We start from the raw sequence: 55,456 nt of genomic DNA on the forward strand, positions 1-55,456 counted from the left end.
GCCAAGCGCGCGTCGCACGAACCCGCTTCCGACGCGATCCCGATGCCTACCTCACCGCCCTCGAACGCCAAGCCCAACAGTTAGATTTGCCAGCCTAGTTTTTTTGCGCGTTTCGCACCGATGCGGCCGATTGCCCTCGACCCCTGAGCAAGCGACACTGATGTTGCTATCTGTGTCTCATCGCAACCGGAACCCGGCCCGGGATGCGACGTTCGTCCTCAGCCCGTCGGTCAGGAGCCCGTCATGAGACAATCGACTGTCGCCTCCATCGCGCGACGTCTGATCAAAACCGTCGCCGAGGCCAGTCGCTCGCTGATCGGTGCGATCCTCGAAGGGCCGATGCCGGCGCCTCAGCCGATCCCGGTGCGTGTCCGCGCCGACCGTCGCCGCTGAGGCCTGCCTGAAGGGCGTCGTTTCAGGCGCCCATCACGGTATCGAACAGCAGCTTGCCGTTCAGGACGACGATCAGGGCCGCGATGGCCCAGGACACGACCTTGAGCCAGGGTTTGATCGTGTGAACCCCCATCTTCCCTCTGTCGGAGACAAATCCGACCAGGGGGATGATCGCGAAGGGGAGCTGCATCGACAGCACCACCTGACTCAGCACGAGCAGCTTCGCCGTACCCTGTTCCCCATAGAGTGCCGTGACGCCGACGACCGGCACGATGGCGATCCCCCGGGTGACCAGGCGTCGGGCCCAGTCCGGGATGTGCAGGCGCAGGAATCCTTCCATCACGATTTGTCCCGCCAGCGTCGCCGTGACGGTGGAATTGAGGCCTGAGGCCAGCAACGCCACCGCGAACAGCGTCGAGGCGATGCCGGCTCCGAGGAGCGGTGAGAGCAGTTCGTAGGCCTGCTCGATCTCCTGGATGTCGGTGCGTCCCTGGGCGTGGAACACCGAGGCGGCCATGATCAGGATGGCGGCATTCACGAACAGGGCCAGCATCAACGCGATCGTCGAGTCGGCCACCGCGAAGCGGATGGCCTCACGTCGGCCGTCGTCCGTCCGAGGATAAGCCCGCGTCTGCACGATGGAGGAATGCAGGTAGAGATTGTGCGGCATCACGGTGGCGCCGATGATGCCGATGGCGATGTAGAGCGCCGCCGGATTCCGGACGATCTCGGATGTGGGCAGGAAGCCGCCGAGCACCGCTTGGAGTGGTGGTGCCGCGAGTGCGATCTGGATCCCGAAGCTCACGAAGATCACGGCCAACAGAGCGATGACGAAGGCCTCGAGCGCGCGAAAGCCCCGCCGCATCAGGAGCAGGATCAGGAAAACGTCGAGCGCCGTGAGGGTTGCGCCAACGACGAGGGGCAAGCCGAACAGGAGCTTGAGGGCGATGGCCGTCCCGATGACCTCGGCGAGGTCGCAGGCGATGATCGCCGCTTCGCAGGCGAGCCACAACATCAGGCTGATGGGGCGCGGGTAATGATCCCGGCAGGCCTGGGCGAGGTCGCGACCCGTCGCGATCCCGAGCCGAGCGGCGAGCGCCTGGAGGACGATGGCCATGAGGTTGGACAGCAGGATGACCGAGAGCAGCGTGTAGCCGAACTGGGCACCGCCGGCGATGTCCGTCGCCCAGTTGCCGGGATCCATGTAGCCGACTGAGACCATGTAGCCGGGGCCGATGAAGGCCAGCAGTCGACGCAACCAGGTGCCTGTCGCCTGAACGGGAACGCTGCCGTTCATGCGTCCGAGGCTCGGGTGGTCAAGAGTCTCCCGGCTGAAGCGCCAGGATCCTTCCGTGCGCGTTCCGTTCGCCAGGGTACCCTCCGGTGCCGAGACGGGCATCGGAGCCGTCAGAGGTTCGTGTCGAGCCATGCCCACGCGTGTTTCCGGGAAGAGGACCGCCGGGCGCCTGGAAGCAGCCCACCGCTTTATAGCAGGAGCTATAAAAAGAGCAAACGGCTAAGTCGGACCCGACGCGATGGTTGCTCCTCTCGGACCCGCAGGCCGTCAGGATGCCAGAGCTTGCAGGTTGCGATCGATATCGGCCACGCCGTGAGCCGCCGTCTGCATGCTCATCGAGATTTCCTGCGTGACGGCGCTCTGCTCCTCCACCGCAGAGGCCACGCCCGTGACGAAGCCGCGAACCACGTCGATCGCCTGTCCGATGGCCGTCAAGGAGACGACGACGTCGCCGGAGACCGTCTGCATCGTCTTGATATCCTCGGCGATCCGTGCCGTGGCGTTCGTGACCTGGTTGGAGAGGTTCTTCACCTCGCCCGCCACCACGGCAAAGCCGCGCCCCGCCTCGCCAGCGCGGGCGGCCTCGATCGTAGCGTTGAGGGCCAGCAGATTGATCTGCCCGCCGACGCCCTGGATCAACTGAACGATACCGTTCATCGACGCGGCGGCGTCAGCGAGCTGGCCGGTCGACCGGTCGGCTCTCTGCGCGCGCTCGTCCATCTCGTCCACCTCCTGGCGGGACCGGGCAAGGCTGCTGGCGATCTCGCCGATGGAGGCGTTCAATTCCTCGGCGGCCGAGGCCACCGCTTGGACATTCACGAGGGTCTGCGACGAGGCGCCGGCGGCCTCGATCTGCGAGCGCATCCGCGCCGTGATATCGGTGGCGTACTTGACCACCTTGAACGGCCGGCCGCTCATGTCGAGGATCGGGTTGTAGGAGGCCTGGATCCAGATCGTGCGGCCGCCTGCGCCGACGCGTTGGAAGATGCCGCTGCGGAACTCGCCCCGGCGCAGGGCGGCCCAGAACGCATTGTACTCGGCCGAGGCTCCATAGGTCGGGTCGACGAACATGCGGTGGTTCTGGCCCCGGATCTGAGCGAGATCGTATCCCAGAACGGCGAGGAAATTCGCATTCGCATCCAGGACGTGACCGGCGAGATCGAAATGGATCACGCCCTGCGAGCGGCCGATCGCTTCCACCTGGCCCTGCAGCTCTGCAGTCCGCAGCTTCTCGGCCGTGACGTCGGTGGCGAACTTGACCACTTTGACCGGGCGCCCGGCCAAGTCGAGGATCGGATTGTAGGTGGCTTGCAGCCAGATCGCGCGGCCATCCTTGCCGACGCGCCGAAACCCGCCGCTCTGGAAAACGCCCCTGGCCAATCCCTCCCAGAGGACACGATAGGCGGCACTGTCCCGTTCGGGGCCGTCGACGAACAGGCGGTGATGCTGGCCCCTCACCTCCTCGAGGCTGTATCCCACCACATCGAGGAAATTTCGATTGGCATTCACGATCGTGCCGTCGAGGTCGAACTCGATCACGCCCTGCGACCGGCCGATCGCTTCGATCTGGCTCCGCGTATCGGCACTCCGCTGTTTCTCCTCCGTGATGTCGGTGGCGAATTTGACCACGCTGGTCACGCGGCCGTCCCGTCCCCGGATGGGATTGTAGGTTCCCTGCAGCCAGATCTCGCGGCCACCCTTGCCGATCCGCCTGTACTCGGCACGCTGGAACTCTCCTCGGGCCAAAGCGGCCCAGAAGGCCTCGTAGGCCGGACGGTCCTGATCCGCCGCGTCGACGAACATGCGATGGTGCCGGCCTTTGATCTCCGCGAGTTCATACCCCACGGTCTTCAGGAAATTCTCGTTGGCGGCCACGATCGTGCCGTCGGGAAGGAACTCGATCACGGCTTGGGACCGGTCGAGCGCCTCGAGCTTTGCCGCGGTGCGGGTGTTGAAGAACGTCATGGGCCAATCCTCGGCTGCGATGCGTTCCACTGCCGTGCGGACACCTCTGCGCCCTCCGTGGTGCCCGTGGGACGGGCCCGACCACCGGTGAGGAAGCGCGGCGCGATTCCTCGAGGGAACTGTGCTGTCGACTCGACGATCCGGAGCGCTCGACATCCCCTGTGGGGTGTTTCGACGACAGCGTGGGAACCGCTGCCGGCACCCTCCCCGGTGCACACCGATTGAAGCCGGAAAGCCTTAAATCCGAATGAAACCGTAGATAAAATCCCCGTGATGATCCGGAGAAATCTGTAGTCCGGGTTTCCATCAAAGGTTAGCTTCGAGGGAAGAGCAGTCTTAGCTGTTTGGGCGAATTGCTCGTTCTGGTCGTCCGCGCGACCCGGATGTCGCCGGTTCCGTCCGATTGCCGTGAGCCGATGTCGAAGTTTCGATGAAAGACCGCATGGCCGTAGCCTTCCCACGACACCGGGATTGCGATCGGCGGTCGGTCCTTCACCGTGGTTTCATTGCCAACAGGGCGATCGGGCACGACGCCATCGATCACGCGACTGAGGAACATCGAGCAATATGTTTCGACGGCATGGCTGTGCGTCGTTGAAACTGCACCGCCCTGCCGGCCGTCGAAACCAGCCAGGATGCCGCCGCTCCGTCGTCACGCGCGCCCGTCTCGGTTGTTTGCCGCCGTTGCGCCGGGTCCGCGATGATGTGTACCTGAGGAAGCCGTGCCCCGTGAGAGGCGGCCAAAACGATCTCAGCGACGGAAGCGGAGCCGGCGGGTATGAAGTGGCAGCGTCTCGCACCGGCCGGTACGCGACAGCAGATGATAGGGACGGCACTGGCCGGCCTTCTTCTGGGTCTCGGTGGGGTCACGGCGGGGACGACGATGGTCAGAGCCTCGGAGCGGGGGGGCCTCTTCAATTTCCTCGAGACGCTGTTCCGTGAGCCGGCCCCTCCGCCGGCGGCATCGATTCCCGCACGCCGGCCCGGGCATTACGTCTCGCTTCCCGACGCCCGGCGGGTGAGCGCCGTGCGGCCGATGCGCCAAACGCCGCGCCCCCTTGTCGAGGCGACCGCGGCCCGACCGATCCGGATCCGGCATCCCCGTGGTCCGGCCGCGAGAAACCAGGTGCCGGCTGTGCCGGCCGCCGCGCGCACCGTATTGGGGGCCCGCACCGTCTGCGTGCGATCCTGCGACGGCTACGTCTTCCCCCTCGGACGCCTCGGGGACCGGTCCGACCTGCCGGTTCACGAGGCCGCCTGCGCGGCGGCCTGCCCGAACACGCCGACGCGTCTCTTCACCCTGGGGGCGGGGGAGACCGAATTCGACCGCGCCGTCGGTCTCGACGGACAGCCCTACCGCAGCCTCGCCGTGGCCAACCTCTATCGGACGAAACGGGTGGAGCAGTGCAGCTGTCAGCCCGAGCAGGGCGTGGCCGCGCCGCTCTCGATTCTCCAGGACATGACCGTGCGCGCCGGCGACATCGTCGCCACCGAGGCGAGCGCGGCCGTCGTCGTACCGGCCCGCGCCGGCGGTTTCACCGTCGTCGACTTCCGCGAGGCGCGCGGCCTGTCGCGCCGCGCGCGGCGCGACATCGATGCCAAGGTCGATGTGGTCCGCCGCGAGGCCGATGCCCGAGCCCTCCGCCAGGGTGTCCGCAGAGCCGATCGGGCGCTCCGCGTCCGGGTCGCCGCGTCCGACGGCTTCGAACCGGTGCCGCCGCCGATCGACATCGAGCCGCGCTTCGGTGCGGTCCGGGCGCCGACCCGGGTCGTGATGGCAGCGCCCTTCGTCTATTGAATCGGCGGCCGGTCGCGTGCCGCGCGTTGTCCCTCGACCGATGGCGGCTGAGGGGCCGGTTCGATTCCACCCGCTCAGGAGCCGCTATGAGCGAGACGCAGTCCGATCCCGACCTCGACGGCTCGCCGCCTCCCAGCGGCGAGACGGTCCGGCTCTCCGCCCTGGTCCGGCGGCGGATCGCACCGAACGGCGGACCGTTCACGGCGACCGGCACTTGCAGCTACCTCGTCGGCGACGAGGCCGTCGCGATCGTCGATCCAGGCCCGGCGGACGAGGGGCACATCGCGGCGCTCGTCGCGGCCTGCGCCGGGGCCCCCGTGACGGCCATCCTGGTCACCCATACCCACCGGGATCACTCGCCGGGAGCCCGGCTGCTCCAGGCGCATACGGGCGCGCCGATCCTCGGCTGCGGTCCGCACCGGGCGGCGCGCACGCTCGGCGCGGGCGAGATCCCCCATCTCGATGCCAGCGCCGACCGGGACCACGTCCCCGACCGGCAATTGCGGATGGGCGACACGGTCGCGGGGCCAGGCTGGACCCTCGAGGCCGTGGAGACCCCGGGCCACACCATGAACCACCTCGCCTTCGCCCTGCGGGAGGAGACGGCCCTGTTCTCGGGCGACCACGTGATGGCGTGGTCGACCACCATCGTGGCGCCCCCCGATGGCGCGATGCGCGCCTACATGGAGTCCCTCGAGGCTCTGCGGGACCGTGACGAGACGATCTACTGGCCCGGCCATGGCGGACCGGTCCGCGACCCGCGCCGCTTCGTGCGCGGTCTCGCCACCCATCGCCGTCAGCGTGAGAGCGCGATCCGCGGGCGCCTGGAGGCGGGCGACCGGGACATCCGCGCCATCGTCGCGGCGATCTACCAGGGCCTGAACCCCGCCCTGCGCGGAGCGGCCGCCCTGTCGGTCTTCGCCCACCTCGAGGATCTGGTCGAGCGCGGCGTCGTGCGGAGCGACGGCCCTGCCCGGCTCGACAGCCGCTACGCACCGGCCTGACGCCCGTTCACTTCACCGCGATGGCGAGATTGGCGACTTCGTCGAGATAGGCGCGGATGCGGTCGGCGTTGCTGCCGAAGTCCCGCGTGCCGAGGCGCGAAGCGGAGCGGACGTCGATGCGGGCCCCGTCCGCCCGCGGATGGACCCGAACGGTGACGTCATCGGCGAGGTTGAGGATGGGACCGCGCGACACCGCCTCGATGCGGCCGTTCCCGACACGTCCGCCGGGGCGGATCGCCTCGACGATCTGCCAACGGCGGTTCACGGCCGCCTTGCGTGCGAGCTCGAAGGCCTCGTCGGCATCGAGGTCGAGGGTCAGCGGCGCGATCTGCGGATAGGCCGCGCGTTGCGCGGCGCGGGCGGCGGGGCCTGGATCGGGCGGATAGCGACCCTCGCGGGCAGCGAAGGCGGTGCGGGAGCGCGAGAAGGCCGGGGGATTGTCGGTGTCGGTGGTCACGTCCGCGAGCGCCGGCAGCCTCAGGGCGCGCAGGGCCGCGTAGGCCGGATAGGCGAGGACGAGACCGGCCAGGAACAGGCCCGCCAGGGCCGCCCCGAGGCCCCGCGCGCCTTCGCGCCAGACCCGGACGAAGGCGACGAGGGCCAGGAAAACCGCGACCCCCGCCAGAACGAGACCGGCGCCGAGGGTCGCCAGGGCGGGGCCCGCCTCGGCGCGCGGATCGCGCACCAGGACGAGGGCGAAGAGGCTGACGAGGAGGGCCAGCACCGCGACGGTCCGCGAGACCGGGCCGGCGCGGGTGATGGGATCTTCGTAGGGCAGACGACGCATGCTGTGACGAGATTCGCTGTCCGGACGATCCGCGGGGCCGTATGCCTGGAGCTTTACCGGTCCGCGCTCCCCGGCGCCACCCGGGCTGTGTGTCGCGAAGCTTCCGGGAGTGGCGCCGTGTCTGCTATAGCCGCCCGACGATGCCCGTGCCTCCACCCGCTCCGACCCCCGCCGAGGCTGCCGATCCTCTGCGGGTCTGGTTTCGCTTCATCCGCCTCAACCGTCGGGTGACCGCCGCGATGGCCGGGGAATTGCGCGGATTGGGATTGTCCATCCCACAATTCGATGCCCTCTCCACCCTCACCGAGCGCGAGGGCATGACGCAGCAGGACCTCGCGGCGCGGCTCTACGTGACCAAGGGCAACGTCTCCGGGCTGATCGATCGTCTCGTCGAAGCCGGCCTCGTCGAGCGTCGTCCGATCCCGGGCGACCGGCGCTCGCACGCCCTCTATCTCACCCCCGCCGGAGCGGACCTCGCCACGCGCGGCATCGTCGCGCAGAAGGCGTACGTCGCCCGCACCCTGGGGCAGTTGCCGGCCCAGGACATCGTGGATTTCGAGCGCCTCGTGCTGAAGTGGCGCGATCTGGCCCGTGAGCAGCCGGTCACCGGCGAAGCGGGCTAGAGCCCGAGCAGCGCCGGCAAATCCGCAGCCGAGTCGAGGATGTAGTCGGCGAGGGGTTCCAGCTCGTCCCGGGCGGCGGCACCCAGCGGGCCGCTGAGCACCGCGATCGCGATCGCCCCGGCCGCGCGGGCCGCGACGAGGTCGTAGGGGGAATCCCCCACCATGGCGATCCGCTTCGCCGGCACCCCGAGATGGTCGGCGAAGGCCGTGACCATTCCGGGCTTCGGCTTGGCGCCGTGACCGGAATCATAGCCCACCACGAAGGCGCAGTGCGACGCGAGGCCGAGGGCGGCGCATTGGGCCCGCGCCGAAGCCTCGGCGTCGTTGGTGGCGATCCCGAGGGTGAAGCCGCCGGCCACGAGGCATGCGGCGAGGTCCGACGGTGCACCGATCGGCGTCAGCGCCGCGAGGCCGGCCGCGCGGAACAACGCGTCCATCTCGCCATAGAGCGCCGGGCCGGCGGGCCGGTCCAGGACCTCGGCCCAGAGGGGGCCGTAGCCGGCCGAGGAGCCGGCGATGAGCGGCGAGGTCGGCGCGAAGCGCTGGCCGACCTCGTCGTAGTGGCTCACCCGCATGAGCGCATCCAGCCGGGACCGGTCGCCGCCCGACAGGTCGGACATCACCGAATAGGCGGCCGGCCCCCAGGTCCGGTCGAAATCGACGAGGGTCCCGTCCTTGTCGAACAGGATCCCGCGGATCGTGGTCCCGAGAATCTCAGGCCGCATCGCGGACCTTCTCGACCTCGATCACGACCCCCTGCGGAGTCATACGCTCGCGCGCCACCATGCGGTCGCCGGGCTCGAAGACGCCGAGGGCCACGTCGCGGTCGGGCAGCACCACGGTGGTGGTCCGGTTGAGATGGACGAGGACGTGGCGCTTCTGGGCCAGGGACGACACCGCCCAGCGTTTGAGCTGGCCGTAATAGGGCTCGCGCCGCCAGGCATTCGGCTGGCCCGGATCGACCTGCACGTTCATGTGGCGCGAGATCGGATCGAGGCTCAGCACCATCTTGGCGCGCTCGGGCTTCCATTCCGGGCCCATCCAGCCTTCGGTCATCCAGAGGCAGTGAAAGGCGCGGCAATGATCGGGCCGGGTCGCATGAATGGCGCAGCCCCGCCCCTGCCGGGTGTGCCGGCACCATTGCCCGGCAACGGACTCCACCGCCGGGACGTCGTAGACCTTGCAGCAGAGGGTGCAGGTTCCGCAGGCGCGGCCGGGGGCGGGTTGAGCCACGATGGTGGCGGGGTCGAGCATGGGTTCGGGTCCGGTTGCGACGTCGCGCGGGTTTCTACGGCGGGCGCCCCTCGTTACAGTCTCGCACCCATGTCGGCCATCGGCCAACCGTCAGGCAAAACTATGCTCTCGAACCTCGCGACCCGCGACGTCGAAACCCTGATCCATCCCTACACCAACCTGGAGACCTTTCGCGAGACGGGGCCGCTCGTCATCGAGCGCGGCCACGGCGTGTGGGTCTACGACAGCGACGGCCGACCCTATCTCGAGGGCATGGCCGGCCTGTGGTGCACGGCGCTGGGCTATTCCAACGAGGAATTGGTGGAGGCGGCCAGCGAGCAGATGGCGCGCTTGCCCTTCACGCACCTCTTTTCGGGGCGGAGCCACGACCCGGCGATCGAATTGGCCGAGACCTTGAAGGAGCTCATGCCGGTTCCGACCTCGAAGATCTTCTTCACCTCGTCGGGTTCGGAAGCCAACGACACGCAGGTCAAGCTGACCTGGTACATGAACAATGCGCTGGGCCGACCCCGCAAGAAGAAGATCCTCTCGCACATCAAGGGCTACCACGGGGTCACGGTGGCCACGGCCTCGATGACGGGCCTGCCCGCCAACCACGCCGACTGGGACCTGCCGCTGCCGGGTTTCCTGCATGTGGGCTGCCCGCACCATTATCGCTTCGGGCAGGAGGGGGAGAGCGAAGAGGCCTTCACCACCCGCCTCGCCGCCGAGCTGGAGGCGGTGATCCTCCGTGAGGGCCCCGAGACCGTCGCGGCCTTCGTGGCCGAGCCGGTGCTCGGCGCCGGCGGGGCCATTCTCCCGCCCGCGGGCTATTACGCCAAGATCCAGGCCGTGCTCGACCGGCACGACGTGCGCTTCATCGCCGACGAGGTGATCTGCGGTTTCGGGCGGCTCGGGACCTGGTTCGGATCCGAGGCGATGGGGATGCGGCCCGACAGCCTGTCCTTCGCCAAGGCGCTCACCTCCGGCTACCTGCCGCTCGGCGGCATCTCCGTCGATGAGCCGCTCTACCGTCTGATGGTGCAGCAGAGCGCCAAGCTCGGGACCTTCGGACACGGCACCACCTATTCGGGGCACCCCGTCGCCTGCGCCGTCGCCCTCAAGACCATCGCGATCTACAAGCGCGACCGCATCGTCGAGGGGGGCGCCGAGAAGGCGCCGCAGTTCCAGGCGCGCCTGGCGGCGCTGGGCGATCACCCCCTCGTCGGGGAGGCACGCGGCATCGGGCTCATCGGCGGCATCGAGCTCGTGGCGGACAAGGCGTCCCGCCGGCAATACGAGCCTAAGGCCGGCGTGGCGGCGCGGGTGGTCGCCTTCGCCCAGGCCGAAGGGCTGATCGTACGGTTCCTCGCCGGGGACCGCGTCGCGGTTTGCCCGCCCCTGGTGATCGCGCCCTCCGAGATCGACACCCTGTTCGACCGCCTGACGCGAGCCCTCGACCGGACTTCGGCCTGGATCGCGGAGCAGAAGCTCGAAGCCGCTCCGCGTCCCGTGGCTTGACCATCAAGATTGCACCGCGAAGGTATTCTTCGCAGTGCATGATGTCTTTTGCGCTGCAAGCGCGGCCCTGCTTAAGTGTTCTCGAGATGGGACGCGCGGTCGATTTGGGCTTTGGTCAAGGGATCGTGAGACCCTTAAGCTTTCATTCAGGTTGGCGGCGGCTCTATGGTTGTCACGTCGCTCGATCGGCGTCCGGGTGAAACCAAACGGTGCCCGCGAGACGTTCATGGCTCAAGATTAGGCACGAGAACCTGACAGAGCCTGTCGAGCACAACAGGACACCCGTTACATGCACTCGCGCCCACAGACTTCAGGCACCGCTCGACGTTCCGACCGCTCCACCATCATCGTCGATCATCAGGCTGAGACGTTCCGGCCCGTCGCACTTCCGGCCCTGGCAGCGGCCGTACAGGCCGTGTCCAAGGCGCAGAAGTCGGCTCGGACGGGGCTCCTGAGCGGCACCCGCTCCGCGCGCTTCGAGCACGAGGACACGCCACTGTCCTGACGTCTCGACGGTGGGTTGCGTCGAGGGGCGCGAGTCCACCCCTGCGGTAGTCCTTCCTCAACGCCTCGGGCCTAACGGTCACGCTGAGCGCGGCACGCTCCTCGCTTTCGTCATCTTTTGTGGCGAGAGGGACGCGCCGCGTCCTTCGCGCGACCGAGGAGCCTGACCATGCTGATCCTGCCGAGCCGCCGGCAGTTCCTGACCGGGCTCGGGGCGAGTGCGGGTGTCGTCGGGTCGACGGGTGTCTACGCCTTCGGCATCGAGCCGCTCTACCGTCTCGTGGTCACGCCTTACGCCCCCGTCCTTCCGAACTGGACACCCGGCCTGTCGCTGCGCGTGGCCGTGCTGGCCGACTTCCATGTCGGCGAGCCGTTCATGCCCCTCGACCGGATCGCCGAGATCGTCGACACCACGAACGCGCTGAAGCCCGATCTCATCCTGATGCTGGGGGACTACCCGGCCGGACCCAGCGTCACCTACCGAAAGATCCCGCTGCCGGAATTCGCCCGGGTGGTGTCGGCGCTCCGCGCCCCGCTCGGGGTCTACTCGATCCTCGGCAACCACGATTGGTGGGACGACAAGCAGGCGCAGGCGCGCCGCGACGGCCCCGTGGAAGCGCAGAGGGCGCTGGAGAATGTCGGGATTCCCGTCATGGAGAACGACGCCCTGCGTCTCGTGAAGGACGGCAAGCCGTTCTGGATCGCGGGCGTCGGCGACCAGATTCCGTTCCTCTTGGAAGATGACGAGGGCGGGCGCGACGACCTGCCGGGCACGCTCGCGAAGATCACCGACTCCGCGCCCGTTCTTCTGATGATCCACGAGCCGGACCTGTTCCTCGACGTGCCGGACCGCGTGTCCCTGACCCTCGCGGGCCACACCCATGGCGGTCAGGTTCGCCTCTTCGGCTATTCGCCGGCCATTGCGGCGATCCACGGCAACAACGATTTCGCCTACGGCCATGTGGTCCGGAAAGGCCGCCAGATGATCATCTCGGGGGGGTTCGGCGTGAGCCGCATTCCGGTGCGCCTGGGGGTTCCCCCGGAGATCGTCCTGTTGAATCTCGGAAGCGCGTCCGATCCGGCGGGCAAGACCGTTCAGGGACCCGGGCTCATCCAGGGCTGACGCGCCTCGGGGGCACCCCGGCGCGGGCTCGGGCCCGCACCGGTGCCCTGCGGGCCTACTTCTTGCCGGCCTTCGGTGCCGCGACCACCGTGCCCTTGGTCGAGGGCGCCGCCGCGATCGTCTTCGTCACGGGCTTCTTGGGCTTCTTCGCCTCGCGACTTCCGCGCTTCTGTTCCGCCGCCATGACCTGTCTCCTTCCGATTGTGGTTGGGGGATCATGGCAGCCTTCCGGGAATAGGCCACCGGAATGTTGCGCGACGCCGGCCCGGCGAAGCGCCGGGCCGGTGGTCCCCGCCCTCAGAGCGGGATGTTGTCGTGCTTCTTCCAGGGCTGCTCCATCTCCTTGGTGCGCAGCATGCCGAGGGCCCGGGCGACGCGCTTGCGCGTCGAGTGGGGCATGATCACCTCGTCGATGTAGCCGCGCTCGGCGGCCACGAACGGCGAGAGGAAGCGGTCCTCGTACTCGCGGGTGCGCTCGGCGATCTTCTCGGCATCGCCGATCTCGCTGCGGAAGATGATCTCCACGGCGCCCTTGGCGCCCATCACGGCGATCTGCGCGGTGGGCCAGGCGTAGTTGAGGTCGGCGCCGACGTGCTTGGACGCCATCACGTCGTAGGCCCCGCCGAAGGCCTTGCGGGTGATGATGGTCACCAGGGGCACCGTCGCCTGCGAATAGGCGAAGAGCAGCTTGGCGCCATGCTTGATCAGGCCGCCGTATTCCTGCGCGGTGCCCGGCAGGAAGCCCGGCACGTCGACGAAGGTGACGATCGGGATCGAGAAGGCATCGCAGAAGCGCACGAAGCGGGCCGCCTTGCGGGAGGCGTCCGAATCGAGCACGCCGGCCAGCACCATCGGCTGGTTCGCCACGAAGCCGACGGTGCGGCCCTCGATGCGCCCGAAGCCCGTCATGATGTTGCGGGCGTAGGTCGCCTGGATCTCGAAGAAGTCGCCCTCGTCGGCCACGCGCCGGATCAGCTCGCCCATGTCGTAGGGCTTGTTCGGGTTGTCCGGGATCAGCGTGTCGAGGCTCATGTCGAGGCGCAGCGGATCGTCGAAGCTCTCGATCTCCGGCACGCCGTCGATGTTGTTGGCGGGCAGGAAATCGACGAGACGGCGGACCTGCAGGAGCGCCTCGACGTCGTTCTCGAAGGAGCCGTCGGCGATGGAGGACTTGGTGGTGTGGACCTTGGCGCCACCGAGCTCCTCGGCTGTCACGACTTCGTTGGTGACCGTCTTCACCACGTCGGGGCCGGTCACGAACATGTAGCTCGTGTCGCGCACCATGAAGATGAAGTCGGTCATGGCCGGCGAGTAGACGTCGCCGCCCGCGCAGGGGCCCATGATCACCGAGATCTGCGGGATGACGCCCGAGGCGGCGACGTTGCGGCGGAAGACCTCGCCGTAGCCGCCCAGCGCCGCGACGCCTTCCTGGATGCGGGCCCCACCGGCATCGAAGATGCCGATGATCGGCGCGCGCATCTTCAGCGCCATGTCCTGGACCTTGACGATCTTGGCCGCGTGCGCCTCGGACAGGGAGCCGCCGAACACCGTGAAGTCCTTCGAGAACAGGAAGACCGTGCGTCCGTTGATGGTGCCCCAGCCCGTGACCACGCCGTCGCCGGGGATCTTCTGCTTCTCCATGCCGAAATCGGTGGAGCGATGCTGGACGAACATGTCGAACTCCTCGAACGACCCGTGGTCGAGGAGGAGCTCGATGCGCTCGCGCGCGGTCAGCTTGCCGCGCTTGTGCTGGGCCACGACGCGGTTCTCGCCGCCGCCGAGGCGGGCCTGGGCGCGCCGCTCTTCCAGCTTCTCGAGAATGTCCTTCATGCGCGCTCGGCCCTGGTTGGAGAGATGGGGTCGCGTCCCGCACGAACTTGAGCGGTAACCTTGGCGGTCGCGATTTGAACCGGCCTTAGCACGCGGCGCTTTCCGCGAAAATCGATTTAACGGCTCAAGTGTGCCAGCCGGGCCGCGGCCTCGAACTCGGCTTGCCGAAGGGCGTGACGCGCCTCAGCCTCCGCGTCACGGCCCCAGACGCTCGCCTGATAGGTCTCGTCCACATGGGCCGCCGCCCAGGCTTCGGCCGGACTGGCCTGCCCGCGCAACACCGCGAGGGCGAGGACGAGCGATCCGGTCAGCGTCGTCAACGTGTGAAGGGCGGCCAACCGGAACGGGCCTTCGGTTTCGCCGATCGCCCGGCGCAGCGCCGCCACGGTGGTATCCGGCTGGGTGACGTGCATGACGCCTTCGCCGAGGATGAAGCGGGCGCCGAGATCGCTGTGCGCCCAGTCGAGGATCGGGTCCCAGGCCTCGGCCTGGGCGCGCATGAGACGCTCCGGATCGCCGGCGCGGTAGGCCAGCAGGTCGGTGCCCGCATAAGCCGAGAGGTCGTCCACCACGGCCTCGCGGCGCGGCGCGACCCCGTCGATGGCGGTGTTGGCGAGGCGCGTCAGCGGCATGGTGGCGGGGTCGATGACCGCGACCTGCGCCGCCCATTCGGCCGCCACGGCCTCCGCGAGGGCGCGCGTCGGCAGGGCGAGAGGATTGCGGGCCGGCGTGTTCGCCGGGCGCCCGTCGAGGGTCAGCCGGAAGCCGTCGCCGTGCGCGGCGAGGCCGGCCTCTCCGTAGAACCGTTTCGGCAGGGCGGGCTTGCCGGGGCCGCGTGCCGCACGGGTCGGATCGGGCTGGGTGGGGTGTTCAGGCTCGCCGAGCCAATCGGGTTTGGGATCGTCGCTCATGGTCCTGCAGATAGGGCATCGCGGCGCGGGCTGCGAGACACGGCGTCTCGCGTCTGGCGCCGGGGTCAGGCCTGGGCCGCCGCCCGTGCGCGCGGATCCCCGGAGAAGAGGGCCCCGAGATCATCCGCGGTGTCGACGACGATGGAGGCGCCGGCACCGAACAGCGCCCCGACGGGATGGTAGCCCCAGGCCACGCCTACGGCCGCGGCACCGGCACTGACCGCCATCGTCATGTCGTAGGTGGTGTCGCCGATCATCACGGTGGCGTCCGGCGCGGCCCCGGTCTCCGCCATGGCCTGGAGCAGCATGGCGGGGTCGGGCTTGGAGGGCGCGTCGTCGGCGCTCTGGGTCGTGGCGAACCATCCCCGCCAGCCATGGGTCTCGATCAGGCGATCGACCCCGCGCCGCGCTTTTCCGGTGGCGATCCCGAGTTGCACGTCGTCGCGGGCGTGGAGGCGTGTGAGCAGCGCTTCCATGCCGGGGAACAAGGGCTCCTCGTAGTTCGGGTCGAGGCGCAGGATGTTGAAGGCGCGCTTGTAGCTCTCGGATAATCCCTCGATCGGGCCGTCGTCACCGACGAGGCGCCGGAAGGCCTGCGGCAGGGACAACCCCACCACCGAGAGCGAGTCCGTACGGTTCGGCGCCGTGAGGCCATGCTCGGCAAAGGCCATGCCCTGCGCGGCCACGATGAGGTGCTGGCTGTCGACGAGGGTTCCGTCGACGTCGAAGACGATGAGCTTCACGGATTCGGGCTCGTGCTGCGAACGGCGTTCCTCACGGCTGCCGCGGGCCCTGGGTCTGACCGTTCCGGGGGCGATCGTAGCCGAGCTTGCACCGGACGAGGAACCGGCGCCGGGCTCCGCCGCGCAGGCCGCGCGTGTGCGAGATCCGGTTGCAGGCGGCGTAGGACCGCCTCCGGGGCCGGCCGACCTGTGCCGCGCCACGCCCTCCGGCCGTACCGACCGCCTGACTGGCTCCCGCCGGCCGTGATCCCTGCCCCTGTGCGCCCGGTCCCTGAAGCGGGACGGCCGGTGCCGCTTGTGGCTGCGGTCCTGAATTCTGCGGCGTCGCCGGCGTCTGCGGCTGCGCCCTTGTCTGGGTCTGGGCCGGTGGAGTCGCCTGCGCTGTCGCGGCGGTGCTGAGCGTGCTGCCCGCGCCGATCGCCGCGAGTGCCAGGAGTGCGAAGCCGATCGCCGGCGTCAGGATCGTGTCTCGATGCATCGTGGCGCGACGGTCCTTGGCCGGTGGCAACGCGCCCGCCGGGATGGATGGGGAGGATAAGGCATGGCGGGCGCTTGCCAAGGTGCAACCGTGGCGCCCTCCCGCCTCGTCCTCCGGCGAGGTGCCGCACCTCCCGAGAGCGGGAGGGGGCGTCAGGCTTCCGGCGCCTCCACGATGGGATCGTAGCGGGATGCGTCGAACCCGAGCAGGTTCCAGCTCTGCGCCATATGCGGCGGAAGCGGGGCCGTGACGTCCACGGGCTGTCCCGTCCGGGGATGCGGGATCACGATCCGTCGCGCGAGGAGATGCAGCCGATTCTGGATGCCGCCGGGCAGCTCCCAGTTCTCGATGCTGAAGTATTTCGGGTCGCCCACGATGGGATGCCCGATATGGGCGGCGTGCGCGCGCAACTGATGGGTGCGCCCGGTCACCGGCTTCAGTGACAGCCACGACAGCTTCTGGGCCGCGTTGTCGACCATGGCGTAATACGTCAGGGCGTGCGCGGCGCCCTCGTCGCCGTGCTTGGCCACCCGCATGCGCGCATCCGCGTCCGTGGGCTCCTCCTTGGCGAGGTAGGTCGAGATCCGGCCCTGCGCCACCCGCGGCACGCCGGCGGTGAGGGCCCAGTAGACCTTCCGGGCCGAGCGCGAACGGAAGCTCTTGGCCAGGGTCGCGGCGGCCAGCCGCGTCTTGGCCACGATGAGGCAACCCGCGGTGTCCTTGTCGAGTCGGTGGACGAGGCGCGGCTTCTGCCCGTCCTTGCCCGTCAGCGCCTCCAGGAGGCCATCCACGTGCCGCACGGTGCCGGAGCCGCCCTGGACCGCAAGGCCGAAGGGCTTGTTCAGGATCATCATCTCGGCATCCTCGTAGAGGATGAGCGAGCGGATGAAGTCGGCGTCCGTGGCGTCCTTCGCGGCCGAGCGGGGACGCTCGCTCTGGGCCTCGAGCTTGAGCGGCGGCACGCGCACACTCATGCCCGGATCGAGCCGATCGTTGGGCTTGGCGCGTTTGCCGTCGACCCGGAGCTCGCCCTTGCGCACGATGCTCTGGACGCGCGTGAAGGGAAGCTGGGGAAAACGCGTGGTCAGGAAGCGGTCGATCCGCATCCCGGCCTCGTCCTCCTCCACCGTGAGGGTCTGGACGCCGGAGGCCAGGGTGGCGGAGGCGGCCGCGCGCTGCTCGCGCCGGGTCGGTCCCTCCGGCGCCGGTGCGGTCTCGCGCGAGGCCGCGCCCGGGCGACGCGCCGGCGCGGGACCGGCCGGCGCCGGTCGCTCGGCGCGGGTGCGCGGCGCCCGCCGGGGGGCTTCGGTCACGGTCTCGAAGCCGTCCTGGGGGCCGGCCTCGCGGTCGCTCGCCTCCTGGCCGGGGCGCCAGGGGGCGTGCTTGGCCGCGGCATCGCCGCGCCCTTGCGCCGCGCGCTGGGCGGCATCGAGGGCGCTGGTGCGCGGCCCCGTGCGCTCGCGGTCCGGCCGCCGGAAGGCACCCGGTTTGCCCGGCCGGGGGGAGCGGCCGGGCGGTGCGCCGCGGCCCGTGCCGGCGCCCTTGCGCCCGGAGCCGCCGCGTGAAGGTGGTCGTGTGGTCATGGCCTGCTCGTAACACCCACGGGCGCCACGACAAAGGGCACACGGAGCGTGTCGCCCGACCGGGTCGATCTTTCTGGGCTCCGATCGGCCTCAGGCCGCGCGCCGGGCCGCCTCGAGGGTCAACCCGGTGCCCACGGAGCCGAAGGTGTCGCCATCGACCACGCGGGCGTTCGGGACGCCGGCGGTCAGGGCGGCGCGGACATGGGGCAAGCCGGTGGAGCCCCCGGTGAGGAACAGGGCGTCGATCCGGTCGGCCGTGAGGCCGGCTTGCGCGAGGCATCGGTCGATCCGCTCGGCGATCCGCCGCGCGAGTTCGTCCGTATGGACGACGAGGCCCTGCCGGTCGATCTCGGCCTCGAGCCCCGCCTCGACCCAGTCCAGGGCGATCCTGCCCTGACCGGCCTCCGAGGTCGCGATCTTGGCGCCCTCCACCTCCATCGCCAGGGAATGCCCGCGCTCGGCTTCGACGACGGTGTGGAGCCGCGCCAGCAGGTCGGGACGCTGCGCGTCGCGGCGGACCTCCTCGATCTCGCGCAGGGTCTTGGCATTGTAGAGCCGGTTGATGCTCGACCAGGTGGCGAGGTCGTGGAAATAGCCCGTGGGGACATCGATATCGCCCCGCGTCATCGCGCTGCCGAGGCCGAGCAGCGGCATCACCGTGCCGAGGCTCAGCCGACGGTCGAAGTCGGTTCCGCCGATGCGCACCCCGTCATTGGCCAGGATATCGCCGCTGCGATCGGGTTGCGCATGCCGCTCCGGCGAGAGGCGCACGATGGAGAAGTCCGAGGTGCCGCCGCCGATATCCGCGATGAGGGCGATCTCCTCCGCGCGGACCTGCTGCTCGTAATCGAGGGCGGCCGCGATCGGCTCGAACTGGAACGAGACGTGGCGGAAGCCGATGCTGGTGGCGATCGCGCGCAGGGCCTCCTCGGCGCGGGCATCGCCCTCCGGATCGCCGTCGACGAAGTGAACCGGGCGGCCGTGGACCACGGTATCGAGGACGCGGCCGGTCTCGGTCTCCGCCCGCGTCTTCACGGCCGCGAGGTAGCGGGCGATGACGTCGCGGAACTTGATGCGCTCGCGCCCGACGGGGGTCGTCTCCTCCAGGAGGGACGAGCCCAGCACCGACTTGAGGCTTCGCATCAACCGGCCCGGCGTTCCCTCGAGGTACTCGGCCATGGCGGCCCGCCCGACGAAGGGCGCCTGCCCCGGCGGAAAGAAGATCGCGCTGGGGATCGTGACGTGCCGCCCCTCCAGGGGCACGAGCTGCGGGCGCTGTCCGGTGACGAGGCCAAGGGTGGTGTTCGAGGTGCCGAAATCGAGGCCGCAGGCCGCCATGAGGATCTCCGGACGTCAGGTCCGCTGGTGGAGGGGCCGCCGGCCTACAGGCTGACCCGCGTCCGGTCCACCGTCCGTGAACCCGAAACGACGGACCGCGCCGGCGCGAGGCGGTCGGCGAACCGAGCCGGGCGGCGGTTTCGGCGACGGCCTCGCCGCGCGCCGGTGCACTTCGGCCGCCGCCGCGAGCGCCGCGCGGACAGGGCGGCGATCGCCCGGCGCAGGCGTCTCAGCCCTCTCCGAGATACCGGAGCCGCAGGTGAGCCATGAAGTCCTCGGCGCCGAGGGGTTTGCCGGTGGCGGCGACGAGCAGGTCGTCGGTCTCGAGCAGGGAGCCGCGGGCGTGGACGGCCTCTCGCAGCCATCCGCGCAGGGCCGTGAAATCGCCCCTGGTCAGATCGGACGGCAGGCCCGGCCTCTGGTCCCGAGCCGCGCGGAACAGCTGCGCCGCCGCCATCGCGCCGAGGGTGTAGGTCGGGAAGTAGCCGAAGCTTCCGCTCGGCCAGTGGATGTCCTGCAGGCAGCCCAGCCGATCATCGGGGACGGTGAGGCCGAGGAGATCGCGCAGGCCGTCGTTGAAGGCACCCGGCAGGTCGGCGAGCGCCAGATCGCCCGCGATCATCGCGGTCTCGAGTTCGTAGCGCAGGAGGATGTGGGCCGGATAGGTCACCTCGTCCGCATCGACCCGGATGAAGCCCGGCGCCACGCGCGTGTAGCACCGGTAGAGGTTCTGCGCGCTCCAGGCGGGTCCCTCCCCACCGAAGGCCTCCGCCAGGATCGGCGCGAGATAGGCGCAGAACTCACCCGAGCGACAGGCTTGCATCTCCACCAGCAGCGACTGGCTCTCGTGCAGGGTCATGCCGCGGGCCGTCCCCACCGGCTGGTGATACCACGCGGCGGGCAGGCCCTGTTCGTAGAGGGCGTGGCCGGTCTCGTGCAGCACGCCCATCAGGGCGCCGGTGGCATCGGCGGCATCGTAGCGGGTGGTGATCCGCACATCGTCGGTGGCGCCGCCGCAGAAGGGGTGGAGACTGACGTCGAGCCGGCCCCGCTCGAAATCGAAGCCGACGGCGCGCATCAGCCGTTCCCCGATCGCCTTCTGCGCCTCCACCGGAAACGGGCCGGTCAGGGGCAGCGGGGCCGGCTCCCGCGCCTGACGCGCCTGAACCGCCGCGATCAGATCCGGCAACGCAGCGCGCAGGTGGGCGAACACCGGATCGATCGTCGCGCGGCGCATCCCGGGATCGTAGCCGTCGAGGAGGGCGTCGTACGGATCGAGGCCGAGGGCGGACCCCTTCGCCGCGCCGACCTCCCGCTGCAGGCGCAGGGTCTCGCCCAGGGCCGGCGCCAGCATGGCGAAATCGGCGCGCGCCCGCGCCTCCCGCCAGATCATCCCCGACTGGGACGACGCCTTCGAGCTCGCCGCCACGAGATCGGCCGGAACCGCGGCGGCATGCAGATAGGCCCGGCGCATCTCCCGCAGGTTCGCCCGTTCCCACGGCCCGAGGCTCGCGACGTCGTCGAGGGACCGGGCGATCAGGTCGCCGGTCTCCGGGGCCGTCAGGATCTCGTGGCCGATGACCGCGAGCTGGGCGAGCTGCTCGGCCCGCATGTCGGCCGCACCCGCGGGCATCAGCGTCTGGCGGTCCCAATGGAGAAGCCCCGCGGCGTCCCCGAGGGCGCCGAGGCGCGCGAAGCGGGCGGAGAGGATCGGATAGGTCTGCATGCTGGCTCGAAGGGACCTGCTGGATCGTGGCCTGGGCACGGAGCGTGACCGAGGACCGCTGGGACGTCGGTCCGGGGTGTCACGCACCCGGCGGCGCGGCGAGACCGGAGACGCGAATCCCACCATGGCGGCCACCCGGTTGCAAGGCCGGGCCGCGCGATCGCGCAGCTCCGGCGCCTCGCGCCGAGCCGAGACGTCGGACGCCCCGCAAGACTGGCCGCCGGCCCGGCCAGACCAGATCTGCCCCGGCCTGGGCAGTTAAGACGGCGTTAGCGGACTCGGTCCAGTTTGAGCGACATGGAACCCGTGCCCTGCCCGCTCAACGACGACTCCGCCGCCTTCGATTTCAGCGCATTCCCGCTGGCGCCGAGCGGCGCGGCGCCCGCGACCTCCCGGGCGGCGGCTGTCCCGGACGTGCCCGCCCGGATGCTGGCCGGAACGTCGGCCGGCTCACGGCCCCATTCCCTCTTTCAGACGCTGCTTCCCTGGATCGGCGGTCAGGTCGCTGCGGCCATCGGTCTCGGCACCTGCCTCGCGCAGGCGATGCCGCCCGTCTCCGCCAAGCCGTTGCCCACCGACGAGATGGCCTTCGCCCTGCGCGTCGGCGATCCGGCGGAGTTCACGGGGCCGGTCCCGAGTGCGATCCGGGACGGCTTTCATCTGCGCCTCGTCTCGAGCGACTAGATTTCCCTCGTCTGCCTGAGGCAGCGGGCGCGCGACGCGTCGCGAACTTTCGACGGAGGAGACGCGGACTTCAGTCCTCGTCGGCGCGTCGCTGCCGGCGCAGGGCTTCCCAATGGGCCAATCGCTCGGTGTAGCGCTGCTCCATGCCGCGATCCGTGGGCGCGTAGAAGTGCTGGCGCCCGAGCTTTTCCGGCCAGTAATCCTGGCCCGAGAAGGCGTCGGGCTCGTCGTGGTCGTAGCGATACCCCTCCCCATAGCCGATCTTGCGCATCAGCTTCGTGGAGCCGTTGAGAATGGTGCGGGGCGGTGGCAGCGAGCCGTGCGCCTTCGCCACCCGCGTGGCGGCCTTGTAGGCCTCGTAGACCGCGTTCGATTTCGGCGCGCAGGCGAGGTAGATCGTGACCTGGGCGAGGGCCAATTCCCCCTCCGGCGAGCCGAGGAAGTCGAAGGCGTCCTTGGCGGCGGTGGCCACCACGAGGGCCTGCGGGTCGGCCAGCCCGATATCCTCCACCGCCATGCGCACGAGGCGGCGGGCGATGAAGAGGCGGTCCTCGCCGCCGTCAAGCATCCGGCAGAGATAGTAGAGCGCCGCGTCCGGGTCGGAGCCGCGCACGGTCTTATGCAGGGCGCTGATGAGGTTGTAGTGCCCCTCCTGCGACTTGTCGTAGATCGGCGCGCGGCGCTGGATGATCGCCTGCAAGTGCTCCGCGTCGAAGGTCTCGCCCGGCTTGGCCGAGCGCCAGACCTCCTCGGCGAGGGTCAGCGCGGCCCGCCCGTCCCCGTCGGCCATGCGCACCAGAACGCCCCGCGCCTCCGCGTCCAGGGGAAGCGGCTGGCCGGTCAGCGCCTCCGCCCGCACCAGCAGCTTGGCGACGGCCGCGTCGTCGAGCGCCCGGAAGAGAAGGACGCGGGCGCGGGACAGGAGGGCGGCGTTCAGCTCGAAGGACGGGTTCTCAGTGGTGGCGCCGACCAGGGTCACCGTGCCGTCCTCCATCACGGGCAGGAAGGCGTCGAGCTGCGCCCGGTTGAAGCGGTGGATCTCGTCCACGAAGAGCAGGGTTCCCCGCCCCATGGCCCGGCGCCCGCGCGCCGCGTCGAACACCTTCCGGAGTTCCGCGATGCCGGAGAAGATCGCCGAGATCTGCTCGAAATGCAGGTCGGTCTCGTGCGCCAGGAGCCGCGCCACGGTGGTCTTGCCGGTGCCCGGCGGTCCCCAGAACACCAGCGAGCCGAAGGAGCGGGCATTGAGGAGGCGGGTCAGGGCCCCGTCGGGCCCGGTCAGGTGCTCCTGCCCGACCACCTCCGCCAGGGTTTTCGGACGCAGGGCATCCGCGAGGGGACGGGGGGCGGTGTTGGCCAAGCCGGCGGAGGCGAACAGGTCGGACATCGGCGCATCAAAGACGCGGGTGTCCGCCGCCCGCAACCGGGAAAATCGCGGCCTCCCCTGCCGGCTGGGCCATCAGCCCCCGAACATCGAGGTCATGACCTCGCCGCCGCGGTTGATCGAGACCTCCCACATGTTGAGGCTGTTGCGGGTGATCCGTTCCAGGTCCTTGGTGGTGGCGATCGGCATGCCGTTGATGGCGACGATCATGTCGCCCTTCTGCAGGCCTGCGCGCGCGGCGACCGAGCCTTCGTCGATGCTGGCCACCGCGACCCCGTCCGACGGGAAGTCGGCCTGAAGCTCCTCCGCCACGGCGGGGGACGTGTTCACGAGGGTCGCGCCCAGGAAGGGCGAGCGGGTGCGCACCTTGAGGGTGTCGCGCGGACGCGTCTCCGGCGCGGGGCCGAGCTTCACCGCCACGGTCGAGCGCCCGGTGCCGCGCAGGATGCCGAACTGGGTCTGGCCGGTGAGTCCCTTCAGGGCGAAGCGGTAGCCGAAGGCTTCCGGGTCATCGACGCTCTTGCCGTCCACCGTGAGGATGAGGTCGCCGCGCTTGAGGCCGGCCTCCTCCGCCGGGCTCTTGACCTGGAGGCTCGCCACCAGCACGCCGGTGGGGTGATCCAGGCCCATGCTCTCGGCGATGTCGGGCGTCACGCTCTGCACGCGGGCGCCGAGCCAGGGACGCCGCACGGCGCTCGCCCCGCCCTTGGCGGTCTCCACCACGGCGCGGACCATGCTGGCGGGGATGGCGAAGCCGATGCCGTGGCTGCCGCCCGATTGCGAGTAGATCGCGGTGTTGATCCCGACCAGTTGGCCCTGGAGGTTGACCAGGGCACCGCCCGAATTGCCGGGATTGATGGCCGCATCGGTCTGGATGAAGAACTGGTAGTCGGAGGAGCCGACCTGCGTGCGCGCCAGCGCCGAGACGATGCCCTGCGTCACCGTCTGCCCGACCCCGAACGGGTTGCCGATCGCCATCACGAAGTCGCCGACTTCGAGGGACTCGGAGTCGCCGAAGGCCATCGGGCTCAGCCCGCCGGACGGGCTCTTGATCTTGACCACGGCGAGATCGGTGCGGGGGTCGCGCAGCACGATGGTGGCTTCGAACTCGCGCCGGTCGGCGAGCGCGATGCGCACTTCGTTCATGTTCTCGATGACGTGGTTGTTGGTGATGACGAGGCCGGATTCGTCGACGATCACGCCGGAGCCGAGGGACTTCTGGGCGCGTTCGCCCGGCGCGCCCCCGCGCCCGCGTCCCGCGCCGTTGTCACCGAAGAAGCGCCGCATGAACTCGTCCATGGCGCTGCGGCTCTGACCCCGCGTGTCCACGTGCGAGGCATAGACGTTCACCACGGAGGGGGCGGCCCGCTTCACCACCGGGGCGAAGGACAGTTGCACCTGGCCCTTGGCGAGGGGCACCACCTTCTCCGGCGCCCCCGGCTCGGGGACCGCCGGCGACTTCATCATCTGTGCCGTGGCGGGCGCGGCGGCGAGCGTCGCGGTCAGCAGCGGGACGAGCAGAAGGGACGTGCGCGGCATGGGAACTCCCGGGACGAGGGCGCGGCGGCCCTGCCCCGGTCTGGGACGGCGCCGCGACGGATTCCCGGATATCTAGACGCGTCGAGCCGCCGGCGCGAGGGGCGCCGGAGCCGGATCTTTCAGCGCCGGCCGATCGTGCCGGTGAAGCGGCTCGCCCGCTTGGCGAGGGCCGCGAAGCAGCTCAGCGACGCGTCGGCGGCGCGCTGCATCTCGGTGACCTGGAGGCGGATGGCATCGGCCGGGGTCTTGGCGCCCGAGAGAGCCTGCCAGTGGGCCACCGCCGCGGCGCCCTCGCCGCGAAGATAGGTGAGCACGGTGGTGTTCACCTCGCCGAGTTCACCCATCACCTCGGAGATCCGCGGCGACTTTGCGAGGTCCGCGAGCTTGCCGAAGGAAGCCTGGGAGCCTTCGAGGACGGGCCGCGCCGCCGGCAGGGGCTCGGCCATGGTCGCGGGCAGGGTCTGAGCGATGGTCTCCACGGCGTCGGTTGCGACTTCGACAGCATCGGTCGCGGCCCGGACCGTCTCCCGCCCGCCTTCGCCCGGTGCCGCCGTCTCTTCCGGGACCACGGTGAGATCCTCGACGCGTTCGGAGGTCTCGGTCGTCGCGGTGGCGGACTCGGTCACGACCGGGACCGGCGTGCCGTCGCTTCCGGCTGCCGCCGCCAGAGCGTCCGGGGACACGCCTTCGAGGAGCGCGTCATGGAGGTTCGGCGCATGGTCCGACCCCGATGGATCGTTCGGGTCACCCATCTCGACGGCCTGCACGGTGTCGATGTTCATCGGTCCATCCTCCTGGCTGCCGGCGGTCTGCGGGAGCGCTCCGGCTCGGTCCTGCGCTTTGGAGGGGGGTCTGCGCCGTCTTGCCATGGCTTCTGTCTCCTTGCCGCTTCGAGGGGAAGAATAACCCGAAACGGCGGGATGTCTGCGGGGCGCCGCGCGGGCGGGCGGCACCCCGAGGCGCTGAAGGGGGCCGGCCGCGCGTTTCGGGCCTTCGGCCGGGTTCAGGCGGAAGGGCGCAGGGTGTTCTGAGCCAGGGCGCCCAGATCCTTGGCCTGGGCCTGCAGGGTGGCGATCTGGCTGCGGATGAATTCGCCCTGCAACGCCATCGCCTCGCGGACGTCGCGGGTCCGGACCAGCTTCTGGGCGAAGTCGAAGGTCGCGGCGGCATTTTCCTGAGCCTGGTCGAGACCCTTCGCGACGACGGTCTGCATCGACTCCTGCACCGACTTCGACGTCGTCTGCATCTGCTCGGCCGTCTTGACCGCGGTGCCGATGAAGGTGCTCACGGCGGTGCGGGCCTGATCGACGCTCTTCTCGGCGAAGGCGCGCATTTCGGCGGGGATTTCGAAGGTCTGACCGGTCATCTCGCTTCTCTCCAGGCTGCACCGACTCGTTCGATGCATTGCGGGGAATCTATGTTGCGATGCAACATGGGCGTCAAGATCATCGGTCTGGAAAGATGCAGAATTTTGCCAACTTTCTGCGCCGCCTTCAAGCCGCCGAGGCAGCCGCGTCCGCGGGCAGCCGTTCGACGGCCCGGGTTGCGAGAATGCGTTCGTAGACCGCGATCAACGCATCGGTATGAACCCCCAGCGTCATCGGGCTTGCCCAGTAGCGGGCATGCGCGGCGGCGCCGAGGCTGGCCGTGCGTGCGTCGTCGTGGAGCGTCGCGGCCGCCCGGGCCCAGGCCTCGAGCTCCGGCGAAACGGAATAACCGTTCACCCCGTCGAGGATCTTCTCGGACGCTCCGGATCGGTTCGACGCCATCACCGGGATGCCGTTGGCCAAGGCCTCGTAGACCGTCAGGGGCCCGGTCTCGTACCAGCGGGACGGCGCGGCGATCGCCCGGGCCCGGCGGCGCAGGAGAGACCAGACCGCGTCCGGCGCCTGCCAGCCCACGAGTTCGACCCCGGGGCGCGCACGAAGCTCGTTCTCCAGGGGACCGGTGCCGACGAACAGGGCCGGAAGCCCGGCGGCCCGCGCGGCGTCCGCCACGAGGTCGACGCCCTTCTCACGGGTCAGGCGGCCAACATAGGCCAGCGCATCGCCCCGTGCCGGATCGGCCGGCACCTGCTTCGTGACGCGCACCGGATTGTCCACCCGGTGATGGGTGACCGCCAGACCCTCCAGGAGCGTACCCATCCGCGCCACGCTCGCGTCGCAGACATGGATGACGTCGAGGCGCTGCCGCTTCAGGGCCGCGCGCAGGGAGACCGAGCGGCCGACGCGCACCAGCTTGTGGAGCCGGCTCCGGCCGTCGCAGGGTGCTGCGAGGCAGGCGGCCGAGAGAGGCTTCAGAGCACAGGGCTCGGCCCGGTCGAAGCGGTAATAGACCCCGTTCGGGCAGGCCAGGAAGTAGTCGTGCAGGGTCGTCACGACCGGGAGACCGCGCGCGAACAGCGCCGGGAAGACGCTGGGCGACAGGCTGCGCGTCCATTGGTGCAGATGGATCAGGTCCGGCCGCACCGGCAGCGCGTCCAAGGCGGCGCCGAGACGGGCGGCGGCCTCCGCGTCCCAGAGCCCGTTGAGCGCGGCGCGATGCGCCGGACGCTGCCAGATGTCCTTGTTGCCGAGGCCGATCCGGCGGATGCGGGGATGGTCGAGGAGGTCATCCACCGGCCCGTCGATCGCCTGGATGTAGGTCACGTCGAGTCCGGCCTCGGCGAGGCCCCGTGCCGATTCGACTGCCACCTTCTCGGCACCGCCGCTCGCCACCGCGAATTCCGCCAACACGACGATCTGCATGGGAGGTCCGAGACTGTGCCGATGCCTGAGGAATTCGCAGCGGACGACCCGACGACCACCGCAAGAACCGGGATTTACCGGAGATCAACGTACGTTCGGTAAAGATCGGGGAAGACCTCGTCGCTGGCCGGGACAGTTCACCATGCACCTCGTCCTTGTCGTGGACCACGCCTTCATCAACGGCGGACAGGCCAAGGTGGCCCTGGATGCGGGGCTCGGGCTGCGTGCCCGCGGCCACAGCGTCACGGTGTTCGCCGCCGTCGGCCCCGCCGACCCTCGCCTGGAGGCGGCCGGCATCCGCGTGGTCTGCCTCGGCCAGGACGACATCGGCACGACCCGGAACAAGCTCGCCTTCGCCGCGCAGGCGATCTGGAACCGTCCGGCCGCCCGGCGCCTGGCGGAGGAACTGCGCGGTCTCGACCCGCGCGACACCGTGGTCCACGTCCACGCCTTCGCCAAGGCGCTCTCGCCCTCGATCGGGCGCAGCCTCGCGGCGTCCGGACTGGCGCTGCTCTATACGATGCACGAGTTCTTCCTCGTGTGCCCGAACGGCGGCTTCTACGAGTATCCGGCCGCCCGGATCTGCCACCGCACGCCGATGTCCCCGGGCTGCCTGACCACGAACTGCGACGCCCGCAGCTACCCGCGCAAGCTCCTGCGGGTGGTGCGCCACCTCGCTCTCGAGCACGTGGCCGGCCTGAAGGCCCTGTTCCCGCACATCGTCACCCTCAGCGCCCTGCAGGAACGGGTCGTCGCCCCCCATCTGCCGAGCGCGACCCGCTTCCACAGGGTCGACAACCCGATCGCGGTGGCCAACGCGCCCCTTCGCTCCGGGGCGCCGGGCGATTTCCTCTTCGTCGGGCGCATCTCCACCGAGAAGGGGGCGCCGATCTTCGCCGAGGCGGCCCGCCGCGCCGGCGTTCGCCCGGTCTTCGTCGGGGACGGGCCGGCCCGCGCCGACCTCGCGGCGCGCTATCCCGAGGCCGTGATGCTGGGCTGGCGCGACGAGGCCGGCGTCCAGGCCCTGATGCGGCAGGCCCGCGCCCTCGTCTTTCCGAGCGTCTGGTACGAGGGACAGCCCCTCACGGTCTACGAGGCCCTCGCCTGCGGCGCGCCGGTGATCGTCAGCGACGCCTGTGCCGGCCGGGAGGCGGTGGAGGACGGCGAGACCGGCTTCTGGTTCCGCTCCGGCGACCCGGACTCGCTCGCCGCGCATCTCGTGCGACTCTCCGACGACGGCCTCGCCGAGCGCATGAGCCGAGCGGCCTACGAGCGGTACTGGGCGGCACCGCTGACGTCGGATGTGCATCTCGACCGGCTGATGCAGGTCTACGACTTCGTCCTGCGCGAGGCCCGAACCGCGGGCGCGCCGGCCGGCCGCGTCGCCACGCGCTCTCAGCTTCCGGCCGTATCCTGAGACAGCGGCCGAGATCCATCGACCGCGATGGACTGGCCCGATGGGGATGTCTCAGACCCGGGAGGGCGTTCTGGCCGGCCTGTCGACCCTTGGGTGGACCGATCCGGTCATCGGGCCCGGATCCCCCATGGAAACCCCACGCGCCCCCGGCGTTGTTTCGGACGACGTGCCGAAGAAGGCGCTGAATCCCCGAACCGAAGGAGTGCCCGCATGGCCGATCACCAGAAGACACCGGAGAGCGACACGATCTCCACCACGGGCCAGGCCGCCCCGAAGGGGTCGGACAAGAACCGCCCCGAGAACCAGAAGGGCGAACTCGACGCGCGCCTCGACGAGGCGCTGGAGGAGACCTTCCCGTCGAGCGATCCCGTCTCGGTGAAGGTGACCAAGTAGCGCGACCTCGACGACACCCTCTTTGAATACCGGAACGCCGGGGCGATCGGATCCCCCGGCGTTCCGGCGTCGGAGTGCGAGGCTCAGGCGGCTTCGAGCAGGCGGCGGGCGATGACCTGCGCCTGAATCTCGGCGGCACCCTCGAAGATCGAGAGGATGCGCGCGTCGCAGAGCACGCGGCTCACGGCGTATTCGAGTGCAAAGCCGTTGCCGCCATGGATCTGCAGAGCGTTGTCGGCCGCCGCCCAGGCCACGCGGGCGCCCAGAAGCTTGGCCATGCCGGCCTCGAGATCGCAGCGCTTGCCCTCGTCCTTCTCGCGAGCCGAGAAATACGTCAGCTGGCGGGCGATGTTGATCTCCACGGCCATCATGGCGATCTTGTCGGCCACGCGGGGGAAGTTGATCAGAGCCTTGCCGAACTGCACCCGGTCCTCGGCGTAACGCAGACCAAGGTCGAGGGCGTTCTGCGCCACGCCGATGGCGCGAGCCGCCGTCTGGATGCGCGCAGATTCGAAGGTCTGCATGAGCTGGGCGAAGCCCTTGCCCTCGACCTCGCCGAGGAGGTTGCCGGCAGGGACCTCGAAGTTGTCGAAGGCGAGTTCGTACTCCTTCATGCCGCGGTAGCCGAGCACATGGATCTCGCCACCGGACAAGCCCTGGACCGGGAACGGCTCGGCATCGGTGCCGCGCGGCTTCTCGGCGATGAGGAGCGACAGACCCTTGTGGCCCTTCTCCTCCGGCTTGGTGCGCACGAGACAGGTCATGATGTCGGCGCGCACGGGGTGCGTGATCCAGGTCTTGTTGCCCGAGATCTTCCAGACGTCGCCGTCCTTGACCGCCTTGGTGCGCAGGCTCGCGAGATCGGAGCCCGTGTTCGGCTCGGTGAACACGGCGGTCGGCAGGGTGTCGCCCGAGGCGATGCCGGGCAGGAAGCGATGCTTCTGCTCTTCGGTGCCGCCGCACAGGATCAGCTCGGCGGCGATCTCCGAGCGGGTGCCGAGGGAGCCGACGCCGATATAGGCGCGCGACAACTCCTCGGAGACCACGCACATGGAGATCTTCGGCAGGCCCATGCCGCCGTACTCCTCCGGGATCGTCAGGCCGAAGACGCCGAGCTCGGCCATCTTGGTGACGATCTCCATCGGGATGTAGGCGTTCTGGCTGTGCCACTCGTGCGCGTGCGGCACGACCTCGGCGAGGCCGAAGCGACGCATCTCGGAGCGGATCGCCTCCATGTCCTCGTCGAGACCGGACTTGCCGATGGTGGCCGAGCCGCCGTTGTCACGGATCCGGGCCACGAGGGCAGCCCGGTTCTCGGGGGTGTTACCCTCGGCGATCAGGGTCTCCACCGCTTCGGTGCGGAACTTGGCGACCTCGCGCGCGCCAAGGCCGAGGGAGCCTGTCGGCCGCACCATCTCGCCCTGGCTCATCGGAATGCCCGAGAACATTTGGTCGAGGTACTCGCCGAGACCGATCCGGACGAGGAGGCTCTCGGTCTCGCCGAACTCTCCACTCTCCGTCAGACGCTGCGCGTACGCGCCGAGCTCACGCACGCCCTCGGCATAGGTCGCGATCCAGGCGAGACCATGCGTGGCGTGCTGCTGGGTCTCCATCTTCTCGGCCGAGATCTTGCCCTCGTCCGACAGGATCGTGGTGCGCACCCGCCGGGTCGCCTCGGCGACGAGGGCTTTGGCGGCCTCGGCCGCCTCGCGGGCCAGGGTCACGAGGTCCTGCGGTTCGGTCGAGACGACGGGAGAGGCTGACATGGCAAACTCGCTGGCAAAGGAACGATACTTTGCAGTCCATTATAGGCAGGTTCGTCGCCCCTGTAGAGGCGTCTCGCCGCACTGCGGCACTATCCCGCCTGAATTCATTATCCGTGGGCGTGAAAAACCCTGATTTCTCTTTGCTAACCAAGGGATGATGAATTTTATTGAGACGCCTCTCAAAGAAAAAGTCACCGCCTCACCGGCGGGGGCTCATCCGCGACTGGCCAGAGCGACACCGAGGGTGGCGATGGCCATGCCACTCATCTGGACCGGCGCGAGCGACTCTTCGAACAGGAGGTACGCCATGACAGCCGAGACCGGCGGTACCAGGAACAACAGCGACGCGACACCCGCCACGGCGCCGCGCTTAATCAGCATCAGAAGCAGGAGGATGCCACCGACGGAGTTGACGAGGACCGACCAGGCAAGGCCGAGCCAGAGGGGCGTGGAAGCATCGAATCCACCCGTTCCGAACAGGAGGGCGATTGGAACGGCAAGGAGTACGGCGCCCGCGAACTGAATGGCGGCATTGCTGAGGAGATCCGCACCAGCCCCATGTCGCTTCTGCCAGAGGGTTCCGCCGGTCATCGCCACCATCGCGAAGAGGCAAGCAGTCAGGGCCGGAACCGGGATGCCGGCAGGATCCGAGGCGCCGATCTTCGGTGCCAGGACGAGAAGCGCACCGGAAAAGCCGATGCCGATACCGAGCCAGCGCCGCCGGCTCACGGACTCCCCAAGGACGCGACCTGCCAGGCTCGCGGTCAACAGGGGCTGCAGGCTGCCAACGAGGGCAGCGATGCCGGACGGCAAGCCATGCTGCACCGACCAGAACACGCCGATGACGTAAACCCCCTGCATCAGCACGCCGGCGAACGCGGCATGGAGCCAGCCGGTGCGGTCGCGTGGCCAGCGAGCTCGGAGCAGGAGTGCCAGGGTCGCCAGCACCAGCGCGACGGCAACGACCCGGATTGCCACGAAGGTGAAGGCCTCGGCATGGGGAGCCACGAAGCGGGCCGCGACGAAGCCCGTCGCCCAGATCAGAACGAACAGGGCGGGGACGAGGAACGGAGCGGGCGCGGGCATGATGGCGGCCACGCATCACAGGGTCGCGATAAATTCAAGCGGGTAGAGCGCCGCCTCGCGCACAGGACGTTGCGCGAACCGGTCGCGTGACGTTTAGAAGACACGCCCGCCTGCCCCGTTCGAGGACGAACCCCCGCCCCGTGAGACGTCTCCGCAAACCTTTCGAGATCGCAGGCGTCGCCGCCCAGCGTTTCGTCGCCCATGACGGCTGGGCCATCGCCAGCCACATCGCCCTCTCGAGCCTGACCGCGCTGTTTCCGTTTCTCATCCTGCTCGCCGCCCTGGCTGGTCTGTTCGGCACGAAGTCGCTCGCCGACGAGGCCAGCGTCCTCATCTTCGATGCCTGGCCGCGCGAAGTGGCCAAGCCCATCGTCAATGAGGTGCACCGGGTGCTGACCGAGCAGCGCGGAGGCGTGCTGACCCTGGGTGCCTTGCTGGCGCTTTACTTTTCCTCCTCTGGGGTCGAGAGCCTGCGGGTCGGGTTGAACCGTGCCTACGGCCTGCGCGAGGTACGGCCCTGGTGGCTGACGCGTCTCGAATCCATCGGCTATGTTGTCTGCGGTGCCTTCGCCATGCTGGCCTTCGCCCTCTTGGTGGTGCTTGGCCCCCTGATCTGGCGCAAAGTCATCAACGTGGCGCCGGGGCTCGAGCCCCTCAGCCTGACCGTCGCGATCGGACGGATCGGAATCACGGCCTTCCTGCTCCTCACCGTACTCGTGATCGCTCATAAGTTTGTTGCGACAGGGCGCCGCTCCGTCCTGGCGGTGGTCCCCGGAATCGCGGTGACCTTGCTGCTGTGGTTCCTGGCCGGCCTCGGTTTCGGCTACTACCTCGACCGCTTCTCCAACGCCTACGCCTCCACTTATGGCGGCCTCGCCACTGCGATGGTGTTCCTGGTCTTCCTGTATTGGCTGGCCGCGATGTTCCTGTTCGGTGGCGAGATCAATGGCACCGTCATTGCAGCGCGACGCGTGCGGCTTCAGGCGCGGATGCAGGAGAAGCAGGCCCGGGCTCGGGGGCTCTGAGTCTGTACTGCTTCATCTGCGCGCAGGGCGCGCGATGACATCCGCCTGTGACCCTGGCGGCCTAGTGTCCCGGTTCGGGCACGGGCAGTGATGGCGCAAGCGGCGGCGCGGCGGCCGGCCCGGGGGAGCTTCGATGCTGATCAGGTTCGGTTGCGAGATGGGCTATGATTTTCCGCAGCCGACGCCCGTCATCGCCCGCCTGAACTCCTATCCGGTGAACGGCTTGGCTGCCGTACCGCCGGACGTGCTCACCCTCGATCCACCGCTGCCCCTGCGCACCTTCCGCGATGTCTTCGGCAATCGGACCGTGCGCTTCATGGCTCCCGCCGGTGCCCTGACCCTGAGCGTGCATGCGGAGACGGAGGACGACGGCGCCCTCGATCCGGTGGTGCCGGAAGCCGAGGAGCACGCGGTCGAGGATCTGCCGGAAGAGGCGCTGCCGTTCCTCGTAGCGAGCCGCTACTGCGAATCCGATCTCCTCTCGAGCGAGGCCTGGCGGCTGTTCGGGGACCTCGAGCCCGGCTGGTCGCGGGTGCAGGCGATCTGCGACTACGTCCACGGACACATCACCTTCGGCTATGGGTATGCCCACGTCGACCGCACCGCTGCCGATGCCTTCGCAAGTCGGCGCGGCGTGTGTCGCGACTATGCTCACCTGTTCGTCGCCTTCTGCCGGGCCCTGAATATCCCAACCCGCTACTGCACCGGCTATCTCAGCTTCATCGGCGAGCCCGAGCCGCATGCCCCGGGGGACTTCGCCGCCTGGACGGAGGTCTATCTCGGTGGCGCCTGGCACGTCTTCGACCCGCGCAACAATGCTCCGCGCCGAGGCCGGATCCTGGTGGCCCGTGGGCGCGATGCGGCGGACGTGCCCCTGACCCATACCTTCGGACCGAACCGCCTGACGAAGTTCCGGGTTTGGGCGGAGGACGGCGCGACGTCCGCCGCGGCGGATTGATCGCCTGCACCTGAAGACGCCGCATCGAGCGGGACGCGGATACCGTTCAGACGCAAGCGCAGCGTGAAGCCATAACTTTCAGGGTGCCGTCTAAGTCCTTGGCAAGACAACCAAAAGCCCTCGTCCAAGAACCGGCGAGGGCTTTTGGTTGTCGATTTGCGCTGCGCGGATCACGCCGCGAGCGGCATGCCTTGCGGCTCGGACCCCGCCATGAACTGGGCTCGCGCGAGATCGGCGAAGCGTCCGTTCTGAGCGACGAGCTCGTCGAAGCTGCCCGATTCGACGATCCGGCCCTCATGAAAGACGAGGATGCGGTCGGCGTTACGGATCGTCGCCAGGCGGTGGGCGATGACGAAGGTGGTGCGACCTTCCATCACGGCCTCCAGGGCACCCTGCAGCTTGCGCTCAGTGGTGGCATCGAGGGCCGAGGTGGCTTCGTCGAGGATCAGCACCGGCGGGTTCTTGAGGAGCGCGCGGGCGATGGAGAGGCGCTGGCGCTCGCCGCCGGAGAGCGAGCGTCCGCGCTCGCCGATCACCGTATCGAGGCCGTCGGCTTGGCGGGCCATGAACTCGGTGGCCTGAGCCCGCTCCAGGGCGTCGAGCATCTCGGCATCGGTGGCGTCCGGGCGGCCGACCTGCAGGTTCTCGCGGATCGAGCGGGCGAACAGCATCGGCTCTTGGAACACAACACCGATGTTGTGGCGCAGGCTGGACAGTCCGATGTCGCGGATATCGCTGCCGTCGATGCGGATGGCGCCGTGGTCCGGGTCGAAGGCGCGGTGCAGAAGGCCGAGCGTGGTCGACTTGCCCGAACCGGTGGTGCCGACCAGGGCGATCGTCTCGCCAGCCCGGGCTATGAAGGAAACATCTTCCAATGCCTTGCGGCGAGCGTTGTACGAGAAGCCGACGCCTTCAAAAGCGACCTCACCGTCGAAGCGCGTGACGTGCTGGGCACCCGGACGGTCGTGGACCGCTGGTGTGGTGTCCAGGATTTCGAAGAACTCGTCGATCTTGGGCATCTGCTGGAACAGGCCGTTGATGCAGGTCGCAACCTGGTCGAGGCGCGAGACCAGCATGGTCGCGAGGCTCATGAAGGCCACGACCTCGCCGACGCTGGCCTGACCGTGCTGGTGCAGGGCGATGCCGGTGATGAAGATCGCCGTCATGGTCAGGGTCGCGGAGGCGCGGGTGGCAACGTTGGCGAGCGCCCACCAGGACAGAACCGGGATCTGCGCGGCGAGCAGGTTGCGGATGATGTCGTGCATCGCGTCCTTCTCGGCCTTGGCACGGGTAAAGGATTGGATGACGGCGACGTTACCCAGCGCGTCCGAAGCGTGCTCGGCCAGGCCCGACTGGTAGGCCTCGACCCGGCCCTGCAGGGTCTCGGTACGACGCATGACCATCGTGGTCAGGGTCGTGAAGGCCAGCACGAGCACAACCAGGATCGAGCCGAGCTGCCAGTTCACGAACAGGGTCATCGGCAGAAGGACGATCAGGGAGACGAAGGCCACGAAGTGATCGCGGAAAAAGCCGAGCCAGAGCCAGAACATGCCGTTTGAGCCCTCCAGCATCGCCTTCAGGACGCGACCGGAATGGTTCGAGGAGTGGAAGGCGAGCGGCAGCTCGAGCACGTGCTCGAAGTAGTTGGCCATGGCGGTCAAACGGTTGCGGTGGGCCAGCCGGTCCGCGTGCAGGGCGATCGTCACGCCGGCCGCGATGGTGAACAGGCCGAAGGCCACCCAGGCGCCGATCAGGGGCGCCAGCGTCGTGAAGGCGTTGGTGCTGCTCTTGAGGTGGGTGAGCTGGTCGATGATGCGGCCCATCAGAAGCGGCTCGGCGAACGCCGCCACCGCCAGGGCCACATTGGCGCAGGCCAGGACCGCCGCCAGACGGCGGTCGGAGCCCAGAAGACCCATGACCCGTACGTAAAGACGAACCAACGACATGATACCGTGTGCTCCGATCCCTGACCGGGTTGCGCGAACGCGTCCCGGCGGAGGCCGCCAAATCCTTGGCGTTGCGTGCCTTATGCGGAGCGCTCCCTGAACGGTGCATGACGCGAACCCCTCGGGTTTGGCCAGAGTCCGGCGGTGTTTTTTACGGTTCGTTCAACCTGAATCCGTAACGGTGGGGACGGCGCCTCGTCGTGCGGCGCCAACGCGGCATGCGGGCAGCCGCTCAGGCTCGAGTGATCATGGATCTCGCAACCGGTATCGGCCTCGTCGGCGGCTTCGCCGTCGTCTTCGTCCTGATCATGATCGACGGCGGCAACTTTGCCGCCTATTTCGACAAGCACGCCGTCATCGTCATCTTTGGCGGCGCCACCGCCGCGACGATGATGCGCTTCCCCTTCTCGACGATGATGCACGGGCTCCCGATGGGCCTGCGCTACGCCTTCTCGATGCGCGCCATCAAGCCACGCGACCTCATCGAGGAGATCACCAAGATAGCCGACGTGGTGCGGAAGTCCGGCCCGATGGCCTTGGAAAACATGGAGATCTCCGATCCCTTCCTGGCCCAAGGGGCACGCTACATCGCTGATGGTTATGACCGCGAGTTCATCCGGGACACCATGGAGCGCGACCGCGACAACTTCCTCATGCACCTCGACGAAGGCTCGAAGATCTACCGCGCCTTCGGCGACTGCGCCCCGGCCTGGGGCATGATCGGAACCATCCTCGGCATGGTGACGATGTTCGCCAACATGTCGGACCCCTCGAAGCTGGGCCCGGCTATGGCGACTGCCCTCCTCGCCACCCTCTACGGCGCCCTGATCGCCAACATGATCACCCTGCCGCTCGCCGACAAACTCCACGTGAAGCTGGAGGAGGAGGATGTGTCGCGCTCGCTTATCATCGACGGCATCCTGCTCATCCGCGACGCCAAGAGCTCCTCCCTGGTGCGCGAGATGCTCATCGCCTACCTCCCGCACAACCACCGCGACGAACTCGTGGCCGAGCCGGCGTGATGGCGCGCACCCGCATCACGCGCGACGGCGCCGATGGCTAAAAAGAAGCGCGGCGGCGCGCATGGCGGCCACGGCTGGTTCGTGACCTTCGCCGACCTGATGGCGCTTCTCATGAGCTTCTTCGTGATGATCGCCGCCTATTCGACCCAGGACCAGAAGAAGATGCAGGCAGTGGCCGGCTCCATGCGCGACGCGTTCGGCGTCAACAAGGAGTCGCGCTTTGCTGGCATCATCGAGAAGGACGGCCTCGCCCACGCCGACAAGGTCAAGTACAAGCGCGACATTCCCCCTGACCTTGCCTCCGATCACACCACCCCGCCCGCGGTCGACGGGAACGTTGACGAGGGTATGCCGGACAAGGGCTACCCGGACGGCGCCGGTCTCGCGGCAGCGAGTCTGCGTCAGGCGTTGCAGGACATGCCCGAGGTCGCCGAGCTGTCGAAGAACATCATCGTCGCCCCCTCGCAACGCGGGATCGACGTGTCGATCGTCGACCAGGATGGCGCCTCGATGTTCCCCGATGGATCGAGTCGGCCCAATGCCCGTACCCGACGCCTCTTGGAGCGGATCGCCGGGACCTTGCGCAAGATGCCTAATCGCATCGCCATCACGGGCTACACTGCGACGGAGAGACCCGGAACGCGACTTCTCGCTCCGCCTTGGGAGCTTTCGGCCAATCGCGCGATCAGCGTGCGCGAGATCCTGGCCGGCAGCGGCGTACCCGATGACCGTTTCGCATCCGTGACCGGGAAAGCCGATACGGAGCCGCTGTTTCCGGACAATCCCTACCTCCCGGCCAATCGCCGGGTGACGGTGACGCTCCTCAGCGAAACGTCACCGACGCCTCGCATGAAGAACTTTCCCTGAGCCGCCGAGCCTGCGCCTCGTGCACCGTCCGGCCTGACGGCTGGCTCGATCGAGAGGCGTCATCGGCAACGGAAAAGTTTTTCTCGCCTAGCCATCCGGGGAGGCCTCCCTCCCCCCACCCCCCGGAAAACGCGCTCGCAGTCTGACGTCCGGTGGCTGTGCCAGCTTCCGGCCGGGACAGGCTATCCCTGGATAAAGCCTACTGTGCCAATAGGAGGGCCCAATAGACCTTGTACTTCGATCCTGGTGCGTAGGCGGTGGCGATGCCCATACGCTGCACACCGGGCGCCAGCATCGCTGCGTTGTGTGCCGGACTATCGCGCCACCCGGAGAACGCCTCGGCCAAGGTGTGATACCCGGCCGACAGGTTGGCCTCTGCTGACTCGAAGCCGAGCCGCTCGACCGCATTTTTGACGGTCTGAGCCCGGCTCGGTCGATCGGCGGCGGCCATAGAGGCCGCCTCCGCCTCCGCCAGCTTCTGCAAGTCAGGATCAAGGCGCAGGGGCCCTGCGCCCTTTCGCGCGCGGTAGGCCGAGATCATGTCACGTGCAGTCGCCGTATCGACCTGCGCCGACTGCGTCGTCATCGGCCAGTAGAGGCTGGGAAGCGTAGAATTTACAGGCTCCGGGGTAGCGCAGCCGGTGAGCAGAGTCAGACCGCCGGTCATCACGCCGGCTCCGAAAATCAGTACCGTTCTCCGCCTCACGCCTCGGTCTCCCTACGCACCGTGTCAGCTCCCCGCGCGCCGCCTCCCCGCCTCCGCGGAGCGCATCGGCTCGACCTCGTCGAGCCGGTCCTCAACGCGCTGCGGCGCGGTTTGGTCTCCGGAGCGTTGCGGTTGAGAGAACGCGCTGGCGATCTGCCCTACGGCGCTCTGGAAAGAATCCAGGCCTTGCACCGTGACCACGCTGGACCCCGGCCCGAGGGCGGGGATCATTCCAGCCTGCGACAAAGTCTGAAAGACCGTAAGGTTCAAATCGTTCTGCACTTTCAGGCCAAGACTGACGTCGACGATCATGACGATCAGCTCGAATTCCAGGAAGGGATCGCCGATCTTGCGGAAGACGACGCGAGGCGGCGGTTCCTTGAGCACGTCCGGTTGGGCTTGAGCGCAGCCCATCAGGAGTTCGGCCGCGTGAACGGGGTCCTGGTTGCGCAGAACGCTGACCGTGATGCTGACGCGGCCGGTCCGATCGCCACGGACCCGGTTCTTCACAATACCGGAGATCAGGTTCGAGTTCGGCACGATCACAGCCGAGCGGTCGAAGGTCTGAATCTCGGTGGAACGCACCGAGATGCGTTTCACGATGCCTTCGCTGTCTCCGATCAGGACCTGATCGCCGACGCGGATCGGGCGCTCCCAGAGAAGAAGCAGGCCTGAGACGAAATTGTTGACGATGGATTGGAGACCGAAGCCGATACCGACCGAGAGGGCACCGGCCACGATGGTGAGTTTCTCCAGGCTCAGGCCCAGGTAGGAGAAGGCCAGCGCCAGGGTTAGTAGGAAGCCGATATAGCCCGCGATCGTCGAGATCGAATTGCGCAGGCCTGCGTCGAGGTCGGTGGCCGGCAGGTAGGTCTGTTCGAGCCAGCGCTGGATCGACCGCGTCACCGCCATGCCGAGGAGCAGGAGACCGATGGCGAGCGCGATCGTGGAGAGCGAGATCGTGACGTCGCCGACCTTGAAGCCGAAGAAAGCGCTGCGAACCGAGCTGAACACGTCGGTCGAGTCGAGGCCCCAGGGCGCCAGGGCAAGCAGCGCGGCCACGAGGACCAGTACCACTCGCGCGAGGCCGGTCGCCAGCACGGCGATCTGATTGATCGAGCGCTTGCGCAAGCCGGTATTGGCCTGGAGCGCGGTGGCGATCTTGGTGTCATCGCAGAGCGTCCCCCCGATGAAGGTGTCGGCGCTGGAGATCAGCAGGAATAGCAGGACGAAGAGCCCCGCCGTCCAGACGAGCTGGTCGATGACGAAGGCCGCGAAGGCCACGTAGCCGACGAGGGGGGCGATGGCGATGACCACCACCGCCGCCCAGCCGAGAAGCCGCGCCGGGCCGCCGATCCCGGTGGTCGCCTCCGGCGCCACGTAGGGGCCGAAACACGCCTCTTCCTGCTCGGCCGAATCGGCGAAGCGATGCAGTCCGATGGCGAGGATCAGCGCTGTGGCGAGCGCGCCGATGCCGCGCGTGGCGATGGAGATGGGCAGCGCCGCCGAGATCCCCGAGTTCAGGGCCTCGATCGACTTGACCACTGTGATGACGATGGCGATGCCGACGGCCAGACGGGTTACCCGCGCAGCGGCGGCGTCGCTCATGGTCGCGACGCGCCAGGACGGCTTGTCGGGTGAGAGCAGCGCGTCGGCCAGGGCCTCCACGAAGGCGATGAAGGCGAGGCCACCGAGGATGGCGCCCGCCACCGGCAACAGGCGCAGGGGTAGGAGATCGGTGGCATCGAGGGCGTAATAGACCGCGTAGCTGCCGATGAACGCCGGGATGGTGCCGAGGAGGAACACGCGCCAGGCCGCGAGGAGCTTCCGGCGCTGCGAGGGGTCGACGGCCTTGGCATCGCGCCGGCCGAGGCGTGGGGCGATGTTGCGACGCCCGAAATACAGGGCGATCGAGATACCGAAGGCGATCCCGAGGAGCAGCAGGTTTCCGATGGTGCCGTTGCGGGCGAACAGGGCCGCCGTATCCTCCACAGCGCCTTGCAAGGCGCGTCCGTCGCGTGGGATGTCGGCCGCGATCCTCATCCACAGGTCGGGATTCACGAGGGCGGTCGATCGCTCGAACAGGCCGCGAGTGAAGGCCGCGCGACGGCGGTTCGAGACCTGATCGACGATCTGGTCACTCTGGACCAGGAGGGAGCGGGCAAGTCGCTGGGTCTCGTCGATCTCTGCGACGGCGTGCTCGCGCTCCGTCCGCTCGCGCGCCACGTCCTCGCCCTCCTCACCGTCCTTCGGCTTCGGACCGAGCTGAGTCAGCCGCTCGCGGGCCGCATCGAGGCGCGGGGTGGTGATGTCGATGACGTGACGGATCTTGTCCGCGATCACCTCGATGCCTTCGCGGGCGCGTGTCAGGTCGCCGCTCCCGATATTCGGTCCGGTGAGAATTTTTTCGCGCTGCTCCAGATCCGCCTTGGCGCTGTCGAGCTGGTCGCGGACGTTTTGGATCTGCTCCGAAACGGCCGGCTTCGGGGCCGCCGCTTTGGGGGCCGGCTTGCCATCTGCGGGGGCTGCTGGCGCAGGGGCCGGGGCAGCCTTCGTCGGGGCCGCGGCGGGCGCCGCCGTGGGCGTGCCCTGCCCGACTGCGCCCGCAGGAGCCAGGACAAGGACACCCAGCCAAGCGGCGATCAGTGCCGCACCTCGGGTGCCTCGGGTCGTCTGGCCTCTCGGGATACCGCCCATGATGATCCTTTCGCGCTGCGCCGTCGCGCGGTTCTGGCGCGCTGTCGCGCCTCGCCTCGTCGGGCCACTGGCAACCCGCATGCCCGAACCGGACGGGTAGAACCTGCACGACTCGGAAGCACGGGGAGCGACCGGAAACCGCCCCATCGCCGAGCAATGGGGCGAAAGGCTGACGGTGCGGCAGATACAGGCAACCGGTCGGTACGGGTCGCCGATCCGTGGGCGCGACCTCGTGGAGAGCGGGGGTGACCTTCACAAGCGTGTCACGCTGATATTAGACTAAATCCCGATGGACTTGGCCTTTTCGTTCCCGTGCGAGGAGGTGGCGACGACCATCCGCGCCGATGTGCGTCGCCACGAACCGGGCGTTCTCGCCCGATGCGACGGCCTTTGGCCAATGCCTGGCTATCCCGCCCCTCCTCGGCGCTTGTCGAGCGGCTGGGCCCTACCCCCATTTCCGCCTACGCCACGACGCTCCGGGACGCGGAGATGTTTGATCTTTCACCAACCTGGGACGATGCGCCCACCGACCTCCGCGCGTTATCCCACTGTTGACCCGTCGAGAGGGTAGCGCCGATGCTGGATCTTCAAACGCTTGTACTGAATGCGGATTATCGGCCGCTCTCTTATAATCCGCTCTCCTTGTGGTGTTGGAAGGATGCCTTCACAGCATTGTTCCTCGATCGAGTCACGCTGGTGGCCAGCTACGACGTCGAGGCTCGGTCCCCGTCTCGCTCGCTGCGCGTGCCCAGCGTCGTTGCCCTGAAGAGCTATGTGACGCTGGCACGTAGCCCGGCCTTCACCCGCTACAACATCTACCTGCGAGACACTTTTTCCTGTCAGTATTGCGGCCTGCGCCTTCCGGCGGGTGGCCTAACCTTCGACCATGTCGTGCCCCGGTCCCGCGGCGGCCTGTCGAGCTGGGAGAACGTCGTCGCGGCCTGTTCCCCCTGCAACCTGCGCAAGGCCAATCGCACCCCGGCAGAGGCGGACATGCCGCTGCTCCACGAGCCGCACCGGCCGACACGGCACGAGCTGCACCGTCGCCAGCCGGAGTTCGATCACCGGGAGTATCACCACACTTGGCTCGATTATCTCTACTGGGACACCGAGTTAGAGACCTGAGCGCGGTCAGAGCGCCTGGAAGCGCGGCGGAGGCTCATTGTAGAGCGGTAGTGCGAGAGAGCGCGGCACGCGACGGACGGGAATCAGGACGACCGGGCGTCGCGGGGCAACGTAGACCGGATCCCGGTAGGCGATGTGCGGCGGGAGGAGCGGACGCCGGTCGCCCCGGCCGGGTTCACCGCCTGCGTGAGCGGGCGCTGCTCCCACGAACGAGGCCGCAGCGCTCGCGAACAAGGCCGCGGCGCTGCCGAGTAAAATGTGGCGACGCATGAACGAACTCCCGGCGGCGGCGTGGTCGCCGCGCGGACGACCGTAAAAGAAAAGAGCGAGCGATCGCTTAAGGGCCTTCAGAATTTCACGGCGGCGCCGGCCCGCACGGTGCTGATGGCGATCCGGTTCGCGGCACTCTGCTGGAAGTCGTTGAGCATGACGTACTGATATTCGCCACGCAGGAGGATGTTGCTCGTCAGGGCGAACTCCAGGCCGCCACCAAGAACGAAGCCGCCCATGGTCTTGGTCTTGGCAGTGCGGACCACCTGGGTGGCCGGAGTTCCGGATTCCGGGTTGTTCGGGTCGAAGCCGTTCGCAGTGTAGCCGAAGTTCTTGACCGCCACGGGATTGCCCGTCGTCAGAGCTTGATTGGCCTTGTAGGCGATCGTGTCGTAGCCGTAATCCTGAATCGCGACGGATTGCTCGGTATGGACCCGGCCGATGGCGAGGCCGCCCGTAACGTATGGCAGGAAGTTTCCGATCGCGTAGCCGCCGCGGGCGCGAATCGTGCCGTAATCCTCGATCCGCGCGGTCGCGGCACCGGTCAGCGAGACCGTCTCCAGGTAACCGTCGGATCCGACCTTGAACCGGCTGAGGCTGTCCCGCGTCGAGGCTGTCCGGTCGAACCGCGTATAGTCGGCCTCAATGCCGATCACGGTCTCGTCGAACTGGTAGTTGAAGCCCGCGAAGGCGCCGTAGCTGGCCCCTTCCATATTGCCACCCCGGGACGCAAGCAGGCTGGAGGCGTTAAAGGTCGTTTCTGCGGTGGAGTAGCGCAAGGCGTTCGACACCAGCGGCGTGTAGGCGTTCTTGAAGCCGGCGGTCGCCGACGAGTACCCGCCGTGTCCACCGAAATAGACGCCGTTCCAGTCGATGATCTGGACTTCGGGTTCGTAGTCGGAGCCGCGCAGGATGCCGTAATCAAGGTCCGCGCCCCACGCCGGCACGACGATTCCGACAGTGAAACCGGTCAGGAGCGCGAGGGAAACGGTACGCATCGATGTCGTCCTCAGGGCGTAAGCCCGATGGGTCAGATGGCTGAGCCTATGGTTCGGTTTTACTTGAGTAACCTTAACGTTCCGTTGCCCTGTCCTTCGCAGGAACGGTAAGGAGCCCGGCGGCGAGGCGCTCGCCGGGCCGCGTCCCTTATTCGTAGGGATTTCGGTTCCAGCTCGCACCGGGGAGGCCGGGGAGGCTCGCCGGACCGCCGGCGAAGCGGTAGCGCAGGCCGACGCGAACCTCATGCGAGGCGAGGTCCTTCAGGCGCGAATCGAAGCCGTAGGTGTCGAGCCCTGTCTTGGCGCGGCCGAGATCGACGTAGCGATAGCTGGTGTCGAGGCTCAGGCCGGCGCCGATCTCGTAGGACACGCCGCCTGTGAGGGCCCAGGCCAAGGAAGCGACCGAGCGGCTCGGGCGCCGCACAACGTCGCGCAAGCCGGTGCCTGCATTGCCGTCGCAGGCTTCCAGGATGCAGGTCGTCTGGGTGTACGCCTTGCCAAGATGCTTGTCGGCGAAGCCGATGCCCCCGCCAATATAGGGCGTCAGGCCCCACCAGGTCCCGAGGTCGGCATAGATGTTCACCAATCCGGTGAGGACGTCGAGCTGAGCGGATTCGATGTTGTAGCCCGTCACGAAGCCCGAGCCCGACGAATAGGCGCTATAGCGGGCGGGCATCCGCTGATCGATCGTGGCGTCCACGCGCAGCCAGTTGTTGATGCGGTAGCCGACGCCACCGCCATAGCCGGGAACCGTCTCGAGATTCAGGCGCGTGAGGGGATTGAGGGGGCTTCCGTCAGCCGGCGCTGGGGTCGCATCATTGGGACGGGCATAATCGCTGACCGTCGCGTCGACCCGGAGGTACCACCCCTCCCCGATGGCGACCGGGGCGGGTGGCGGTGGTGGCAGGGGGCGAAGATCCGCCGCCGAGGCAGTCGGCGCCAGCCCTAGAGGAGCGAGCATCAGCCCGAAGGCCGTGACGAACCGGAACGTGGATGCGGCCATGACACTCTCGAACGCTGAACGATTTGAAGCGATCGAAGGGGCGCGCGGCACGCCTCGGATCACGCAACGCCGCACTTTAGAGCGGAACCGTTAGAGAGGACTTAACCCTAACGCTTTGTCGCAACGGGGTTTTTGATGATCGCCGACGCCCGGAAACGGACGAAGGCCGAGGACGCGGCACCCCGCGTCTTCGGCCTTCGGATCCATCCGGTCTCTGTCCCTGCTGGGGGGAGCCACCCGGCAGGGCACGCCTCCGTCAGTATTTGCGAACCAACGGGGCCGGCTCGGGCTGATACTCGGCGACTGCAGGGGCGACGATGCCACCGAGCAGCCAGCGCATGCCGATCCGGACGTCGTGGGAGGTGACCTCCTTCACCTTGTAGACCGCGCCACCGCAATCCTGGTTGATGCAGTTCACGACACCCGAGCGCACGTCACCCAGATTGAGGTAGCGATAGCCGAGTTCCAGCTTCAAATTGGGCGTCACGCTGTAGGCGAGACCGGCCATAGCCGCCCAGGCCAGCGTGTTCGAATGTTTGTCCTTCGCGAATCCATACCCGCCGGTCGCGTTGCCGAAGCCGCGATCGTTGAATCCGGAAAAGTCGTGGAACGCAGTGCCGACGCCGCCGCCGACGAAGGGCGTCACGCCATACCAGGTGCCGAGATCAATGTAGCCGTTCGCCATTACGACGACGGACGCCAAGTTGGCCTGATACGCGTTGACCCCGCGGCACCCATCCGAGCGGCAATCCGCTCCATAGCTGTCCTGGAAGGTCAGCTTGCCGCCGCCGCGGTACTCGGCCGTGATATCGCCGTGGAAGTAAGCGCCGAACTGATAGCCGACACCGCCGCCGGCGAAGAATTGGCTTTCGATGGCCTTCTGGTCGTATCGGTACCCGTCCGGAAGCGATCCCTTCAGGACCGTGGTCGAGATGGCGCCCACGCTGGCTGCGCCAACGCCGACGTCGCCGCGCAGGTACCAGCCGCCGCCGATCTCAACGGGCGGGGGCAGCGGCTCGGGCGGCAGGGGCGGAAGCAGATCCGCCGCTTGGGCGAGGCAGGGCGCTGCCACGCTCGCAAAGAGCGTGATCGAGCGCGCCAAGGCAGACAGCTTGGTGCGGCGCATCGGATGTCCTTCAATCGACCGTGTGCCGGAAGCCTGAAATGCCGGCGGGATGACGGGGACATCATGGGATCCAAGAGTTAAATCGGATTTAACGTTAAATCTTATCCTTGCGGATGCGTTGACGGCTGTCACACAACGCTTGGTCCGTGATTACGGCGGAATGCACGCTCGTTTTGAGTAGAAATTTAAGCGACAGGGAAACACTGCCCGTGCCCAGCAGACCAGAGGATGTCCGCCGCTTGGCCGGGGCACTTCCTGAAGTAACCGAGGGGGCGCACAACGGACACCCGGACTTTCGGGTTCTTGGGCGGATCTTCGCGACGCTATGGGTGGAAGAGGAACGGTTGGTTCTGCGCCTCTCGCGAACGCTGCAGGCCGAGTGGATCGAGGCCGAGCCCGATCTCTTCGAAGCGGTGGACGGCGCTTGGGGTCGGCGCGGCTGGACTTGTCTCACCCTTTGGGAGGCGGATGAGGACATGCTGGCCGCAGCTCTCCTGGCCGCCTGGCGAGAGGTCGCACCTGCGGCTTACGATCAGATCTAAGGTCTCGCATCTCGAACGGGCCAAAGCATCTGTGCCGAGCCGTTTTAGTCAAACCCGAGCGAATTCACGCCGCAGCTCTGGCAACAGCCTCGACTACATCATCCACCACCTCCGTGACGAGACCCCGGTCGTCCCCTTCGGCCATCACACGGATCACCGTCTCGGTGCCCGACGGGCGGATCACCAGGCGGCCGGAATTGCCGAGGCGCTCACGCGCCTGAGCAATTGCCGTGACGACCGAATCCGCACTCAGCGGCTGGCCGGACCGGTAGCGTACGTTCTTGAGGATTTGGGGCAGCGGCTCGAAGCAGTGGCAGACTTCGCTGACCGGACGCTCCTGACGCTTCACGACGCTGAGCAACTGCAAAGCCGCCACGAGGCCATCGCCGGTGGTGGCGTAATCCGACATGATGATGTGTCCGGACTGCTCGCCGCCGAGATTGTAGCCGTGCTCCCGCATGTGTTCGAGCACGTAGCGGTCCCCCACTGCGGTGCGCGCCAGATTCAGACCGATACCACCCAGGAAGCGCTCCAGGCCCAGGTTCGACATGATCGTGGCGACCAGCCCCGGCTGCGTTAGGCGGTCATCCTCCTTCCATGACCGGGCGACCACGGCCATCAGCTGATCGCCGTCGACGGACTGGCCCTTCTCATCGATGATAAGGACCCGGTCTGCGTCGCCATCCAAGGCGATGCCGATATCAGCGCGCAGCTCCCGAACCTTGGCCGCAAGCGCAGCCGGCGCGGTTGAACCGACGTCACGGTTGATATTGAAGCCATCTGGCTCCACACCGATGGCGATCACTTCGGCACCCAACTCCCAGAGGGTTTCGGGTGCCACTCGGTAGGCGGCGCCGTTCGCGCAATCCACGACGATGCGCAAGCCGTCAAGGGTGACGTTGCGCGGCAGGGAGCGCTTGGCGAATTCGATGTAGCGGGCGTGCACGCTCTCGATGCGCTTGGCACGTCCAAGGTCCCGCGAACCAGCCAGACGCTTATGCAGTTCGCCGTCGATCAGTGCCTCGATCTCCCGCTCGACATCGTCACTGAGCTTGAAGCCGTCGGGCCCGAACAGCTTGATGCCGTTGTCCTCGAAAGGATTGTGCGAGGCTGAGATCATCACGCCGATATCGGCGCGCATGGATCGGGTGAGCATCGCCACGGCCGGGGTTGGCATCGGCCCGAGTTGGAGTACGTCCATGCCCATCGATGTGAAGCCGGCAATCAGGGCGGTTTCAATCATGTAGCCCGAGAGACGCGTATCCTTGCCGATCACGACTCGATGGCGGTAATCGCCGCGCTGGAAGATTAAGCCTGCCGCCTGACCGACCTTCAGGGCAAGTTCCGGCGTGATGACGCCGTTGGCCCGTCCCCGGATACCATCCGTGCCGAAATACTTGCGCGACATGCTTTTCGCGTCCCGTCTGCTGTTCTCGTGTGTAGGGGAACTGAGTCCGCCTTAAGACGCAATCCTCCGACTGACCGCCGGTGATGATGCTTCGGCATTAGGTTCACCCATGGGATGAAAATCCGGTTGCCGGATCCCGCCCTTGAAGACCAAATCCATCGTATCGTTAGGACGGCCTTGATACGAACGAGCCCGCCGGTGGCGGGCTCATGATGTCAAATGTGGCTTATCTCAGGTCTCAAGCCTGTGGCTGAGGCTCTAGTCCATCACTGCCGCGTGGACGACCACGGCCGGCAGAGGGAACGGATGAGCCGCGCAGCGTGGTCGGTCCATCGCCCGCGTCCCGTATCGGAGGTTTGCCCGCGATGAGGTTCTTGATCTCGTCACCGGACAGGGTTTCGTATTCGAGGAGTCCCTGAGCCAATGCCTCCAGATCGTCCTTGTGCTCACCGAGGATGCGGCGCGCCTCTTCGAGGCCGGTTTCCACGAGGCGGCGAACTTCTGCGTCGATCTTCTGAGCGGTCGCCTCCGAGACCGTCTGCTGACGACCCATCGACATGCCCAGGAAGACCTCGTCGTTGTTCTCTCCGTAGGCCACGGTACCAAGCTCGGGCGAGAAGCCCCAGCGGGTCACCATCATGCGGGCAAGACGGGTTGCTTGCTCGATGTCGGACTGTGCACCCGAGGTCACCTTGTCGGCGCCGAAGGTCATCTCTTCGGCGATGCGTCCGCCCATCATGATGGCGAGGCGCGAGGTCATCTGTTCGAAGGACATCGAGAGCTTGTCGCGCTCGGGCAACTGCATGACCATGCCCAGTGCCCGGCCGCGCGGGATGATCGTAGCCTTGTGGACAGGGTCCGTCGCCGGGACGTTGAAGGCCACGATGGCGTGGCCGCCCTCGTGATAGGCGGTCAGCCGCTTCTCGTCCTCGGTCATGACCAGGGTGCGCCTCTCGGCACCCATCATCACCTTGTCCTTGGCATCCTCGAACTCGTGCATCGTGACGATGCGCTTGCCGCGCCGCGCGGCGAGCAGGGCCGACTCGTTGACGAGGTTCATCAGGTCGGCGCCCGAGAAGCCGGGGGTGCCGCGCGCGATGACCTTCAGGTCGACGTCCGGCGCCAGGGGCACCTTGCGGACGTGGACGCGCAGGATGCGCTCACGGCCGACGACATCGGGATTCGGCACCATGATCTGGCGGTCGAAGCGGCCCGGACGCAGCAGGGCGGGGTCGAGCACGTCGGGACGGTTGGTCGCCGCGATGATAATCACGCCCTCGTTGGCCTCGAAGCCGTCCATCTCCACGAGGAGCTGGTTCAGGGTCTGCTCGCGCTCGTCGTTGCCGCCGCCGAGGCCGGCGCCACGATGGCGGCCGACCGCGTCGATCTCGTCGATGAAGATGATGCAGGGGGCGTTCTTCTTGGCCTGCTCGAACATGTCGCGCACGCGCGAGGCACCGACACCGACGAACATCTCGACGAAGTCGGAGCCGGAGATCGTGAAGAATGGCACGTTGGCCTCGCCCGCGACCGCCCGGGCGATCAGGGTCTTACCCGTGCCGGGGGGGCCGACGAGAAGCACGCCACGCGGAATACGGCCGCCCAGGCGCTGGAACTTCTGCGGGTCACGCAGGAACTCGACGATCTCCTGCAGGTCCTCCTTGGCTTCCTCGACGCCGGCGACGTCGTCGAAGCTCACACGGCCGGAGGCCTCGGTGAGAAGCTTGGCCTTCGACTTGCCGAAGCCCATTGCGCGCCCTGCCCCGGACTGCATCTGCCGGGAGAGAAAGATCCAGGCGCCGATGAACACGAGGATCGGCAGCCAGCTCACGAGCAGCTGAATGAACCATGGCGTGTTGTCGGATGGGGGACGAGCGGTGATCTGCACGCCCTTGCTTTGCAGCTTGGACACGAGGCTCGGGTCGTTGGGGGCATAGGACGTAAAGTTGCCGCCGCCGACATAGGTGCCGCTGACATCCTGCCCGGAGATCACAACCGTCTGAATCTTACCGGAATCGGCATCATTCAGGAGCTGGCTGTAGGCGATCTCGGAACCGCCACCACGATGACCCGGGTTCTGAAACAGGGTCACAAGGGCGAGCACGAGCAGGAAGATGACGACCCACAAGGCGAAGTTGCGGAAATTCGGGTTCATCGATCAATCCCTGGAGGCATCGGGGCCCGCCGCGCGAATTGGGGCGGGTCGCTCCTGACGCTCCCAGCCAATGTAGGCAGCGAGTCCCCCCTTGCCAAGTCGAAGGGGAGGCCGTGCCATGGCCATGCCGCCGCGGCAAGGCCGCATCGGATGGGAGGGTTACGAAGATTTCCTTCCTCGGCGCAGTGGCGCCGAGGTCAGCACCAGATCCCCTGCCCGCGTCACTTCGAACAATATCCCACGCAGAGTCCGGCGTACCGGAATCCCCTCATGCAGGGCGGGTCGAAGGTCATCCAGAACGAGGGCTTCGAGCCGTTCCAGCCGCTCCGGGCTATCGGGCTTCATCTGCTCCGCCGCGAGGCTCGCAACACGAATAAGTACGGCGTCCGGCAGGAAGCGAAGATGGGGACCGTCCAGGTGGATGCCGGGGCGGCACTCCGGCCGGAGTGCCGTCGCGAAAGCGATCCGCGCCGCTTCCGTCAAGGCCGCGTCGTCACGAGCGCAGCGCGCCGCGAGACGGCAGAGCCGATCCGGACTCAGACCTTCGCGAGTGAGGTCCGGTATGAGCCGGCGCAGGCGTGCTCGGGCGAAGCGTTCGTCGTCGTTGGATGGGTCGCGCACGAAGGCGAATTGCCGGCGCTCGCAATAGTCCACGAGTTGAGCCTTCGCGATTTTCAGGAAGGGCCGTGCCAGTCTGATGGAAGGTGTCAGGGATCGCTCGGTGCGCATACCCGCGAGGCCTGCCGGCCCGCTCCCCGCCAGGAGACGCATCAGAACGGTCTCGGCCTGATCGTCCCGAGTGTGCCCGGTGAGCACGAGGCCGGCACCGATGGTTTCGGCATGGGTGGCAAGGAGAGCGTAACGCGCGATGCGGGCGGCCTCCTGAAGCCCCCGCGATGGCTTTGGTCCGGTCCAGGCCAAGGTTCGGTGGGGGAGACCGACAGCTTCGGCGAGGCTGGCGACCGCCGCGGCTTCCACGCCCGCTTCAGGCCGAAGGTTGTGATCGACCGTGGCGACGTGGACGGTCGCCGCAGGATCGACGGCCGCCGCTGCAGCCATCAACGCGGTCGAGTCGGGTCCGCCGGAGACCGCGAGGAGGACCGTTCCGCCAGTCAGATAGGGGCGGAGCGCGTCCTCGACCGCGTCGACCGGTTTGCTTAGGCGGCGCAGCGCGCGCGCTTCTGTTCGCGGGTCACGCCCTGGCGGACGCTGGCGCTGGCAGAAGGAAATTTACGCTCCAATTCCGCGAGGGTCGCACAGGCCTGCTCGCGGGCTCCGAGCGCATTGAGCGAGGCTCCGAGCTTCAGCATGGCATCCGGCGCCTGCGCCGAGCGTGCATAGTCCGTGGAGACTTTCAGGAATTGCTCGGCCGCCTCGCGGTTGCGATTGCGCTGTAGGTAGCTCTCGCCGAGCCAGTAGGTTGCTGATGGCACCAGTGCATCGCGCGGGTGGGATTGGATGAATTGGCGCAGGCCCATCTCGGCCTGCTCGTACTGGCGCTGAAGGATGTAGGCGTAGGCCATCTCGTAATCGGCGCGCGCATCCCCCGTCCCCGTAGCAGCGACGCTGCCGGCCCGGGGCGGATTCGGAAGTGCACCGGTGGTCGGAACGCGGGCGGGCGGTGACAGGTCGACTGGGCCGCCGAGACCAGGCGGCGTCAGGCCGGGCTCCTCGTCATCCGCCTCGACGACCGCCGGAGGCACGTTGCGAGCCCGGGGCGCTTCGGCCCCCGCCCCGCTCGGCGTGGTGGTACCCAGCTGCATCGGCGCGCCCGGTTTGCCAAGATTGTGCTCGGGATCGAAGGCGTCGCTGCGCTTCTGGGGCTTGGCCGGAGCCGGATTGGTCCCCGATGGAGCGCCGCTGCGGCCCCCCTTCGCCTCCTGCAGGCGGAACTCCACGTCCTCCTGAAACTTGCGGAGCTGCTCCTTCAACTGGCGATTTTCATACTGCAGCGTTTCGATCTGCCCCGCGGTCTGACGCGACTGGTTCTCCAGCCGATTGAGCCGGACGACGAAGTCGGACGCGTCCTGCGCCATCGCGGGAGCCGACATCCCCCAGAGGATCGATCCCGTGACGGATCCGGCTGCGGTGGCGAGGCGGGTCGCGAGGAGGAGGCGGGCAAGCATGACGGGCGTTACCGGTGGTCGAGGAGCGGAGGTGCGTTCGCGAAGATCGCAGCCTGCCGATAGCAAATGCTGTCCCACGCGGCAAAAATGCGGCCATGCCGCGGCACATCGTTTCGGGCGCGGGATCCTGAAGAGGGTTCGGCTCCGAGATCCCGCGGCATCCTTGCGTCAGGAACCAGCGCCGCGATCGAGCACGGTGACGGCGCGGCGATTCTGGGACCAGCACGAGATGTCGTTGCACACGGCCACCGGACGCTCCTTGCCATAGGAGACGGTACGGATCCGCCCATTCGCGATGCCGCGCGAGGCCAGGTAGTCCTTCACAGACTGGGCGCGGCGCTCGCCGAGGGAGAAGTTGTACTCTCGGGTGCCGCGCTCGTCGGCGTGCCCCTCGATCAGGAAGGTGTAGCGCGGATAGCGCTGCAGCCAGTTGGCCTGCTTATCCAGGGTGGCGGTGGCGGTCGAGGTCAGATCGGTGGAGTCCGATTCGAAGAACACCCGGTCGCCGATATTCACCACGAAGTCCTGGGCACTGCCAGGGGTGTTGGCGCCGCCGTTCATGCCACCGCCGGCGCCGAACCCGGAGGCGTCGGCCAGATCCTTGTCGTTGGTGCAGGCTGCGACGCTGAGGGCGGCGCAGAGGGCGGCCGCCAGCGGAAACACGCGGAAGCGCGCAATCATGGACATGATCCTGTTCTCCTCGGGCACAGCCGCCGGATCCCTGATGATCAGGCCGACGACGTCGCCTCATGTGACCCCCTCGGGGACACAGCGGCGGTTCTTATGCGGTCTCGGTTAAGCGAAGGTTCCGTCAACCTTGAACGGATCTTTCCGAAATCGGCCAAAGTCTCGTGAAACCCAGTCTCCATGCACGCCCGCTCCGGATCGCTCCATCGACGGCGAGGTGAGACGAACCCCGGAGATCGGCCCCGATTGCGGCATCGGCGCGACGCTGAAGTCGATGTTTGTACGCGCGTCCAATCCGTGGCGGCATGGCAACATACGAAGCCCCGCGGGCCTTAGGATTGGTTTCGGATCGCACGGATCGCCGTCACCGCGGCTTCGGCGGATCGCCGGACGGCTGCCAAGGGCGCCGCAAGATCGGTTCCATCCAGGCAAGCCCGCTCCATCTCCGAACAGCGCTGGGAGAGATCGAAGAAGCCCAGGGACCCACTCGCGGAAAGCAGGATGTGGGCATCCTGCCCGAGGACGATGCGTTCCGAGGCCGGTGCCTGAAGCCGTCGGCCGATCTCGGTCCTCAAGCGGTCGAGAAGATCCATTAGGCGGGCCCGGCCGAAGATGTCTTCCAACTCCTTGAGTGTGCGGGGCTCGTAGATCGGCCCTACCCGCGGGGCGGGCGCATCAGGGGCTGCGGACGTCTCGGCCTCGCGGGTCGAATGGTCCGGCATGAGGTCGTCCAGACTAGGTCGAGGGCGGGACTTGGCCCAACCACCGCCTCTGTTGATCGGTGATTGACCTCTACCGGACAAAGCCCACTGTGCAAAGAGTTGGTGCGATCCATGCACCGGCGACAGGTCCTCGTCGTCGGGGACAATCACCGGCTTCCTGAAATGCCGACCGCCCTGTGCCAGCGGAACGGCATTGCCGTGGTCTCGGTTTCCGGCGGCGAGGCGGCTGTGGCCGTCCTCCAGCAGGCCAGCGCGACAGAGAACGAAGTGGGCAATACTTCGTACCCCTGTTCACCGACATCAACCTTCCAGGCCTCATCGAGGGCTGGTCCGTTGTGCAGGCTTTTCGCGCGCTCGATCCCGAGGGACTGGTCGTCTGTTCGTCGACCCGCGTCTGCAAAGATCGCCATGCCGTACCAGACAGCGTCTTCCTGGCAAGCCCTTCCGGACCTGGGATGTGCTTGATTTCGCCGGCTCGCTAAAGCGTGAACCCGCCGCCGGATGGGAGCCGCTGAGTCTGCCGGCGACAGGCTGATGTCGGGGCGCAGTCAGGCCCTGAACAATGCCCGCACGGCGGGGTTCGCCCGCCAGCCCGCGACCCGGATGCATCCGAGAGCCTCCGGCGCATGGCGCCGATAGATCGCGAAGCTCGCCGCAATGAAGGCCCGTAAGTCGTAGAGCTTCGGGTCGCCCCGGCGGGCCCGGTCCTTGAACAGCATCGTGCCGGTTAGGCCATAGTGCACGGCGAGGTCAGGGTAGAGGGGCCAGACCACGTCGGCGGCCAGATCATCCGGGAGATAGTCCTCGACCTGGGCCGGAAGCGGTTCAAGGCCCGCTTCGGTGGCGAGCCGCCGGGCAATATCAGCCAGCACGAACAATTTGGGATGGTTCAGGACGTGCATGAAGCAGCCGCGTCGGGACCATCGGGCGAGCTCCGCCTCCAGCGGAAACATGATGTCGCGTGCGCTGCCGAGAAGCTCCGCTGCGGCGACGTTCCAAGCTTCGTAGAAGCCGAGTCGTGTATAGACCGACTCGCGGAACAGCTTGACGGTCTCCTCCAATCCCAGCCCTTCCAGATAGGCGCACAGGACGATAGCGGAGTGATAAGGACCTGTCGGCGAGGCGATGAGGCGCGAGGCGGAGAGCGCACCGACATCACCCACGAGGACCATGTCGGGCTGATAGCCCGGGAACAGGATGGTCGGGTACAGGCGGAGGCGCGGATCGTTGTCGCCGAGGGCATGGACGTTGCCGCCCTCGACGAAACCTTCGGGGAAGAACTGCGTGAAGACGTGGTCGAAGGGGGCGAGATCGGCCTTCAGGCGCTCGAGGCTGCCATACCGTCGTCCGAGGCCGTCGAAGGGTACGAGGTGGACCTGCGCGCTCGGAAGCAGCAGTCTCAGAGATTGGGCGACGCCGTCGGCCTGGCAGTTGCCTAAGACCGCGATCCGCGATCCGTCCCGAACCGGGTCAAGCGAGTCGATGCGGGGCCTGCGCCATGCTCCCGCCCAGGATCGCCACGATGAACCCGGGCATGCGAGGGAGGCAGCCAAGGCCGCGACAGAGTCCGGGACCAGTGTCTTGGTGGACGTGCGCGGCAATGGCCTGAGCGATCGGATGGAGATGCCGCCGTGGTGATGAACCCTTACGCCGATCTACCGGCCGAGCGATTCTGGCGCAAGGCCGTCGCAGGCGTGGCGCCCTTCGCCCTGGCACCCGCCCCGAGCGGCCGCTTTACCATCGCCCCCGAGTCCCGGGTGGCGACCGCTGGTTCGTGTTTCGCCCAGCATGTCGCCCGCGCCCTGACCCGGGCAGGGTTCGGGCATTATCTCGCCGAGGCCGCGCCCGACGACATGGCGCCCGAAACCGCCGCCGACCGCCAATACGGGATCTACTCGGCCCGCTACGGCAACCTCTACACCGCCCGCCAGCTTCTGCAGCTCTTCGACCGGGCTTACGGCACCTACGCCCCTGCCCTCTCGATCTGGACGCGTCCGGACGGTCGCCTGGTCGATCCGTTCCGCCCCGGGATCGAGCCGGCGGGCTTCGCTGACGCGGCCGAGGTAGATGCCGATCGCCGGCGGCATCTCGCGGCGGTCCGGGCGATGTTCGAAAGCCTCGACGTCTTCGTCTTCACCTTGGGTCTGACGGAGGGCTGGATGCATCGCGCGGATGGCGCGATGCTCCCGGTGGCCCCCGG

The 55,456-nt window shown here is 68.0% G+C and carries 51 protein-coding genes (1 of these 51 cut by a window edge); 17 read left to right on the forward strand and 34 right to left on the reverse strand.

Features of this window, described 5'->3' with window-relative positions; translation table 11 throughout:
• The first annotated feature begins 243 nt into the window (after window positions 1-243).
• Window positions 244-393, forward strand: coding sequence for a hypothetical protein (locus ASF41_RS24605; RefSeq protein WP_156389572.1), 150 nt, complete (start codon window positions 244-246; stop codon window positions 391-393).
• 22 nt (window positions 394-415) lie between these two features.
• On the opposite strand, the gene ASF41_RS04505 is transcribed toward ASF41_RS24605, so the two are convergent.
• The 3 genes from ASF41_RS04505 to ASF41_RS25395 all read right to left on the reverse strand — a co-directional run bounded on the left by ASF41_RS04505 (window position 416) and on the right by ASF41_RS25395 (window position 4,214).
• On the reverse strand, window positions 416-1,822 hold the full coding sequence (locus ASF41_RS04505) for an Nramp family divalent metal transporter (protein ID WP_407067257.1): 1,407 nt from the start codon (window positions 1,820-1,822) through the stop codon (window positions 416-418).
• 135 nt (window positions 1,823-1,957) lie between these two features.
• The gene (locus ASF41_RS04510) at window positions 1,958-3,655 is read right to left on the reverse strand and encodes a PAS domain-containing methyl-accepting chemotaxis protein (RefSeq protein WP_056491272.1); all 1,698 of its coding nucleotides are present in this window, start codon (window positions 3,653-3,655) and stop codon (window positions 1,958-1,960) included.
• 313 nt (window positions 3,656-3,968) lie between these two features.
• Complete coding sequence (locus ASF41_RS25395) at window positions 3,969-4,214, reverse strand: hypothetical protein (protein ID WP_210166976.1); 246 nt, start codon at window positions 4,212-4,214, stop codon at window positions 3,969-3,971.
• Window positions 4,215-4,781: 567 nt separating this feature from the next.
• Between ASF41_RS25395 and ASF41_RS04515 the strand changes: the two genes are divergently transcribed.
• The gene (locus ASF41_RS04515) at window positions 4,782-5,453 is read left to right on the forward strand and encodes a DUF2865 domain-containing protein (protein ID WP_162242102.1); all 672 of its coding nucleotides are present in this window, start codon (window positions 4,782-4,784) and stop codon (window positions 5,451-5,453) included.
• Window positions 5,454-5,539: 86 nt separating this feature from the next.
• Window positions 5,540-6,457 carry an MBL fold metallo-hydrolase gene (locus ASF41_RS04520; protein ID WP_056221191.1) on the forward strand — a complete coding sequence of 306 codons (918 nt, stop codon included), beginning with the start codon at window positions 5,540-5,542 and terminating at the stop codon, window positions 6,455-6,457.
• 7 nt (window positions 6,458-6,464) lie between these two features.
• Here ASF41_RS04520 and ASF41_RS04525 read toward each other — a convergent pair whose 3' ends face one another.
• Window positions 6,465-7,244, reverse strand: a complete 780-nt coding sequence (locus ASF41_RS04525; RefSeq protein WP_056221188.1) for a DUF1499 domain-containing protein — start codon at window positions 7,242-7,244, stop codon at window positions 6,465-6,467.
• A gap of 239 nt (window positions 7,245-7,483) precedes the next feature.
• Between ASF41_RS04525 and ASF41_RS04530 the strand changes: the two genes are divergently transcribed.
• Entirely contained in the window at window positions 7,484-7,867 is a 384-nt protein-coding gene (locus tag ASF41_RS04530) for a MarR family winged helix-turn-helix transcriptional regulator (RefSeq protein WP_244479562.1), read from the forward strand.
• Here the strand turns inward: ASF41_RS04530 and ASF41_RS04535 are convergent.
• The gene (locus ASF41_RS04535; RefSeq protein ID WP_056491277.1) at window positions 7,864-8,592 is read right to left on the reverse strand and encodes an HAD family hydrolase; all 729 of its coding nucleotides are present in this window, start codon (window positions 8,590-8,592) and stop codon (window positions 7,864-7,866) included. The genes ASF41_RS04530 and ASF41_RS04535 overlap by 4 nt on opposite strands.
• Window positions 8,582-9,121 (reverse strand): hypothetical protein, encoded by a 540-nt coding sequence (locus ASF41_RS04540; RefSeq protein WP_056221180.1) that lies wholly within the window; start codon window positions 9,119-9,121, stop codon window positions 8,582-8,584. The genes ASF41_RS04535 and ASF41_RS04540 overlap by 11 nt, the downstream gene beginning before the upstream one ends.
• Before the next feature lie 102 nt (window positions 9,122-9,223).
• Between ASF41_RS04540 and ASF41_RS04545 the strand changes: the two genes are divergently transcribed.
• The 3 genes from ASF41_RS04545 to ASF41_RS04555 all read left to right on the forward strand — a co-directional run bounded on the left by ASF41_RS04545 (window position 9,224) and on the right by ASF41_RS04555 (window position 12,248).
• Entirely contained in the window at window positions 9,224-10,621 is a 1,398-nt protein-coding gene (locus tag ASF41_RS04545) for an aminotransferase (RefSeq protein WP_056491278.1), read from the forward strand.
• A gap of 289 nt (window positions 10,622-10,910) precedes the next feature.
• Window positions 10,911-11,126: a hypothetical protein gene (locus ASF41_RS04550; protein ID WP_056491281.1), complete on the forward strand. Its 216-nt coding sequence runs from the start codon at window positions 10,911-10,913 to the stop codon at window positions 11,124-11,126.
• A gap of 168 nt (window positions 11,127-11,294) precedes the next feature.
• Complete coding sequence (locus tag ASF41_RS04555) at window positions 11,295-12,248, forward strand: metallophosphoesterase (RefSeq protein ID WP_056379440.1); 954 nt, start codon at window positions 11,295-11,297, stop codon at window positions 12,246-12,248.
• Between the two features lie 55 nt (window positions 12,249-12,303).
• Here ASF41_RS04555 and ASF41_RS26405 read toward each other — a convergent pair whose 3' ends face one another.
• From ASF41_RS26405 to ASF41_RS04585, 7 genes are all read right to left on the reverse strand, one after another.
• A complete protein-coding gene (locus ASF41_RS26405) occupies window positions 12,304-12,432 on the reverse strand; it encodes a hypothetical protein (protein WP_274534750.1) in 129 nt (42 codons plus the stop codon).
• Between the two features lie 113 nt (window positions 12,433-12,545).
• Window positions 12,546-14,078 (reverse strand): acyl-CoA carboxylase subunit beta, encoded by a 1,533-nt coding sequence (locus ASF41_RS04560; RefSeq protein WP_056491283.1) that lies wholly within the window; start codon window positions 14,076-14,078, stop codon window positions 12,546-12,548.
• A 116-nt stretch (window positions 14,079-14,194) separates the two neighbouring features.
• The gene (locus ASF41_RS04565) at window positions 14,195-14,989 is read right to left on the reverse strand and encodes an ATP12 family chaperone protein (protein ID WP_056491285.1); all 795 of its coding nucleotides are present in this window, start codon (window positions 14,987-14,989) and stop codon (window positions 14,195-14,197) included.
• A 65-nt stretch (window positions 14,990-15,054) separates the two neighbouring features.
• Window positions 15,055-15,732 (reverse strand): HAD-IA family hydrolase, encoded by a 678-nt coding sequence (locus ASF41_RS04570; RefSeq protein WP_056491287.1) that lies wholly within the window; start codon window positions 15,730-15,732, stop codon window positions 15,055-15,057.
• A gap of 630 nt (window positions 15,733-16,362) precedes the next feature.
• Complete coding sequence (locus ASF41_RS04575) at window positions 16,363-17,793, reverse strand: RluA family pseudouridine synthase (RefSeq protein ID WP_056491288.1); 1,431 nt, start codon at window positions 17,791-17,793, stop codon at window positions 16,363-16,365.
• A gap of 90 nt (window positions 17,794-17,883) precedes the next feature.
• Entirely contained in the window at window positions 17,884-19,131 is a 1,248-nt protein-coding gene (locus ASF41_RS04580) for an Hsp70 family protein (RefSeq protein WP_056491289.1), read from the reverse strand.
• A gap of 229 nt (window positions 19,132-19,360) precedes the next feature.
• Window positions 19,361-20,857 carry a carboxypeptidase M32 gene (locus tag ASF41_RS04585; RefSeq protein ID WP_056491292.1) on the reverse strand — a complete coding sequence of 499 codons (1,497 nt, stop codon included), beginning with the start codon at window positions 20,855-20,857 and terminating at the stop codon, window positions 19,361-19,363.
• A gap of 297 nt (window positions 20,858-21,154) precedes the next feature.
• Here ASF41_RS04585 and ASF41_RS04590 point away from each other — a divergent pair, with 297 nt between their 5' ends.
• Entirely contained in the window at window positions 21,155-21,541 is a 387-nt protein-coding gene (locus ASF41_RS04590; RefSeq protein ID WP_056491294.1) for a hypothetical protein, read from the forward strand.
• Between the two features lie 70 nt (window positions 21,542-21,611).
• Here ASF41_RS04590 and ASF41_RS04595 read toward each other — a convergent pair whose 3' ends face one another.
• The 5 genes from ASF41_RS04595 to ASF41_RS04615 all read right to left on the reverse strand — a co-directional run bounded on the left by ASF41_RS04595 (window position 21,612) and on the right by ASF41_RS04615 (window position 27,211).
• Window positions 21,612-22,928, reverse strand: a complete 1,317-nt coding sequence (locus tag ASF41_RS04595) for a replication-associated recombination protein A (RefSeq protein WP_056491389.1) — start codon at window positions 22,926-22,928, stop codon at window positions 21,612-21,614.
• Window positions 22,929-23,000: 72 nt separating this feature from the next.
• Window positions 23,001-24,464 carry a Do family serine endopeptidase gene (locus ASF41_RS04600; protein ID WP_056491298.1) on the reverse strand — a complete coding sequence of 488 codons (1,464 nt, stop codon included), beginning with the start codon at window positions 24,462-24,464 and terminating at the stop codon, window positions 23,001-23,003.
• 119 nt (window positions 24,465-24,583) lie between these two features.
• Window positions 24,584-25,246, reverse strand: a complete 663-nt coding sequence (locus ASF41_RS04605; RefSeq protein ID WP_056491300.1) for a hypothetical protein — start codon at window positions 25,244-25,246, stop codon at window positions 24,584-24,586.
• Between the two features lie 221 nt (window positions 25,247-25,467).
• On the reverse strand, window positions 25,468-25,830 hold the full coding sequence (locus tag ASF41_RS04610) for a phasin (RefSeq protein ID WP_056271717.1): 363 nt from the start codon (window positions 25,828-25,830) through the stop codon (window positions 25,468-25,470).
• A 127-nt stretch (window positions 25,831-25,957) separates the two neighbouring features.
• Window positions 25,958-27,211: a glycosyltransferase gene (locus ASF41_RS04615; protein WP_056491301.1), complete on the reverse strand. Its 1,254-nt coding sequence runs from the start codon at window positions 27,209-27,211 to the stop codon at window positions 25,958-25,960.
• A 142-nt stretch (window positions 27,212-27,353) separates the two neighbouring features.
• On the opposite strand from ASF41_RS04615, the gene ASF41_RS04620 reads away from it, so the two are divergent.
• Both ASF41_RS04620 and ASF41_RS04625 read left to right on the forward strand, forming a co-directional pair.
• The gene (locus ASF41_RS04620; protein ID WP_056491302.1) at window positions 27,354-28,628 is read left to right on the forward strand and encodes a glycosyltransferase family 4 protein; all 1,275 of its coding nucleotides are present in this window, start codon (window positions 27,354-27,356) and stop codon (window positions 28,626-28,628) included.
• A 210-nt stretch (window positions 28,629-28,838) separates the two neighbouring features.
• Entirely contained in the window at window positions 28,839-29,021 is a 183-nt protein-coding gene (locus ASF41_RS04625) for a hypothetical protein (RefSeq protein WP_056221130.1), read from the forward strand.
• An 83-nt stretch (window positions 29,022-29,104) separates the two neighbouring features.
• Here the strand turns inward: ASF41_RS04625 and ASF41_RS04630 are convergent, their stop codons facing one another.
• Together ASF41_RS04630 and ASF41_RS04635 are read right to left on the reverse strand one after the other, a co-directional pair.
• Window positions 29,105-30,787 (reverse strand): acyl-CoA dehydrogenase family protein, encoded by a 1,683-nt coding sequence (locus ASF41_RS04630; RefSeq protein ID WP_056271708.1) that lies wholly within the window; start codon window positions 30,785-30,787, stop codon window positions 29,105-29,107.
• 213 nt (window positions 30,788-31,000) lie between these two features.
• Window positions 31,001-31,873 carry a DMT family transporter gene (locus ASF41_RS04635; RefSeq protein WP_056491395.1) on the reverse strand — a complete coding sequence of 291 codons (873 nt, stop codon included), beginning with the start codon at window positions 31,871-31,873 and terminating at the stop codon, window positions 31,001-31,003.
• Between the two features lie 140 nt (window positions 31,874-32,013).
• Here ASF41_RS04635 and ASF41_RS04640 point away from each other — a divergent pair, with 140 nt between their 5' ends.
• Together ASF41_RS04640 and ASF41_RS04645 are read left to right on the forward strand one after the other, a co-directional pair.
• The gene (locus tag ASF41_RS04640) at window positions 32,014-32,898 is read left to right on the forward strand and encodes a YihY/virulence factor BrkB family protein (protein WP_056271704.1); all 885 of its coding nucleotides are present in this window, start codon (window positions 32,014-32,016) and stop codon (window positions 32,896-32,898) included.
• A gap of 133 nt (window positions 32,899-33,031) precedes the next feature.
• On the forward strand, window positions 33,032-33,856 hold the full coding sequence (locus ASF41_RS04645) for a transglutaminase family protein (protein ID WP_056491303.1): 825 nt from the start codon (window positions 33,032-33,034) through the stop codon (window positions 33,854-33,856).
• Between the two features lie 170 nt (window positions 33,857-34,026).
• On the opposite strand, the gene ASF41_RS04650 is transcribed toward ASF41_RS04645, so the two are convergent.
• Complete coding sequence (locus ASF41_RS04650) at window positions 34,027-35,802, reverse strand: glucan ABC transporter ATP-binding protein/ permease (RefSeq protein WP_056350040.1); 1,776 nt, start codon at window positions 35,800-35,802, stop codon at window positions 34,027-34,029.
• Between the two features lie 248 nt (window positions 35,803-36,050).
• Between ASF41_RS04650 and ASF41_RS04655 the strand changes: the two genes are divergently transcribed.
• Both ASF41_RS04655 and ASF41_RS04660 read left to right on the forward strand, forming a co-directional pair.
• Complete coding sequence (locus ASF41_RS04655) at window positions 36,051-36,824, forward strand: motility protein A (protein ID WP_056221112.1); 774 nt, start codon at window positions 36,051-36,053, stop codon at window positions 36,822-36,824.
• Window positions 36,825-36,857: 33 nt separating this feature from the next.
• The gene (locus tag ASF41_RS04660; RefSeq protein WP_056271697.1) at window positions 36,858-37,691 is read left to right on the forward strand and encodes a flagellar motor protein MotB; all 834 of its coding nucleotides are present in this window, start codon (window positions 36,858-36,860) and stop codon (window positions 37,689-37,691) included.
• Between the two features lie 199 nt (window positions 37,692-37,890).
• On the opposite strand, the gene ASF41_RS04665 is transcribed toward ASF41_RS04660, so the two are convergent.
• Together ASF41_RS04665 and ASF41_RS04670 are read right to left on the reverse strand one after the other, a co-directional pair.
• Window positions 37,891-38,358 carry a CAP domain-containing protein gene (locus ASF41_RS04665; protein ID WP_056491307.1) on the reverse strand — a complete coding sequence of 156 codons (468 nt, stop codon included), beginning with the start codon at window positions 38,356-38,358 and terminating at the stop codon, window positions 37,891-37,893.
• 63 nt (window positions 38,359-38,421) lie between these two features.
• Entirely contained in the window at window positions 38,422-41,094 is a 2,673-nt protein-coding gene (locus ASF41_RS04670) for a DUF3772 domain-containing protein (RefSeq protein ID WP_082504034.1), read from the reverse strand.
• A 576-nt stretch (window positions 41,095-41,670) separates the two neighbouring features.
• Here ASF41_RS04670 and ASF41_RS04675 point away from each other — a divergent pair.
• Window positions 41,671-42,219: an HNH endonuclease gene (locus tag ASF41_RS04675; RefSeq protein WP_055950293.1), complete on the forward strand. Its 549-nt coding sequence runs from the start codon at window positions 41,671-41,673 to the stop codon at window positions 42,217-42,219.
• A gap of 347 nt (window positions 42,220-42,566) precedes the next feature.
• On the opposite strand, the gene ASF41_RS04680 is transcribed toward ASF41_RS04675, so the two are convergent.
• The 3 genes from ASF41_RS04680 to ASF41_RS04690 form a co-directional block, all read right to left on the reverse strand.
• The gene (locus ASF41_RS04680) at window positions 42,567-43,487 is read right to left on the reverse strand and encodes an outer membrane protein (RefSeq protein WP_056491309.1); all 921 of its coding nucleotides are present in this window, start codon (window positions 43,485-43,487) and stop codon (window positions 42,567-42,569) included.
• A gap of 148 nt (window positions 43,488-43,635) precedes the next feature.
• Window positions 43,636-44,490, reverse strand: coding sequence for an outer membrane protein (locus ASF41_RS04685; RefSeq protein WP_056491311.1), 855 nt, complete (start codon window positions 44,488-44,490; stop codon window positions 43,636-43,638).
• Window positions 44,491-44,746: 256 nt separating this feature from the next.
• Entirely contained in the window at window positions 44,747-45,616 is an 870-nt protein-coding gene (locus tag ASF41_RS04690) for an outer membrane protein (protein ID WP_056350035.1), read from the reverse strand.
• A gap of 239 nt (window positions 45,617-45,855) precedes the next feature.
• Between ASF41_RS04690 and ASF41_RS04695 the strand changes: the two genes are divergently transcribed.
• Window positions 45,856-46,158 carry an MmcQ/YjbR family DNA-binding protein gene (locus tag ASF41_RS04695; protein WP_244472588.1) on the forward strand — a complete coding sequence of 101 codons (303 nt, stop codon included), beginning with the start codon at window positions 45,856-45,858 and terminating at the stop codon, window positions 46,156-46,158.
• Window positions 46,159-46,222: 64 nt separating this feature from the next.
• On the opposite strand, the gene glmM is transcribed toward ASF41_RS04695, so the two are convergent.
• From glmM to ASF41_RS04730, 8 genes are all read right to left on the reverse strand, one after another.
• Window positions 46,223-47,566 (reverse strand): phosphoglucosamine mutase, encoded by a 1,344-nt coding sequence (gene glmM, locus ASF41_RS04700; protein ID WP_056350031.1) that lies wholly within the window; start codon window positions 47,564-47,566, stop codon window positions 46,223-46,225.
• A 238-nt stretch (window positions 47,567-47,804) separates the two neighbouring features.
• On the reverse strand, window positions 47,805-49,721 hold the full coding sequence (ftsH, locus tag ASF41_RS04705; protein ID WP_056221088.1) for an ATP-dependent zinc metalloprotease FtsH: 1,917 nt from the start codon (window positions 49,719-49,721) through the stop codon (window positions 47,805-47,807).
• A gap of 159 nt (window positions 49,722-49,880) precedes the next feature.
• A complete protein-coding gene (gene tilS, locus ASF41_RS23505; RefSeq protein WP_244479558.1) occupies window positions 49,881-50,780 on the reverse strand; it encodes a tRNA lysidine(34) synthetase TilS in 900 nt (299 codons plus the stop codon).
• Between the two features lie 98 nt (window positions 50,781-50,878).
• Complete coding sequence (gene ybgF / locus ASF41_RS04715; RefSeq protein WP_056271680.1) at window positions 50,879-51,847, reverse strand: tol-pal system protein YbgF; 969 nt, start codon at window positions 51,845-51,847, stop codon at window positions 50,879-50,881.
• A gap of 168 nt (window positions 51,848-52,015) precedes the next feature.
• The gene (gene pal, locus ASF41_RS04720) at window positions 52,016-52,534 is read right to left on the reverse strand and encodes a peptidoglycan-associated lipoprotein Pal (RefSeq protein WP_056221079.1); all 519 of its coding nucleotides are present in this window, start codon (window positions 52,532-52,534) and stop codon (window positions 52,016-52,018) included.
• A gap of 332 nt (window positions 52,535-52,866) precedes the next feature.
• Window positions 52,867-53,406, reverse strand: coding sequence for an Hpt domain-containing protein (locus ASF41_RS04725; RefSeq protein WP_244479559.1), 540 nt, complete (start codon window positions 53,404-53,406; stop codon window positions 52,867-52,869).
• Complete coding sequence (locus ASF41_RS24610) at window positions 53,403-53,666, reverse strand: hypothetical protein (RefSeq protein ID WP_156653201.1); 264 nt, start codon at window positions 53,664-53,666, stop codon at window positions 53,403-53,405. Before ASF41_RS24610 ends, ASF41_RS04725 begins: the two co-directional genes overlap by 4 nt.
• A gap of 138 nt (window positions 53,667-53,804) precedes the next feature.
• Entirely contained in the window at window positions 53,805-54,809 is a 1,005-nt protein-coding gene (locus tag ASF41_RS04730; protein WP_244479560.1) for a WcbI family polysaccharide biosynthesis putative acetyltransferase, read from the reverse strand.
• A gap of 84 nt (window positions 54,810-54,893) precedes the next feature.
• Between ASF41_RS04730 and ASF41_RS04735 the strand changes: the two genes are divergently transcribed.
• Window positions 54,894-55,456, forward strand: the 5' portion of a protein-coding gene (locus tag ASF41_RS04735) for a GSCFA domain-containing protein (protein ID WP_056491399.1). It continues 487 nt past the right edge of the window; 563 of the gene's 1,050 nt are visible here — the first part of the coding sequence; it begins with the start codon at window positions 54,894-54,896; the stop codon falls past the right edge of the window.

The sequence above is a fragment of the Methylobacterium sp. Leaf111 genome (genome assembly GCF_001423285.1).
Lineage (GTDB): Bacteria > Pseudomonadota > Alphaproteobacteria > Rhizobiales > Beijerinckiaceae > Methylobacterium.

What these genes read in the sequence shown, in the direction of transcription:
- ASF41_RS24605 (WP_156389572.1), top strand. Translation starts at nt 244, where the DNA reads ATGAGACAATCGACTGTCGCCTCCATCGCGCGACGTCTGATCAAAACC.
- ASF41_RS04505 (WP_407067257.1), bottom strand. Translation starts at nt 1,822, where the DNA reads ATGGCTCGACACGAACCTCTGACGGCTCCGATGCCCGTCTCGGCACCG.
- ASF41_RS04510 (WP_056491272.1), bottom strand. Translation starts at nt 3,655, where the DNA reads ATGACGTTCTTCAACACCCGCACCGCGGCAAAGCTCGAGGCGCTCGAC.
- ASF41_RS25395 (WP_210166976.1), bottom strand. Translation starts at nt 4,214, where the DNA reads ATGTTCCTCAGTCGCGTGATCGATGGCGTCGTGCCCGATCGCCCTGTT.
- ASF41_RS04520 (WP_056221191.1), top strand. Translation starts at nt 5,540, where the DNA reads ATGAGCGAGACGCAGTCCGATCCCGACCTCGACGGCTCGCCGCCTCCC.
- ASF41_RS04525 (WP_056221188.1), bottom strand. Translation starts at nt 7,244, where the DNA reads ATGCGTCGTCTGCCCTACGAAGATCCCATCACCCGCGCCGGCCCGGTC.
- ASF41_RS04530 (WP_244479562.1), top strand. Translation starts at nt 7,484, where the DNA reads ATGGCCGGGGAATTGCGCGGATTGGGATTGTCCATCCCACAATTCGAT.
- ASF41_RS04535 (WP_056491277.1), bottom strand. Translation starts at nt 8,592, where the DNA reads ATGCGGCCTGAGATTCTCGGGACCACGATCCGCGGGATCCTGTTCGAC.
- ASF41_RS04540 (WP_056221180.1), bottom strand. Translation starts at nt 9,121, where the DNA reads ATGCTCGACCCCGCCACCATCGTGGCTCAACCCGCCCCCGGCCGCGCC.
- ASF41_RS04545 (WP_056491278.1), top strand. Translation starts at nt 9,224, where the DNA reads ATGCTCTCGAACCTCGCGACCCGCGACGTCGAAACCCTGATCCATCCC.
- ASF41_RS04550 (WP_056491281.1), top strand. Translation starts at nt 10,911, where the DNA reads ATGCACTCGCGCCCACAGACTTCAGGCACCGCTCGACGTTCCGACCGC.
- ASF41_RS04555 (WP_056379440.1), top strand. Translation starts at nt 11,295, where the DNA reads ATGCTGATCCTGCCGAGCCGCCGGCAGTTCCTGACCGGGCTCGGGGCG.
- ASF41_RS26405 (WP_274534750.1), bottom strand. Translation starts at nt 12,432, where the DNA reads ATGGCGGCGGAACAGAAGCGCGGAAGTCGCGAGGCGAAGAAGCCCAAG.
- ASF41_RS04560 (WP_056491283.1), bottom strand. Translation starts at nt 14,078, where the DNA reads ATGAAGGACATTCTCGAGAAGCTGGAAGAGCGGCGCGCCCAGGCCCGC.
- ASF41_RS04565 (WP_056491285.1), bottom strand. Translation starts at nt 14,989, where the DNA reads ATGAGCGACGATCCCAAACCCGATTGGCTCGGCGAGCCTGAACACCCC.
- ASF41_RS04575 (WP_056491288.1), bottom strand. Translation starts at nt 17,793, where the DNA reads ATGACCACACGACCACCTTCACGCGGCGGCTCCGGGCGCAAGGGCGCC.
- ASF41_RS04580 (WP_056491289.1), bottom strand. Translation starts at nt 19,131, where the DNA reads ATGGCGGCCTGCGGCCTCGATTTCGGCACCTCGAACACCACCCTTGGC.
- ASF41_RS04585 (WP_056491292.1), bottom strand. Translation starts at nt 20,857, where the DNA reads ATGCAGACCTATCCGATCCTCTCCGCCCGCTTCGCGCGCCTCGGCGCC.
- ASF41_RS04590 (WP_056491294.1), top strand. Translation starts at nt 21,155, where the DNA reads ATGGAACCCGTGCCCTGCCCGCTCAACGACGACTCCGCCGCCTTCGAT.
- ASF41_RS04595 (WP_056491389.1), bottom strand. Translation starts at nt 22,928, where the DNA reads ATGTCCGACCTGTTCGCCTCCGCCGGCTTGGCCAACACCGCCCCCCGT.
- ASF41_RS04600 (WP_056491298.1), bottom strand. Translation starts at nt 24,464, where the DNA reads ATGCCGCGCACGTCCCTTCTGCTCGTCCCGCTGCTGACCGCGACGCTC.
- ASF41_RS04605 (WP_056491300.1), bottom strand. Translation starts at nt 25,246, where the DNA reads ATGAACATCGACACCGTGCAGGCCGTCGAGATGGGTGACCCGAACGAT.
- ASF41_RS04610 (WP_056271717.1), bottom strand. Translation starts at nt 25,830, where the DNA reads ATGACCGGTCAGACCTTCGAAATCCCCGCCGAAATGCGCGCCTTCGCC.
- ASF41_RS04615 (WP_056491301.1), bottom strand. Translation starts at nt 27,211, where the DNA reads ATGCAGATCGTCGTGTTGGCGGAATTCGCGGTGGCGAGCGGCGGTGCC.
- ASF41_RS04620 (WP_056491302.1), top strand. Translation starts at nt 27,354, where the DNA reads ATGCACCTCGTCCTTGTCGTGGACCACGCCTTCATCAACGGCGGACAG.
- ASF41_RS04625 (WP_056221130.1), top strand. Translation starts at nt 28,839, where the DNA reads ATGGCCGATCACCAGAAGACACCGGAGAGCGACACGATCTCCACCACG.
- ASF41_RS04630 (WP_056271708.1), bottom strand. Translation starts at nt 30,787, where the DNA reads ATGTCAGCCTCTCCCGTCGTCTCGACCGAACCGCAGGACCTCGTGACC.
- ASF41_RS04635 (WP_056491395.1), bottom strand. Translation starts at nt 31,873, where the DNA reads ATGCCCGCGCCCGCTCCGTTCCTCGTCCCCGCCCTGTTCGTTCTGATC.
- ASF41_RS04645 (WP_056491303.1), top strand. Translation starts at nt 33,032, where the DNA reads ATGCTGATCAGGTTCGGTTGCGAGATGGGCTATGATTTTCCGCAGCCG.
- ASF41_RS04650 (WP_056350040.1), bottom strand. Translation starts at nt 35,802, where the DNA reads ATGTCGTTGGTTCGTCTTTACGTACGGGTCATGGGTCTTCTGGGCTCC.
- ASF41_RS04655 (WP_056221112.1), top strand. Translation starts at nt 36,051, where the DNA reads ATGGATCTCGCAACCGGTATCGGCCTCGTCGGCGGCTTCGCCGTCGTC.
- ASF41_RS04660 (WP_056271697.1), top strand. Translation starts at nt 36,858, where the DNA reads ATGGCTAAAAAGAAGCGCGGCGGCGCGCATGGCGGCCACGGCTGGTTC.
- ASF41_RS04665 (WP_056491307.1), bottom strand. Translation starts at nt 38,358, where the DNA reads ATGACCGGCGGTCTGACTCTGCTCACCGGCTGCGCTACCCCGGAGCCT.
- ASF41_RS04670 (WP_082504034.1), bottom strand. Translation starts at nt 41,094, where the DNA reads ATGGGCGGTATCCCGAGAGGCCAGACGACCCGAGGCACCCGAGGTGCG.
- ASF41_RS04675 (WP_055950293.1), top strand. Translation starts at nt 41,671, where the DNA reads ATGCTGGATCTTCAAACGCTTGTACTGAATGCGGATTATCGGCCGCTC.
- ASF41_RS04680 (WP_056491309.1), bottom strand. Translation starts at nt 43,487, where the DNA reads ATGCGTACCGTTTCCCTCGCGCTCCTGACCGGTTTCACTGTCGGAATC.
- ASF41_RS04685 (WP_056491311.1), bottom strand. Translation starts at nt 44,490, where the DNA reads ATGGCCGCATCCACGTTCCGGTTCGTCACGGCCTTCGGGCTGATGCTC.
- ASF41_RS04690 (WP_056350035.1), bottom strand. Translation starts at nt 45,616, where the DNA reads ATGCGCCGCACCAAGCTGTCTGCCTTGGCGCGCTCGATCACGCTCTTT.
- glmM (WP_056350031.1), bottom strand. Translation starts at nt 47,566, where the DNA reads ATGTCGCGCAAGTATTTCGGCACGGATGGTATCCGGGGACGGGCCAAC.
- ftsH (WP_056221088.1), bottom strand. Translation starts at nt 49,721, where the DNA reads ATGAACCCGAATTTCCGCAACTTCGCCTTGTGGGTCGTCATCTTCCTG.
- tilS (WP_244479558.1), bottom strand. Translation starts at nt 50,780, where the DNA reads ATGGCTGCAGCGGCGGCCGTCGATCCTGCGGCGACCGTCCACGTCGCC.
- ybgF (WP_056271680.1), bottom strand. Translation starts at nt 51,847, where the DNA reads ATGCTTGCCCGCCTCCTCCTCGCGACCCGCCTCGCCACCGCAGCCGGA.
- pal (WP_056221079.1), bottom strand. Translation starts at nt 52,534, where the DNA reads ATGTCCATGATTGCGCGCTTCCGCGTGTTTCCGCTGGCGGCCGCCCTC.
- ASF41_RS24610 (WP_156653201.1), bottom strand. Translation starts at nt 53,666, where the DNA reads ATGGCGATCTTTGCAGACGCGGGTCGACGAACAGACGACCAGTCCCTC.